The 57,671-nt window shown below is 59.2% G+C and carries 52 protein-coding genes and 1 tRNA gene (1 of these 53 only partly in view); 27 read left to right on the top strand and 26 right to left on the bottom strand.

The features are described from left to right. The first annotated feature begins 19 nt into the window (after positions 1–19). Positions 20–550: an FAD-dependent monooxygenase gene (locus tag AA105894_RS03255; protein ID WP_267310464.1), complete on the top strand. Its 531-nt coding sequence runs from the start codon at positions 20–22 to the stop codon at positions 548–550. Between the two features lie 484 nt (positions 551–1,034). Here the strand turns inward: AA105894_RS03255 and AA105894_RS03260 are convergent, their stop codons facing one another. The 4 genes from AA105894_RS03260 to AA105894_RS03275 are packed head-to-tail and all read right to left on the bottom strand — an operon-like array spanning position 1,035 to position 4,469. Further along, complete coding sequence (locus tag AA105894_RS03260; RefSeq protein ID WP_267310465.1) at positions 1,035–1,724, bottom strand: NTP transferase domain-containing protein; 690 nt, start codon at positions 1,722–1,724, stop codon at positions 1,035–1,037. Further along, the gene (locus AA105894_RS03265) at positions 1,700–2,314 is read right to left on the bottom strand and encodes an HAD family phosphatase (protein WP_267310466.1); all 615 of its coding nucleotides are present in this window, start codon (positions 2,312–2,314) and stop codon (positions 1,700–1,702) included. The genes AA105894_RS03260 and AA105894_RS03265 overlap by 25 nt, the downstream gene beginning before the upstream one ends. Further along, positions 2,311–3,054, bottom strand: a complete 744-nt coding sequence (locus AA105894_RS03270; protein ID WP_267310467.1) for a class I SAM-dependent DNA methyltransferase — start codon at positions 3,052–3,054, stop codon at positions 2,311–2,313. Before AA105894_RS03270 ends, AA105894_RS03265 begins: the two co-directional genes overlap by 4 nt. Next, positions 3,051–4,469 (bottom strand): hypothetical protein, encoded by a 1,419-nt coding sequence (locus AA105894_RS03275; RefSeq protein WP_267310468.1) that lies wholly within the window; start codon positions 4,467–4,469, stop codon positions 3,051–3,053. Before AA105894_RS03275 ends, AA105894_RS03270 begins: the two co-directional genes overlap by 4 nt. Before the next feature lie 908 nt (positions 4,470–5,377). Here AA105894_RS03275 and AA105894_RS03280 point away from each other — a divergent pair. Both AA105894_RS03280 and AA105894_RS03285 read left to right on the top strand, forming a co-directional pair. After that, positions 5,378–6,628, top strand: coding sequence for an allantoate amidohydrolase (locus AA105894_RS03280; protein ID WP_267310469.1), 1,251 nt, complete (start codon positions 5,378–5,380; stop codon positions 6,626–6,628). A 41-nt stretch (positions 6,629–6,669) separates the two neighbouring features. Beyond that, complete coding sequence (locus AA105894_RS03285) at positions 6,670–7,797, top strand: pyridoxal-phosphate-dependent aminotransferase family protein (protein ID WP_267310514.1); 1,128 nt, start codon at positions 6,670–6,672, stop codon at positions 7,795–7,797. Between the two features lie 13 nt (positions 7,798–7,810). Here AA105894_RS03285 and AA105894_RS03290 read toward each other — a convergent pair whose 3' ends face one another. The 7 genes from AA105894_RS03290 to AA105894_RS03320 form a co-directional block, all read right to left on the bottom strand. Then, complete coding sequence (locus AA105894_RS03290; protein ID WP_188427155.1) at positions 7,811–8,263, bottom strand: MarR family winged helix-turn-helix transcriptional regulator; 453 nt, start codon at positions 8,261–8,263, stop codon at positions 7,811–7,813. Beyond that, positions 8,260–9,822, bottom strand: a complete 1,563-nt coding sequence (locus AA105894_RS03295; protein WP_267310470.1) for a TolC family protein — start codon at positions 9,820–9,822, stop codon at positions 8,260–8,262. Before AA105894_RS03295 ends, AA105894_RS03290 begins: the two co-directional genes overlap by 4 nt. Next, positions 9,822–12,005, bottom strand: a complete 2,184-nt coding sequence (locus AA105894_RS03300; protein ID WP_267310471.1) for an FUSC family protein — start codon at positions 12,003–12,005, stop codon at positions 9,822–9,824. The genes AA105894_RS03295 and AA105894_RS03300 overlap by 1 nt, the downstream gene beginning before the upstream one ends. Next, on the bottom strand, positions 12,002–13,024 hold the full coding sequence (locus tag AA105894_RS03305; protein ID WP_267310472.1) for an efflux RND transporter periplasmic adaptor subunit: 1,023 nt from the start codon (positions 13,022–13,024) through the stop codon (positions 12,002–12,004). Before AA105894_RS03305 ends, AA105894_RS03300 begins: the two co-directional genes overlap by 4 nt. Positions 13,025–13,138: 114 nt before the next feature. Then, complete coding sequence (locus tag AA105894_RS03310) at positions 13,139–13,432, bottom strand: YtcA family lipoprotein (protein WP_267310473.1); 294 nt, start codon at positions 13,430–13,432, stop codon at positions 13,139–13,141. 362 nt (positions 13,433–13,794) lie between these two features. Continuing rightward, positions 13,795–13,870, bottom strand: a tRNA-Ala gene (locus AA105894_RS03315). An 82-nt stretch (positions 13,871–13,952) separates the two neighbouring features. After that, a complete protein-coding gene (locus AA105894_RS03320; protein ID WP_267310474.1) occupies positions 13,953–14,585 on the bottom strand; it encodes a Maf family protein in 633 nt (210 codons plus the stop codon). 318 nt (positions 14,586–14,903) lie between these two features. Between AA105894_RS03320 and hemE the strand changes: the two genes are divergently transcribed. From hemE to hemJ, 3 genes are read left to right on the top strand one after another with little or no spacing between them, the layout of a single operon-like run. Then, positions 14,904–15,959, top strand: a complete 1,056-nt coding sequence (hemE, locus tag AA105894_RS03325; RefSeq protein ID WP_267310475.1) for a uroporphyrinogen decarboxylase — start codon at positions 14,904–14,906, stop codon at positions 15,957–15,959. A 5-nt stretch (positions 15,960–15,964) separates the two neighbouring features. Continuing rightward, positions 15,965–16,660, top strand: a complete 696-nt coding sequence (locus AA105894_RS03330; RefSeq protein ID WP_267310476.1) for an HAD family hydrolase — start codon at positions 15,965–15,967, stop codon at positions 16,658–16,660. Continuing rightward, entirely contained in the window at positions 16,657–17,109 is a 453-nt protein-coding gene (gene hemJ / locus AA105894_RS03335; protein WP_267310477.1) for a protoporphyrinogen oxidase HemJ, read from the top strand. The genes AA105894_RS03330 and hemJ overlap by 4 nt, the downstream gene beginning before the upstream one ends. Before the next feature lie 128 nt (positions 17,110–17,237). Here the strand turns inward: hemJ and pqqE are convergent, their stop codons facing one another. The 5 genes from pqqE to pqqA all read right to left on the bottom strand — a co-directional run bounded on the left by pqqE (position 17,238) and on the right by pqqA (position 20,414). Continuing rightward, positions 17,238–18,320 carry a pyrroloquinoline quinone biosynthesis protein PqqE gene (gene pqqE / locus AA105894_RS03340; RefSeq protein ID WP_267310478.1) on the bottom strand — a complete coding sequence of 361 codons (1,083 nt, stop codon included), beginning with the start codon at positions 18,318–18,320 and terminating at the stop codon, positions 17,238–17,240. Beyond that, the gene (gene pqqD / locus AA105894_RS03345) at positions 18,317–18,592 is read right to left on the bottom strand and encodes a pyrroloquinoline quinone biosynthesis peptide chaperone PqqD (RefSeq protein ID WP_267310479.1); all 276 of its coding nucleotides are present in this window, start codon (positions 18,590–18,592) and stop codon (positions 18,317–18,319) included. The genes pqqE and pqqD overlap by 4 nt, the downstream gene beginning before the upstream one ends. Next, positions 18,589–19,335 (bottom strand): pyrroloquinoline-quinone synthase PqqC, encoded by a 747-nt coding sequence (gene pqqC / locus AA105894_RS03350; RefSeq protein WP_188427144.1) that lies wholly within the window; start codon positions 19,333–19,335, stop codon positions 18,589–18,591. The genes pqqD and pqqC overlap by 4 nt, the downstream gene beginning before the upstream one ends. After that, a complete protein-coding gene (gene pqqB / locus AA105894_RS03355; RefSeq protein WP_267310480.1) occupies positions 19,332–20,243 on the bottom strand; it encodes a pyrroloquinoline quinone biosynthesis protein PqqB in 912 nt (303 codons plus the stop codon). The genes pqqC and pqqB overlap by 4 nt, the downstream gene beginning before the upstream one ends. A gap of 90 nt (positions 20,244–20,333) precedes the next feature. Continuing rightward, positions 20,334–20,414, bottom strand: coding sequence for a pyrroloquinoline quinone precursor peptide PqqA (gene pqqA / locus AA105894_RS03360; RefSeq protein WP_023978294.1), 81 nt, complete (start codon positions 20,412–20,414; stop codon positions 20,334–20,336). A gap of 274 nt (positions 20,415–20,688) precedes the next feature. Here pqqA and AA105894_RS03365 point away from each other — a divergent pair, with 274 nt between their 5' ends. From AA105894_RS03365 to AA105894_RS03420, 12 genes are all read left to right on the top strand, one after another. Further along, on the top strand, positions 20,689–21,927 hold the full coding sequence (locus AA105894_RS03365; protein WP_373316712.1) for an AI-2E family transporter: 1,239 nt from the start codon (positions 20,689–20,691) through the stop codon (positions 21,925–21,927). A 320-nt stretch (positions 21,928–22,247) separates the two neighbouring features. Further along, complete coding sequence (locus tag AA105894_RS03370) at positions 22,248–23,057, top strand: SDR family oxidoreductase (RefSeq protein WP_267310481.1); 810 nt, start codon at positions 22,248–22,250, stop codon at positions 23,055–23,057. A 271-nt stretch (positions 23,058–23,328) separates the two neighbouring features. Continuing rightward, on the top strand, positions 23,329–24,474 hold the full coding sequence (locus AA105894_RS03375) for an efflux RND transporter periplasmic adaptor subunit (protein ID WP_267310482.1): 1,146 nt from the start codon (positions 23,329–23,331) through the stop codon (positions 24,472–24,474). 34 nt (positions 24,475–24,508) lie between these two features. After that, positions 24,509–27,601, top strand: a complete 3,093-nt coding sequence (locus AA105894_RS03380; RefSeq protein WP_267310483.1) for an efflux RND transporter permease subunit — start codon at positions 24,509–24,511, stop codon at positions 27,599–27,601. After that, a complete protein-coding gene (locus tag AA105894_RS03385) occupies positions 27,598–29,097 on the top strand; it encodes an efflux transporter outer membrane subunit (protein WP_267310484.1) in 1,500 nt (499 codons plus the stop codon). The genes AA105894_RS03380 and AA105894_RS03385 overlap by 4 nt, the downstream gene beginning before the upstream one ends. A 47-nt stretch (positions 29,098–29,144) precedes the next feature. Further along, positions 29,145–30,938 (top strand): DUF885 domain-containing protein, encoded by a 1,794-nt coding sequence (locus AA105894_RS03390; protein WP_267310485.1) that lies wholly within the window; start codon positions 29,145–29,147, stop codon positions 30,936–30,938. Positions 30,939–31,256: 318 nt separating this feature from the next. After that, positions 31,257–32,534 carry an MATE family efflux transporter gene (locus tag AA105894_RS03395; protein WP_267310516.1) on the top strand — a complete coding sequence of 426 codons (1,278 nt, stop codon included), beginning with the start codon at positions 31,257–31,259 and terminating at the stop codon, positions 32,532–32,534. A gap of 523 nt (positions 32,535–33,057) precedes the next feature. After that, positions 33,058–34,113: a dTDP-glucose 4,6-dehydratase gene (rfbB, locus tag AA105894_RS03400; RefSeq protein WP_267310486.1), complete on the top strand. Its 1,056-nt coding sequence runs from the start codon at positions 33,058–33,060 to the stop codon at positions 34,111–34,113. Beyond that, positions 34,110–35,018, top strand: coding sequence for a glucose-1-phosphate thymidylyltransferase RfbA (gene rfbA / locus AA105894_RS03405; protein ID WP_229719872.1), 909 nt, complete (start codon positions 34,110–34,112; stop codon positions 35,016–35,018). The genes rfbB and rfbA overlap by 4 nt, the downstream gene beginning before the upstream one ends. An 11-nt stretch (positions 35,019–35,029) precedes the next feature. Beyond that, positions 35,030–35,587: a dTDP-4-dehydrorhamnose 3,5-epimerase gene (rfbC, locus tag AA105894_RS03410; RefSeq protein ID WP_267310487.1), complete on the top strand. Its 558-nt coding sequence runs from the start codon at positions 35,030–35,032 to the stop codon at positions 35,585–35,587. Next, complete coding sequence (gene rfbD, locus AA105894_RS03415) at positions 35,587–36,489, top strand: dTDP-4-dehydrorhamnose reductase (protein ID WP_267310488.1); 903 nt, start codon at positions 35,587–35,589, stop codon at positions 36,487–36,489. The genes rfbC and rfbD overlap by 1 nt, the downstream gene beginning before the upstream one ends. A gap of 50 nt (positions 36,490–36,539) precedes the next feature. Continuing rightward, a complete protein-coding gene (locus AA105894_RS03420; RefSeq protein WP_267310489.1) occupies positions 36,540–37,508 on the top strand; it encodes a glycosyltransferase in 969 nt (322 codons plus the stop codon). Here the strand turns inward: AA105894_RS03420 and AA105894_RS03425 are convergent. From AA105894_RS03425 to AA105894_RS03445, 5 genes are all read right to left on the bottom strand, one after another. Then, positions 37,481–38,137, bottom strand: coding sequence for an RluA family pseudouridine synthase (locus tag AA105894_RS03425; protein WP_267310490.1), 657 nt, complete (start codon positions 38,135–38,137; stop codon positions 37,481–37,483). The genes AA105894_RS03420 and AA105894_RS03425 overlap by 28 nt on opposite strands. 14 nt (positions 38,138–38,151) lie before the next feature. Then, the gene (locus tag AA105894_RS03430) at positions 38,152–40,848 is read right to left on the bottom strand and encodes a DNA translocase FtsK (protein ID WP_267310491.1); all 2,697 of its coding nucleotides are present in this window, start codon (positions 40,846–40,848) and stop codon (positions 38,152–38,154) included. Between the two features lie 270 nt (positions 40,849–41,118). Continuing rightward, complete coding sequence (rsmD, locus tag AA105894_RS03435; RefSeq protein WP_267310492.1) at positions 41,119–41,673, bottom strand: 16S rRNA (guanine(966)-N(2))-methyltransferase RsmD; 555 nt, start codon at positions 41,671–41,673, stop codon at positions 41,119–41,121. Continuing rightward, a complete protein-coding gene (locus tag AA105894_RS03440; RefSeq protein ID WP_188427130.1) occupies positions 41,673–42,479 on the bottom strand; it encodes a pseudouridine synthase in 807 nt (268 codons plus the stop codon). The genes rsmD and AA105894_RS03440 overlap by 1 nt, the downstream gene beginning before the upstream one ends. A 5-nt stretch (positions 42,480–42,484) precedes the next feature. After that, positions 42,485–43,216 (bottom strand): gamma-glutamyl-gamma-aminobutyrate hydrolase family protein, encoded by a 732-nt coding sequence (locus tag AA105894_RS03445; protein ID WP_267310493.1) that lies wholly within the window; start codon positions 43,214–43,216, stop codon positions 42,485–42,487. A 180-nt stretch (positions 43,217–43,396) separates the two neighbouring features. Between AA105894_RS03445 and AA105894_RS03450 the strand changes: the two genes are divergently transcribed. From AA105894_RS03450 to AA105894_RS03475, 6 genes are all read left to right on the top strand, one after another. Continuing rightward, entirely contained in the window at positions 43,397–43,843 is a 447-nt protein-coding gene (locus tag AA105894_RS03450) for a nucleoside deaminase (RefSeq protein WP_267310517.1), read from the top strand. A 107-nt stretch (positions 43,844–43,950) separates the two neighbouring features. Then, positions 43,951–45,501 carry a Do family serine endopeptidase gene (locus tag AA105894_RS03455; protein WP_188427128.1) on the top strand — a complete coding sequence of 517 codons (1,551 nt, stop codon included), beginning with the start codon at positions 43,951–43,953 and terminating at the stop codon, positions 45,499–45,501. 142 nt (positions 45,502–45,643) lie between these two features. Continuing rightward, positions 45,644–46,123, top strand: a complete 480-nt coding sequence (locus tag AA105894_RS03460) for a YaiI/YqxD family protein (protein WP_267310494.1) — start codon at positions 45,644–45,646, stop codon at positions 46,121–46,123. A gap of 124 nt (positions 46,124–46,247) precedes the next feature. Continuing rightward, positions 46,248–47,057 (top strand): hypothetical protein, encoded by an 810-nt coding sequence (locus tag AA105894_RS03465; protein WP_267310495.1) that lies wholly within the window; start codon positions 46,248–46,250, stop codon positions 47,055–47,057. Positions 47,058–47,214: 157 nt separating this feature from the next. After that, positions 47,215–48,042 (top strand): 2-keto-4-pentenoate hydratase, encoded by an 828-nt coding sequence (locus tag AA105894_RS03470; RefSeq protein WP_267310496.1) that lies wholly within the window; start codon positions 47,215–47,217, stop codon positions 48,040–48,042. Between the two features lie 122 nt (positions 48,043–48,164). Then, positions 48,165–49,100, top strand: a complete 936-nt coding sequence (locus tag AA105894_RS03475) for a 2-hydroxyacid dehydrogenase (protein ID WP_267310497.1) — start codon at positions 48,165–48,167, stop codon at positions 49,098–49,100. A 42-nt stretch (positions 49,101–49,142) separates the two neighbouring features. On the opposite strand, the gene AA105894_RS03480 is transcribed toward AA105894_RS03475, so the two are convergent. Together AA105894_RS03480 and AA105894_RS03485 are read right to left on the bottom strand one after the other, a co-directional pair. Continuing rightward, the gene (locus AA105894_RS03480) at positions 49,143–50,126 is read right to left on the bottom strand and encodes a hypothetical protein (protein WP_267310498.1); all 984 of its coding nucleotides are present in this window, start codon (positions 50,124–50,126) and stop codon (positions 49,143–49,145) included. Continuing rightward, positions 50,123–50,386, bottom strand: a complete 264-nt coding sequence (locus AA105894_RS03485) for a DksA/TraR family C4-type zinc finger protein (protein WP_267310499.1) — start codon at positions 50,384–50,386, stop codon at positions 50,123–50,125. The genes AA105894_RS03480 and AA105894_RS03485 overlap by 4 nt, the downstream gene beginning before the upstream one ends. Positions 50,387–50,583: 197 nt before the next feature. Here AA105894_RS03485 and AA105894_RS03490 point away from each other — a divergent pair, with 197 nt between their 5' ends. Together AA105894_RS03490 and AA105894_RS03495 are read left to right on the top strand one after the other, a co-directional pair. Beyond that, positions 50,584–51,003: a hypothetical protein gene (locus AA105894_RS03490; protein WP_267310500.1), complete on the top strand. Its 420-nt coding sequence runs from the start codon at positions 50,584–50,586 to the stop codon at positions 51,001–51,003. Positions 51,004–51,056: 53 nt separating this feature from the next. After that, entirely contained in the window at positions 51,057–51,491 is a 435-nt protein-coding gene (locus AA105894_RS03495; protein WP_267310501.1) for a hypothetical protein, read from the top strand. A gap of 92 nt (positions 51,492–51,583) precedes the next feature. Here AA105894_RS03495 and tldD read toward each other — a convergent pair whose 3' ends face one another. After that, positions 51,584–53,047 (bottom strand): metalloprotease TldD, encoded by a 1,464-nt coding sequence (gene tldD / locus AA105894_RS03500; RefSeq protein WP_267310502.1) that lies wholly within the window; start codon positions 53,045–53,047, stop codon positions 51,584–51,586. 94 nt (positions 53,048–53,141) lie between these two features. After that, entirely contained in the window at positions 53,142–54,269 is a 1,128-nt protein-coding gene (locus tag AA105894_RS03505; RefSeq protein ID WP_267310503.1) for an MFS transporter, read from the bottom strand. A 242-nt stretch (positions 54,270–54,511) separates the two neighbouring features. On the opposite strand from AA105894_RS03505, the gene treF reads away from it, so the two are divergent. Further along, entirely contained in the window at positions 54,512–56,542 is a 2,031-nt protein-coding gene (gene treF, locus AA105894_RS03510) for an alpha,alpha-trehalase TreF (protein ID WP_408860472.1), read from the top strand. Here the strand turns inward: treF and AA105894_RS03515 are convergent. After that, positions 56,530–57,671, bottom strand: partial view of an aminotransferase gene (locus AA105894_RS03515; protein ID WP_267310505.1) — the 3' portion only. Its footprint extends 34 nt past the window's final position; 1,142 of the gene's 1,176 nt are visible here — the last part of the coding sequence; its start codon lies beyond the right edge, outside the window; the stop codon is at positions 56,530–56,532. The genes treF and AA105894_RS03515 overlap by 13 nt on opposite strands.

The following is a 57,671-nucleotide window of genomic DNA, read 5'->3' on the forward strand; positions in this document are numbered from 1 at the left end:
CGACGCCCCGGTCGCTGTCATGCGTGGTGATATCGAAGACGCGCTATGGCAGGCCGTCACGGGCAGGATGGAGATCCGCTTCGGCACAACCCTCAACGCAATCGAAAACATGCCTGATCGGGTCAAGGTCAGGCTATGCCAGAATGAATCCGAGGAGACGGAAGAGTATTTCGATCTGGTGATCGGCGCAGATGGTGTTCGCTCGACTGTGCGTCGTATGGTCTTTGGGCCAGACGATTCCTTCTGCCACGGGCTTGGCACTACACTCTGTGCCTTTCCCCTTTCCCGTCCGGTACCGTCTTGCGCGGCAGGCGACGGCATCATGATCGCTGATACGAGCCGCACCCTCACAATCTTTCCCCTGGAGGGCAAACCTTCCACGGCGCTGTTCTCCTACCGCCAGAAAAGCTTGGGGAAGATTGCGGGTGAGACCCCCTCCAATTACTGCGCGGGCGCTTTGCCGGTCTTGATGTCGATGGCATCGTCACCTCTGCCCTCGATGATCTGGCGACTTCAAACGACTTTCTGTTCGACAACGTCCAGATGGTGAAGATGCCACGCTGGTCTGAGGGGCGCGTCGTTCTTCTTGGTGATTCCGCCTGGTGTCTTACCCTTTATTCAGGCATGGGCGCTTCGGCAGGCATGATGGGGGGCCTGAACCTCGCAGAGGCACTCTCCACCTATCCAGGCGATCTGAACAAGGCTTTGACCACGTTCGATGCCATGATGAGGCCCTTCATTCGAAAACATCAACGCTTCGTGCGCCTGCGCTCGGAGCTTTTCGTACCATCCACGTGGCTCTCGCTGAGAGCGCGCCGTCTCCTTTGGCAGATCATGCGATGGTTGCGTCCGCGAACAGCGCCATCCTCTGACAAGAGATAGGGTTACTCAAAGCCGGCTCTGAACCGGTCAATATGTCAGACGGATAGCGCTTCATCTTGCAGTCGGTCCTAGCCATTCAACCCTCTGCTCTGATGTCCATATCCATAGCTTGATTTATACTTGGCCGACTTCCCAAACAGGTTCTAAAAATTTCAATCAGAGGCTCTACGAAACCCCTCTTTATTTCTTTTACCTAGCATAAATAAATGCCTCATTTTATTTGCTCTATCAAAATCATCGAGCGTATCGATTTCCCAACTGTCCAAGACAGCAGACGAGATTGGTAGGAAATTTATCAAATGCTCATAAACTGCGGTGTTTCCAATATCATTGAAAATAGAAACAGGAAGCCAGGATACATTTGACCACTCCCACTCTGTCGGGTCGTCACGTCGAAAACCGACGACCTTATTTCCTTCAAGATCAACAAAAACGGCATCGTTGGTTTTAGCCTTTGTCAGCGCAAGTCGAGCTACCGAGGGCTGACAGCCAGAAATAAAAGCATGAAAAGTTTCAGGTACAATAAGTAAGTCAGCATCCATAAACAAACAGTCGCCGTGTATTCCTTTCGATCCTATCGTATAACTATGAAGTGTCGTTGTTGTACGAAAAGACGAGTTACGAACAATAATTGCATCGGGACGCAAGCGTGCTACTTCTTGGATAACCTCCGCTTCCATAAATCCGACTACTACTCGTACATCTGGCACATCAGCAAGTAGCGATAGCAAATGCTCGATTATGGTAACATTATCGAATTTCTCAAGACACTTGGGCTTTCCGTGACCAAGACGGGACCCTAGACCAGCAGCTGCTATTACAGCGTGTTTAACAATCGGCAAAGGCCTCTCCCATTCAAAGCGACATAGTCAGAAATTGATATCAGTTCTCCAGGACTGGGGTGAACACCATTAAAGGCGATACCAATATCTGCCACATCGAACATTGGAATATCATTATAACCATCACCAACAGCCACCACTCGATCAAATCGTTCCTTTAATTTGAGCGTGGGGATATTTTTGCGCATTATTTCGATAAGGTCGAGTTTGCCATTCCTGTTAATCTGGCTCGTCGACGTATAGAAACCACAACCCAGCCGCTCGATAAGAGGGGCAATCCATATATCCAGATTTCCAGTGATGATGAAGCAGCGTTCGCGATTGGATTTAATAAAAGCCTCTATATCGGGATCAATACGGATCTCGGAAACGACTTGACGTATATGTGTCATGCTAGCCGATTGAAGAATAGCAAAACGGAGACGAAAACTTTCCTCAAAGGGGATTAACCCATCCATGGTAAGGCGAGTGAGTAACTGCATCTCCTGCTTAAGATTTAGTTCTCCCGCAATAATTGGTAGCAATTCGTCTCTGGTTACTGTTCCATCAAGGTCAAAGCAGAAGCATGTATTTTTAGAGGCATACGTCATGAATGCCTCTCGACGAAACAGAAATACTGGCATGTATCTAATCTGTTATTTAGATCCTCATCAGAAAACAAATTCTTTAGAGGGCTAATTAGAAACCTTTCTTCTGGGAAAGATTCTGTAAGCATTTCTCTGATTTCTGCACGAGAGCGATAGATTGCGCTATAATGTGCTGATAACTCTTCTGACCAGTGACTATTAAGTGTTAAGCGTTCTTCAACTCCCATTGGTTCGCGCAAATACACAAGGCCACCGACAGCAAGGTGCCTAGCGAGGACAGAAAGCACAGTTTTTACTTGTATATCATCCAGATACAAAAGAATGCCGGATATAATAACCCGATTAAACAGCCCATTGGCAGTGAGCCAATCATCTGTAATTGCTTCCACGCCTATGGGATGGAAGAAAATATTTGATTGAATGCATCTCTCACGGGCGATATTGACAAGCGACATACTCGCATCGATACCATGATAGATATCGATTTTATCTTTAATAGTTTGAGCCCATCTGCCAATACCGCACCCTATATCGAGCACGCGCTCGCTTCCAGTAAGGCGCAAAAGCGGTTCTATTTGCCTTTTTTCAAGCGCATCACGCCTGCTGGCTACTTCTGGATGCGCGTCCTGATAAAGAACCGCTGTGAGCGGCTGCTTTGGATCAAACGTTTGTGCACGCCGTTCAAAAAAGTCAGATACTTGCTGACGATCCAATTCAATTCGTTCTTTTTTTACTCGGCTCATATTATTTCCCGGTAGTTGGTGATGATTCCATTATGAATTTCATCAAGAATAATTTCGACCGCAGGCTGCTCACGTGGGAAAAGAATTTCGATGAGATTTTTTCTCTCACTCTCGAGCAACCACGTTCCACCTGTAGCATAATACTCGATGGCGTGACGTATCCCGGAAAAATCCTGCACATGATGGGCTGCTGCAAGTGAAGCTTCGCCAAGTGCATTCATGGATACATGTTTTCCGCTATCAATAAAAACAAGAGGCTTTTCGAATATAGGATATTCCGTGAGAAATGATAGACCATCCGTCACCATCATATCGGAAGCAGCAAAAAGATGAGCGTATGTTCCAAGCTCTATAGAACAGTTTTCCAGTGCCTTCCACGATTCAAGAAACGTATCCAGCGCTTCCCGATCCATTGCACCACCATTTACGGCAAAAGTAAAAAGTGCAGGATGCGGTTTGAGAACGAAATCTATGTCATTGCGTTCCTGGGCATAGGCGAGGAAATCATTATGAATCGAATCAAATGTACCGAACCCAAGCCAGCTTGTTCCTACAGAATAATGAGGCGCCCATATCACACGAAACCGTCGATTACCGTCGACATTGATTGGCCAAACTTCCGGTTCATTACGAGCTGCAAGCAAACGAGCGAGCTTGGGGTAACCGCTAACAATGAATTTAGAGGGGTCGGAATGACGAAAATGGACAAAATAGTCACGTGTCTTTTCCGTTTCGCAGAACACCCTCCATGCCATGCGATGCCAAAGCTGATCGAATGAGTATTCACTAACCCCGCCATCAAAAGCATCGCTCAATTCGAAATGACCGACGGTCGACATACCATAAGGAACAGAACATAAACGTGCAAAATTGATATTCTGTGTCCGGAACGCTTCCGGCACGTCGGGCTCCCATTGTGACTGACGGAAGATCACATCAGGAGCAAGTGCACGCAGAATGTTAAGGCCTATGAATGAGGGCTCCATACCAAGGCGTATATGTTCGATACCTCTGAGATCGAGAGCAGCACTTGTTTCATCTTCACCCCGATACTCGGTATCACCCGGGAACTTACGATTGATAGAAACAACTAATGGGTCAAAACGATTATCGTTCCTCATCGCATCCCATACGCCAAAAATGGCATCGAAACTTTCTATAGCGTGAACGAGAAACACACATTTTATTTGGCGTTCAGTATGGGGCGCACGGCGCGTAGCAAGATTCCCAATCGAACGCAGATCCGAAATTTCGGTAAAAAATCTGCTTTCCATTTCCCGGATATAAGGTAAAATTTTTAACTCTATTAGTCTGGAAAACTTCTCCTCAATTATAGAAGAATTATAAGAGTTCAATTCTTTTGTTAGATTTGCTATTTTATAAAATAAGTCTTCTTCCACCTTATAAACATCCATCTAATACTGCAGAGATAATCCGTATCAGTCTATTCTTTTTATGGCTGCCGGTAAAGAACATGGCAAGAGCGCTGTTGAGCAATTCGATTGTGCGAAAAACCCCTTGATGTCGAGGCGTTTAGATCCGACGTACAGTGATCGTAGCCCCTTGCATTGCAGTTCTTTCTGCCTGATTTCTCAAGCAATCGGCCGACATTGAAGGTTCTGACTGAAGATTTTTCTTGGCTGTATAAACGACTCAGAGGCGTCATTCCCAGGTTATCAGGCAACATCGTGAATCTGCTCCAAGGGTTGAAAGCTACATAGATTATAAATAATCTCGGCTGTTTCGATCAGCATGGTGACCTTCGCAGCGCCCGTGGTTCGTTCAAACCTTCTTGTCTGTAACTTCTGCTCCGCGAAGACATACGCGACACAGGACCGGATAACGGACTTTGGTGCCTTTGCTCTTTTGATATGCCGAAATTTCGGATTAATGAAAATGTGTAATTTGTAACCAAAGAATAGCTAGATGCGCGCCTGCTCCTATCGCTTCGCTTTCATGGACTTCAGTGTCCAGCGCGCATGATGCCCTTGTATGATAGCTCTGCCCGCTTGTCCCGCCTGTCTGGTAGGCTCCGTCTTCGGATCTTGGATATTGGAGCCGCTAGCAATACCGCATCTGGGATCTAACCCGATAGCAACAGGTAAGCAGCGTTGCGTATGGTGAACATCAAATCGATTGAACATATCATTAATCGCATTAGCTCAGGTCAGATGCTCTCCAAGCCGCCACATAGACCTGGCAGCAGGGACGAGGTTCGAAAGAGGGCTTTTCAGAACCTCTAAGATCGAACGCCGAATCGGGTTTTACCGATGACCTCACCTTTCGATTGTCTTTCGCCCCGCCTTGAGACATTCTTGTATACATGATCGTGACGTCAAAAATTCAAGCTGGTGGCGCGCGGGCCAAGGCCCGTTGCGACGAACTCGGAACAGTCCCCTACAGCGACCAGGCTGACGGGTTGTTCCGCCCCTATCTGGGTCCTGCTCACAGGGCGACGCTCGGGCGTCTGGCCCAGTGGATGGATGAAGCCGGCATGAGTGTCGAGACCGATGCGGTTGGCAATATCATCGGCCATTATGCAGGAACGACACCGGATGCGCCGGTTCTGCTCCTGGGCTCGCATGTCGACAGCGTGCGCGATGGCGGGCGTTATGACGGCATGCTGGGTGTCATGCTCGGCATCGAGGCTGTCGCGCATTTCAGTCGCTCCGGGCAGCGCTTCCCTTTCGCTCTTGAAGTAATCGGTTTTGGAGATGAGGAAGGCTCACGCTTCTCCACCTATATGATGGGGTCGCGTTCGGCTGCGGGTCTGGCCCAGACAATTGACGAGGGCGTCACCGATCGCGAGGGGATTACCCTGCGCCAGGCCCTCGCGGATTGGGGCCTTTCGTCCACACGTTTCAGGACAGCCAAGCGAGAGAACGTGCTGGCCTATATCGAGGCGCATATCGAGCAGGCACCGCATCTCGAACGGGCAAGTCTGCCCGTTAGTCTGGTGCGCGGTATCGCCTCCCAGTATCGCTACCGCGTTACAATAAAAGGGCAGGCTGCCCATGCGGGCACAGCCATGCATGAACGTCGCGATGCGCTCGCAGCGGCGGCCGAAGCCATAACGGCAATCGAGTCCATAGGCGCGGCTGGCCCTGACGATCTGGTCACGACGGTGGGCTTTCTGACTGTCGAAAACGGCGCCCCGAATGTCGTGCCGGGTCACGTGGTCATGACTGTCGACATCCGCGCGGTCACACCGGGCCTGCGCGAGGAAGCTGCAAGACAGGTTCTGGAAACGCTGGAGGCGATCAGCCGCAGGCGCGGTGTCACGCTCGAGTGCGAACAGGTGCAGGATCTGCAGGGCGCCCTGTGCAATGAGGCCCTGAACGCGACCCTGCGTGAGGCCATCATCGAGGCGACGGGCCATGTCCCGCCGGTCTTGCTGAGTCAGGCAGGCCATGATGCCATGATCATGGCCCATCTGGCACCAATGACCATGCTGTTCATCCGCTGCGAAGGCGGTATCAGCCATAATCCGGCGGAAGCCGTCGAAAGTGACGATGTCGAGGCCGCGCATCGCACGCTGGTCAGTTTCATCAAGCGAGTTGGAGAAGAACGGTGAGCAACTTCTACGGTGAGATCGATCCCCCCCAGCGCCTGCTGATGGGGCCGGGACCCATCAATGTGCACCCCCGCGTGTTGCGGGCGATGGGTGCTGACATGCTCGGCCAGTTCGACCCCGAGATGACGGAATACATGAACCAGACGATGGATCTCTATCGTCAGGTCTTCATGACCCAAAACCGCTGGACCTTCCTGATCGACGGCTCTGCCCGTGCCGGTATCGAGGCCGCCCTGACCTCGCTCATCGAGCCGGGTGCAAAAGTGCTGCTCATTCGCTCCGGCCGCTTCGGCATGCTGCTTGGCGAGATCGCCGAGCGTCTCGGTGCCGATATCGCCACGATCGATCTCGAATGGGGACAGGTCGCGACACTGGCCCAGATCGAGGCAGCTCTCGCCGAACATCGCCCCGCTGTCTTCGCCGCCATTCATGGCGACACCTCGACAACCACGGCCCAGCCGCTTGAAGGGGTCGGGGCGCTGTGCCGCAAATATGGCGCACTGTCCTATGTCGATGCCACGGCAACGCTGGGCGGTATGCCGGTGCGCACCGATGAATGGGAAATAGATGTCATTTCCGCCGGGCTTCAGAAATGCATGGGCGGCCCGCCGGGTAGCGCACCCATCACCATTTCGGACAGGGCCGCAGAGTTCATCTTCTCAAGACGAAAGGTCGAGAGCGGCATCCGTCGGGATGATATCAGTGACGGCACACGCCCGTTCATCCGCTCGAATTATTTCGATCTGGCGATGGTGATGGATTACTGGTCCGAAAAGCGCCTGAACCACCACACCGAAGCCACGTCGATGCTCTATGCAGCACGCGAATGCGCCCGTCTGGCTCTGGAAGAAGGGCTCGAAAACCGCTTCACCCGCCATGTCGCGGCTGGCAAGGCGATAGCCGAAGGGCTGCGTGGCCTCGGTCTCACGCTTTACGGGCAGGACGCCTATCGCATGAGCAATGTGACCGGCGTGTATATTCCTGAAGGCGTCAATGGCGAGCGCGTGCGCGCCCGTATGCGCGACGAATACCAGATCGAGATCGGCACGGCTTTCGGCCCGCTTGTCGGCAAGATCTGGCGTCTGGGCGCCATGGGCTACAACGCCGAACTGCATAAGGTACGTCTGACCCTGGCTGCTCTCAAGGCCGTGCTCGAAAGCGAAGCCTGAGTCCCGCAGAAGATCAGAGGGAGGTTTCGACCGACTGGATCTCGTCGTGGATCGCCCTTAATACGCGACGCGTGGCAGCAAGATCTTCTTCTGCCACGCCGGCAATCGCCCGCATTTCGATCGCGCGTGAAAGCCGCATTACTTCCCGAAGACGGACATCACCCGCCTCGGTCAGGTTGACGAAAAAAGCCCGTCGATCCGTTTCATCGGGCGTGCGTGTCACAAAACCCTTTTCCTCGAGTGTGCGCAGTATCCGCACCATCGAGGATTTATCGAGCAGAAGCGCGTCGGCAATTTCCTTGGGGTGAAGCGGCCTGCCGTGACGTTGCAACTCCAGCAGAGGCTGCCAGGTGGCGTCCGTCAGATCGTGGGGCCTGAGCCCTGCATCCAGAATCTGTCGCCAGCGCCGTGCGATCAGCGCCATCATGCGCCCAAGTGTAGGCGTTTCGTCAGCAAGCAGGCTCATGGTGCCGCCACCGACAGATCATCGGGCATGTTATTGGCCAGATCGAGCTGACCCGTGGCATGGGCCAGCGCCGCAGCCTTCGTGAAAGCCTGAGCAATGCTCACGGCAAGCGACGCCTGCGCCTCGAACAGGGCAGCCGCAGCCGTTGATGCGTCCGTCATCGTGCCGACACCATGGGCATAGGCCTGGCTCGCCCCTTCATTGGCGGTCTGCGCTGCATCACTGAGAACCTGCGCCGATTTGACCTGAGCCAGAGCGGTTTCGAGCGCATCCTGACTGTCAGCCACCTGACGCTCGACACTCAGCCTGTCCTTGAGCAGGGTGGCTTCGGCTGCCTCGCGACGGGATTCCGCCATGTGAATGGCATTGGCCCGCAATCCGCCCTGATAGATCGGCCAGCTGACCTGAAGAAATGCCCCGGCTTCGGGCTGGGCAATGGCGGACGCCGGAGCAGAACGCCCCGTGCCATAGGTCTTGAGCGCACCCAGATAGCCTGACATCGTGCCGACGAACGAAATCTGCGGACGCAGCGCGGCCTTCGACGCCAGCACCGCCTCGTCTGACGCGCGCAGTTTGGCGATATCGGCCAGAAGATCGGGACGCGAGGCCAGGGCCTGGTTGACGAGCTGCCTGATCTGCTCTGGCGAGCTATGCGGCAAGTCGCGCGCCGGCACGGGCTCGATGGCCAGGGCAAGCGTCGCAGGCAGACCCGTCACCTCAAGCAGGGCATGGCGCGCGCCGTGTTCGGCATCAACGGCCTTGTCGAGATCAAAACGTGCCTGGGCCAGATTACGCTGGGACGTGGCAACATCGATGATCGTCGCCTCGCCATGATCGTGACGCGACTGTGCCGCCCGCAACAGCAGCGCCATGTTATCGACCGCATGATGCGACGCCGCGACAATGGCCTGCGCGGCCTGTTGCTGGTGATAGGCGCTGATCACGTCAAGAATCAGCTCCTGATGCACAGCCGAAAAACCGAAATTGGCTGCCAGGGTCTGGAATTTGGCCTCTCTGATCTGGGCTCGTGTGCGCCCAAAATCGAGCAGCAGGTAATCGAGTTCCAGCTTCGGGAAAGCCGCTGCCCCGTTCGAGGTCAGATAACCACGGCTCGACAGGTAATTGGGCAGAGGCAAAGCCATGCGCTGAAACCCGCCCATGGCCGAAAAGGTCAGTTGCGGCAGCATGGCCGCACGCGACATGCCAACACCGATAGCGGCCTGTCTGGCTGACTCCCAGGCAATGCGTGTGCGCGGGTTGTTGCGCTCGGCAAGATCGATCAGCTGGGGCAGGCTGAGTGCCCGGTCCGATACGTCAGGCAGAGCCGTGGCAGCACGACCCGCAACGATCTGCCCCACGCCTGCCTCACCCGTTACGGCAGGGTGGCGTATATCGGGAGGCAGAACGAGGCCGGTGCTGGTGGTCGGGTGCCAGGCATGATCAGCGGTCTGAGGGGCAAGGTCTCGGGTGTCGTTACAGCCTGCCAGCAGCGCTGCCGCAACGATAAGAGAAAGGGCCGGTCGGGTCATCGGGAAAATCCGGGTAACAGGGCGGGACATCAGGCAGCGCCTTCCTGTCCGCAAGCATCGGGGTCGTAAGTCTGCAGGATCTGGCGGGCGCGTTCGTCGAGCAGGCCGAACCAGACCATCCGCTGGGCGTCATCCTCGATCACAGGAACGGCTGGCAGGCGGGTCTGCAGCGCAAGCCCGTCACGGCCGTCATGGAGCCATTGCGCCAGCTCGTTGAACCACGCGCGCATCGTCGAGACATAATCACGCGCCGCTTCATCCGGCTCGCGTCGCACATCGGAAATAACGGCAACAGGGATCGCCAGCATCTGGATATCGGTCACCAGAGGCAGGGTGATATCAGGCATGGCGCCCCCGCCCTTGAGGCGTTCTTCCTCAAAAGGCGCGTTGCGCAGGGCCATGCGGGTAGCCGCTACCGCACGACCGAATTTCTCACGTTCGATCTCCTGGCTGATATCCACCGCGGCATCAGGGTTCCTGCGACGCAGCACAATCAGATCACCAAGCTGTCTGACAGCACCGGCAAGATGCTTGCGGGCCACATTGGTTGCACTGACCGGCCAGAGCGCAGCCGCCATGAGATAGACGACGACATTGCCGATGATGATGCCCACCACGCGATTACGCGCTGTCTCCATATCGAGCGTCGGGCCGTATCCCTGCAAAATCGTCATGAAATAGGCCATGGCAATCTGCACCCCGGCATAGGAGATGCGCTCGCTGCCGCTTTTGATCCAGCCGGCAAAAGCCGCCACCGGAAGAACAACGAGGATGAGGTCGACGCAATCGGTCAGAGACGGCATGAAAAGGAGGATCGTGCCAATACCGCAAACCGCCCCGATCATGGCCCCGACCACGCGCAGCAGCATCTTGTGCACACTGTCACCGACCGTGCCGAGTGAGACCAGAAAGCAGGTGACCACGCAGGTCTGGATACCCGGCCATGACGTGAAGCGGGTGATGGCGTAACAGATGACGACACTGAGGGCGATCCGTACGGCAGAACGCGGATAGGCCGGGTTTCTGAAGGCATCCGGCTTGAAAAAACCCTGCGCGGCAGCCTTGATTTCAGGGGCAAAGCTCGGCGCGGTCGTTTCAGGACGCATCAGAAGCCCGTGGATGATCGTCAGGCTGCGAATGAACTCGATAGCAAGCGGATAGAGCCTGGGATCATCGCGAAATCCGGCTGCGAGTGCCTCGAGTTCGGCCTGATCGAAATCGATCGCAGGCACGCGCTCGCGCCCGTGTTTGTAGACATGGCCACATTGCGCGACGATCTGCCCGATACGCTGCAGGAAATCTTTGCCTTCCTCCCGGCCAAGCTGGCTCCAGGCCAGCACGATCATGACCAGACGCGCCGCGTTGCGGATCATCGCAAGGCCGACATGGTGGCGCGACATTTCGGGGTGAATCTTTGCGCTCAGATCATGAAACTGCCTGAGCTGCGCCACGCCCTGTTCCGCCAGCCCCTTGATCGCCCCGATGTCCTGTGTCTGAGGCATGGCACCTATTTCGCAGGCGCGCGACACCGCCTCGAAACGCCTGGCAAGACCATCGCGCAGCATGGTCAGCGGGTCGTGCCCGGCAAGGCGATTGACGATGGCGATGATCGCGAGCGCGATGATGAAGACTGCCCCGACCCAGAGCAGCGTGTGCAGCATGGCCTCTTCCGGCGGCATGAAAGCGGCATCGGGCACGGCGCTGTCTGTCGTGTTGCCAATGAAGCCGTCGAGTGAGTAGCCGACCGTCTCGAGCATATCCGCGCTCATGGACATATAGACGATCCAGAACAGCAGGATATTGGCCAGAGACCCCATGGTCATGGCCTCTGACAGAAAGCCCGCCGCCAGCGTCAGCAGCAGCATGAGAGGCAATCTGAGCCCCGGCTCGGAGAGGCTCGCCATCATCAGCAGGATGGTCAGTGCCGTTCCCGCCACAATGACCGCGCCACCCATGATTGCGGTGCTCGTATTCGAGGCGGCGTCATTTCCCGAGAGAAAGAAGCAGATGAAGACCAGAACCGGCAGATCGGGCACACGAAACGTCTCGCCGATCAGGATCGTCACGATCACCTGAACAACCAGCAGCACCGTATTACGGGTGCGCCCGGGGGTGGTCGCCATCTCCTTTTTCAGAAACGAGAAGGTCGATGGCGTATCATGCGCCTTGTGAGGGCGCACGGCCCCAGCCATATCCTGCCGGACAGAAGTCATCGCATGACAACCACAACAACCGTCGCACCGATGCGCATCAGATCGCTCGGCGGATTATCGAGCCTGATCCTCACGGGAAAACGCTGGGCAATGCGCACCCAGTTCAGGGTGCGCGGCACCTTGGGCAGGCCACCGGCACTGGTGCCTTCATCAGGAACCACACCAGCATTCAGGCTTTCCAATGTGCCGGTAATCGGCTTGCCGGGCTGAGCCATGGCATAGACCTTGACCTTCTGCCCCGGAACCAGCCCCACGAGCTGGGTTTCGCGAAAATTCGCGATTGCCCACCAGATCTCGCTATCGACAAGCGTGAAGACAGGCTTGCCCGTCGTTGCGTATTCACCTGCGCTGATATTGAGATCGGTTACGACACCATCGCAGGGCGCCCTGACGGTCGTCAGACGCAGATCGCGCTCTGCCTCACGCAGCCGGGCCTGTGCCGCAGCCAGATCGGCACGAAGAGGGGCGACACTGCGCACGGCCTGATGCGCGGCTACGGCAGACTGAAGCGCCTGTTGCAGCGAAGCTTCCGCACTGCGTGTCTCCGTTCTGGCCTGATCGAGCGCTTCACGCGTCACGAAGCCCTGGCCCGCCAGTGGGGTAAGGCGGTTCTGGGTGGCCTGGGCAAGAGCCAGACGGGCACGGGCACTCTGCACGGCGCTGGCTTCGGCCCCTGCATGGGAGATCTGCGAACTGACCTGGCTGGTCTGTACATCGATCTGCGCCTGAAGCCCGTCGACCTGAGCCTGGGCCTGTTGCAGACGGTAGGTATAGGGCTCCGGGTCGATCACATAGAGCAATTGCCCGCGCCGGACCTTCTCATTGTCATGTACTGCCAGGGTGACAATGCGCCCGCTGACCTCGGGGGCCAGATGCACGATATTGGCCGCTATATAGGCATCTTCGGTTCTCGGGCGATCATGCAGCCGACCCAGAACCATGAAACCGGTGATGACACAGGCGGCGAGAGAAAGAATCAGGAGCGCGATGCCCCCGATGCGGGAGGGGAGAGAACTCATGAAAATACCGCCTGAAACCGCTCCGCGACCGGCACAAGCCAGCCGATCGGAAAGAGACATTCGCGTGATGCGGGAATGACAGGGGCGTCCGCCCCTGAAAAACCGGACGTCATCTCAGTGACCGAAAAAGATCAGCCACACCACGAACGTGATGGCGACCATGAAGGCGAGATAGGTCAGCATCGGCGCAGGCACGGCTTGCTGCAGATTGAAGACGCCCAGAACCGCGCGCAAAAACGCGGCAGCGACTGCCCCCAGCGTGGCGCAGAGCATCCAGGAAGGGAAGAAAGAGCCAAGCACATCCTGCAACGGCGCCCGTGTACACCCGCTGAGTGCGATGGCGGGCAGGGGGATAAGGCGCCACAGCGCAAAAGGCCCCCGAAAAGAAGTGGAACGCAAAAGGGTCATGGCTCTGTCATCTGGTTTCGTTTCCTGAATGCAGGGACAGAACACGAATATGGTTTGCATATCAACCATTTTATCGTGAAAGCCTTCAGCCAGAGCAAGGGAGCAAACCGATGCCAGGGCTCAAGGCGATCTGACGTGTTTCGAAGAGCCTGTCTTTTCTCGACAAGCGGAGGCGAGCCGGGCTGCAAGATCTCCTGACGCCTCTGATTGAAAAGGCGGAATCAGGGCCCGCGATGACAGGGAAGGACAGGGATGATCAGTCGGCTCAGATCGGAAAACCGGCGTTTTCCAGAGGCCAGACGCACAGAAGCCGCGAGCTCAGGCTCGTCGCAGTGCAGTATGATCTGATTTTTTGAGGATGATGGTGGAGCCAATCGGAATCGAACCGACGACCTCCTGAATGCCATTCAGGCGCTCTCCCAACTGAGCTATGGCCCCGCCGTATCAAAACCGGCCCCTTGGGTTAGGCCAGTGGCGCGGGTATAGCGGGGGGCTTATCCTCTGACAAGCCCCTAATACACTATTTTTTCGCCACCCCGTATTCACGCAGTACAGCGAGCAGGGGCAGGCGAGGCAGACCCAATATCGCGTCATGGTCGCCATCGATCGTCTCGAAAAGCTGTACACCCATCCCTTCGAGTCTGTACGCCCCCACACAGGACAAAAGGGCATCTCCCTCGCTTGCTATATAGGTGTCGAGAAACGCTTCGCTGAAGTCACGGAAGGTCAGTTTCGGGCTTGCCAGATGCTCCCAGAGCTTCTGGCCGTTTCTGTAGAGCACCAGCGCCGTCTGAAGATGATGCGTACGCCCCCTGAGATGACGTAGCTGCTCCCGCGCCTGATCGAGTGATTCAGGCTTGTCAAAACCGATGCCATCGCACTCCAGAATCTGGTCTGCTGCGATGACAAAATCGGCGCTCATAAAATTGGTTTTCCTGAAAAACCCTAGAGCTTTGGCATCAGCGAGCGCCAGAGAGATAGCACCATGAGACCGTTTTTCAGCCCTCATCCTGTCTCTGATCACAGCCTCATCAATCCCTACGGGACAGGATATGACCTCAAGACCCGCATCCCGTAGCAAACCAAGCCGCGCCGTCGATCCGCTGGCGAGAAACAGGCGGGCTGTGCCCGGATTCGCATATGCCGACTCCATAAGGCGTCTCCTTCTGTAAGGGGGGTGAATGAGTACCGTCAGTACTGGGGTACATGGGGATTGTACGAGGCTTCGAGAGCCGATGTACCGAGTACCGTGGATTGTACTTTTTCTGGCGGTACCGGTGGGTTGTACACAGCCCTTCTGTGGGTATTTCGGGATAACTTACGCAAATGCTTCAAACCAAAGGCTTTATCGTTTGTACACAGTGTTGGTAAGTCGGGGTACGTTTTCGGAAAGATGGGTACCCCGTCATCCACAGGGATCAACCTATCCGACAGGATATCTTTCTTTTTTCTTTTATGATTATTGGTCGGTATGGATAGCGAAATCTCACCTCAGCCGAACCCTGCAAAACCGCTCCTGCGTGTCCTCCAGGGAGAGGCGGTCTGGCCCCCTCCGATCTGGCTGATGCGTCAGGCCGGTCGCTATCTGCCCGAGTTCCGGGCCGAACGGGCCAAGGCCGATTTCCTGACGCGCTGTACCACCCCCGACATCGCCGCAGAGCTGACCCTTCAGCCGATCCGCCGCTATGCCATGGATGGCGCCATTCTGTTCTCCGATATTCTGGTCCTGCCCTGGGCCATGGGTCAGGATCTGAAATTCATCGAAGGCCGCGGTCCGGTCATGGAGCCGATCCGCAATCGCGCTGCTCTGGAGGCACTGTCTCCGTCACGCGTAGCCGAAATCGTCGCGCCGATCCAGGAAACCTTGCGGATTCTGGCCCGTGAGCTTCCGCAGCCCACGACACTTCTCGGCTTTGCTGGCAGCCCCTTCACGGTTTCCTGCTACATGGTCGATGGCGGGAGTTCACGCGAGTTCGGCGTGACACGCGCCATGGCCCTGCAGGACCCTGCCCTGTATGGCGATCTCATCGACCTGCTGACACAGGCCACGACCGACATGCTGATCGGCCAGATCGAGGCGGGCGCCGAAGCCGTCATGCTGTTCGACAGCTGGGCCGGTCTGTTGCCTCCGTCGCAGTTCCGCCAGCACGTGATCGCCCCGACACGGCGTATCGTGCAGGGTATTCGCGCCGCTCGACCCGGCGTGAAGATCATCGGCTTCCCTCGTCTCGCCGGTCTGATGGCGATCGACTATGCCCGTGAAACAGGCGTGGATGCCCTGGCCTGCGACACCTCCGTCGATATGGCCCAGATGGCCGCGCTCTGCCCCGACACACTGGCACTGCAAGGCAATCTCGACCCGATCATTCTCAAGAATGGCGGCCAGGCTCTCATCGATGAGGCGCATACGATCAGAAACGCCCTCAAGGGCCGTCCGCATGTGTTCAATCTCGGCCATGGCGTGATGCCCGAGACCCCGCCGGAGCATGTCGGGGCCCTGGTTAATGCCGTGCGTGCTATCGGCTGAGAGCCATGGTCCATGCCCTGTCTCCCTCGGGTGCGTTGCGCCTTGTGATCTTTGATTGCGACGGCGTGCTGATCGACAGCGAAGGGCCCTCCTGCCGCCTTGTGGCGCGTGTGGCCCGCGAGCATGGTATTGACCTCAGCGATGAAGAATCGCTCGAGCGTTTTGCGGGCAAGGCGCTGGCTCAGGTCAAACGCGAGCTTGAAGCCGAAACAGGGCATGATCTCGGTGCTGATTATGTCGCGATCATGCAGGACAAGCTGGTCGAACTGATGCGCGACGAGGCGGTGCCTATAGATGGTGCTGCAGCCATGCTGAAAGGCGTTGCCGCATTGGGTCTTCCCTTCCGGGTCGGCTCGAACTCCTCCTGGCCAGAAATGGAAGTGAAATTCGACCGTGTCGGTTTCTCTTCTCTCTTTCCGCGTCATCGGGTCCATTCGGCTCGCGACATGATGCGCCCCAAGCCGGATCCTTATGTCTTCCTTCATGCCGCATCAGAGGAAAACATCGACCCGTCATGCTGCGTGGTGATCGAGGATTCCGATACTGGCGTTCAGGCTGCGCATGATGCGGGTATGGCTTGTATCCTGCTCAGGGCTGAAGGACCGCCTCCCGCCCATGACTGGCCCGGATTGAAGCGCATTGCCCATCTGGACGAGCTCGTGCCCGTTCTTGCCGGTGTATTGAAGGAGCAAGCGAGATGAGTGCCCTCATGCCCTGGTTTCCCTGGCTCAAAGTGCTGCACATCCTGGCTTTTACCTCTTGGATGGCGGGTAATTTCTATCTGCCGCGGCTTTTCGTCTATCATTCCCAAGTTGCCCCCGGCACCGATGAAAGCGCCCGCTTCCAGATCATGGAACGCCGCCTTCTGCGCGCCATCATGACGCCTGCCATGATCGTCACGCTCCTTTCGGGTGGACTCCTCGCCTCTCTTCCCGGATTGATCGACTGGTCTGCGCCCTGGTGGTGGATCAAGCTCGTTACCGTGTTGCTGCTTTGCGGCTTTCACGGTTTCTGCGCCCGCTGGCGTCGCGAGTTCGCTGCCGATCAGCGCCTGCATCAGGAGCGCTTCTATCGTATTGCCAATGAGGTGCCGACGCTTCTGATGGTCGTGATTGTCATCATGATCGTGGCACGACCATTTTCGGGGTGACCGGTTTTCAGGGCTCTGCCCTGGACCCGCGAAGGGGCGAGCCCCTTCGATCCCCGCTTTGAATCAAATCAGGTTTCCAAAGGACGACTGTCCTTTGGCGGGGAACGGGGCAGAGCCCCGTCTGCCCTTCAGATCGCTCCGAACCGTCGATAAAGAAACTCGCCATCGTGACCGGCAGTGGCGGCTTCCATGACCAGTGCATGCTGGTTCGAGCGGGCGCATACAGGATCGGTCGCTGAAGCGTCACCGGTCAGGGCGAGAGCCTGACAGCGACAGCCGCCCCAGTCCACTTCCTTGAGGCTGCAGCTGCGACAGGGTTCGGGCATCCAGTCCGTGCCGCGAAACAGGTTGAACAGCGGGGAGTCCTGCCAGATCGCACCGAGGGATTCCGTGGCAACGTTGGGGAAGACCACATTGGGAATGGTCTCGGCGGCATGACAGGGCAACACCTTGCCGGACGGGGTGATGTTGACGAAACGCTGACCCCATCCGCCCATGCAGGGCTTGGGCTGGTCGGCATGGTAGTCAGGGGTGACATAGTCGATGGCGAGGCTGTTGCCGAAGCGGGCGCGTGCCTTCACCACGGCTTCGGTCGAGGCTTCAAGCTGCGCGGCTGAGGGCATCAGCAGATCGCGGTTCTTCAGGCCCCAGCCATAATACTGGGTATGGGCAATCTCGACACGGCCCGCACCGAGCTCATGGGCCAGATCCAGCATCTCGGGCACACGCGCGACGTTTTCACGATGCACGACAAAATTGAGGGTGAGCGGAATGCCACGTGCCTTGATCAGGCGCGCCGCATTCAGTTTCTTTTCCTGAGCGCCGCGCAGCCCGCCGATGCGCTCGGCCCCTGCCTCATCGACATCCTGAAACGAGAGCTGGATATGATCGAGCCCTGCCGTATCAAGGGCTTCGAGCGTGGCGTCGTTGATGAGCACGCCCGAGGTGATGAGATTGGTATAGAGGTTGAGCTTGCTGGCATGGCGCACGAGCTCGGGCAGATCATGGCGCGCCATGGGCTCGCCGCCGGAAAAATGAACCTGCAGCACACCCAGAGAAGCCGCCTCATCAAGCACGCGCAGCCAGTCCGCCGTTTCCATCTCCGCAGCCCGGCGATCGAGGGCGAGGGGGTTGGAGCAATAGGGGCAGGCAAGCGGGCAGCGATGGGTCAGCTCGGCCAGCAGGCTCATGGGGGGCGGCGCGAAACTCATGCGCTCAGCACTTTCTGCTCGATGAGCGAAGCGAGCAGGGTCTGCACATCGCCTGCAATGGTCTCACGTGGCGCCTGATAGGTTTCGGCCAGCGTATCGATCAGGACGCTGAGCGGTCGGGTGCCATCGACAAGCTGCAGAATGGCAGCGGCGATCGGATCGGCGATGAAGGCTTTCTCGGGCGCCTGGATAAGCCAGACGTCGCGCACGCGGTCATGCTGAAGGCGATGACCGCGGGTAAATTTCAGAATGCTGTCTTCGGAGACGCTCACGCGCTGAAAGCCTCTGGGGTATGAGCCCCGGCAAAGGCACCGGGAGCGGGATGGCCTTCCATATACACATGCTCAAGGGCATCGAGCATCGTCCAGAGCACATTGCATTTGAAGATCAGCGCATCGATGACCTCTTTCTGCTGTTCGGCCGTGCGGGCGTGTTCCTTCACATAGGCCAGAGCAAAATCGGAATCGCGCGGTGCCTGCGTGAGACGCGGGGCAAAATAGGCCAGCGTCTCTTCCGAGATGAAGTCGTAATGGCGCAGCATGCCCGAAACGCGCTCGCTGATGATTGTCGGCGAGAAGAGTTCGGTCAGAGACGAGGCAATGGCTGCCAGCACGGAGCGGTCACGCACATAATGCACATAGGCCTCAACGGCGAAGCCCGTTGCAGGGAGCATGCCCTGCAGGCTCTCGACATAGCTGCGCGACAGGCCGAGACCATCAGTCAGTTTCAGCCAGCGTGCAATGCCGCCCGTGCCCGGCTCGTTGCCATCGTGATCCTCAAGGCGACGGCGCCATTCGCGGCGCAGTTCTGCCGTGGGCAGTCGGGCAAGAAGGGTCGCATCCTTCACGGGAATGGATGCCTGATAATAATAGCGGTTCAGCGCCCAGGCCTGAACCTGTGTGCGGCTGAGCTTGCCATCATGAAGGGCGCGATGAAACGCGTGGCGGTTGTGATAGCGCTCGGCGCCGATTTCACGCAGGCGGGCTTCAAGGGCGTCGGGGGTAAGAACCGTCATGATGATGCTCCCAATGTCAGGCGCAGACCATCTTCTCCGATGGTCCAGCCTGCTTCTTCTGCCGTCCGGCGTTCCGGAGAATCCGGAATGAGGACAGGGTTTGAGTTATTGATGTGAATGAAAACGCGGTGCGCCGGTGCGTCATGCAGCGTGGCGATGATGCCTTCGGGGCCGGACATGGAGATATGGCCCATGCGCAGCCCCGTCTTGGGGCTGAGCCCGGCGAGGATCATCTCGTCATCGCGCCAGAGCGTGCCTTCCATGAACAGGGCATCGGCGTGACGGATGCGGGCGCGTATCTCCGGGGTGAGATCTGCACAGGCTGGCAGGAAGATCAGGCGATGTTCGCCATCGGTTATCTCGAGCCCGATCGTTTCGCCCTTCTGGCTGGGCAGATGCTCGGCATAGAGCGGCGCCTTGCCGGGAACGTCGAAGGCGCTCACGGTCAGGCCAGACAATGTGCCATCCTTGTTGGGCAGGGCAATCGGTGCGGTGTCATCGAGAACGAGGCGCGGGACGATCTCGCGGTTGACCGCTTCGAAAATCGGGTTGGCATCGAGCTGGGCGTGTGTCGCCTGCGTGGCATAGAGCCGGAAAGGCTCACGCTCGCGCAGGGTCAGCAGTCCGGTGATGGAATCGATTTCGCCATTGGTCAGAATGACGCCCTGTATCGGGGTCGAGCGCAGCCCGGTCTGGGCCTGTAATTCAGGGGTTGCCAGAATCTGCGCGCGCAGATCGGGCGAGGCGTTGAGCACAAACCAGTTCCGGCCATCGCTGCTGACGGCAAGGGATGCCTGGCTGCGGGATGGAATTCGGCCTTCGCGAGCGGCGCGGCAGGCGGGGGCGTTCGAATTCCACTGGGGAAAGCCACCCCCCGCGCCGCTGCCGAGAACAATGATATCGAGCATGGTCGGGGTCAGTCAGTCTGTCATCGGCCAGAAACGACAACAGCCGCACGAGGGGTGCGGCTGTTGCGTGTAAGCGATCAGATGAAGAACTTACTTCTTCTGGCCGCAGACATAGGAGTTGATTTCGGCGCCGAGCGGAATTTCGGTAACCTTCGGGGTGTTCCAGGCCATGACGATATCCTTTTTTGAAAATCATAGTCGTGTGCTGAGACAGCATTACGATAGAACCCGAAAATGGGTTGCAAGCCAATGTGATTCAACCCAATAAAATGTAACGTGCATCACGTTGATGGCAACGTTTGTGATCCCGGGCGTTTGATTGGCGTTCACGACGGCGCCCAGTTCGCGCTGCAACCCGCCTCTCAGGAAAGAACCGCCCGCCATGTCAGACCCGTCTCTGACTTCGGACACGCCCATGCCTGATGCCGGGCAGAGCGAAAAACTCATGCGCGAAAAGGCGTCCCGTGTCGTACCCGAGCCAGCCGCGCCTGGCGCGGATGAGAACGAAGCCTATCAGGCGGGTCTGATCCGAAAGGCGATGCTGCGTCACAGCCTGACCCTGCGCGATGTCGGCATTCTCATCCTCTCTCTGCTGGCCGTGTTCTACACGCTGTATTTTGCCGCTGATATCGTTCTGCCTTTCGTGTTTGCGATCGTGGTCAATCTGCTCATGATCGGCCCGATGCGGTTTCTGCATGGCCGGCTGCGCATTCCCAAGCCCATCGCGGCCCTGATGCTGATCATTGCGATGTTCCTGCTCGTGGTCGGTATCGGCACGGCCATCTCGGTGCCTGCGGCGGCATGGCTCACCAAGGTGCCACAAAGCCTGCCGGCGCTTCAGCAGAAGCTGGCTTTCCTTCAGGGGCCGATCGATTCCCTGCAGCGGGGCTATCTGCGTGTCGTGGCTCTCATGTCGAGTGGCGGGCATCATCATGTCAGCGCCGCCAGCGCGGCCGCCTCATCAGCTTCCAATGGTGCCGAGACGCTGCGTGTCTGGGGCTCTTCCTTCCTGATCGGCACGCGTGCCTTCATGGGAGAGTTCTTCACCATGCTGCTGATGCTGTTCTTCCTGATGACCGAGGGCGACAGCCTGCTGCGTCGCATCGTCGAGATCATGCCGACCTATTCGGACAAGCGACGCATCGTGCAGATCACAACGCAGATCGAGCGCAATGTGTCGCTCTATCTTGCGACCATCACCATCATGAACATTCTCGTTGGCGCGCTCAATCTCCTGCAATGCTGGCTGACAGGCATGCCCAACCCGCTGCTCTGGGGGGTTCTGGCGTTTCTGCTCAACTACGTGCCGATCATCGGGCCGCTGACCGGGGTGGTGGTCTATTTCTGTGTGGCGCTCATCAGCTTCCCGTCTTTCCTGATGGCGCTTCTGCCTCCTTCCATCTATCTCTGCATCCATATCCTTGAGGGTGAGACCATCACCCCCATGCTGCTGGCCAAGCGCTTCACCCTGAACCCGGTGCTGGTGATGGCCTCACTGCTGTTCTGGGACTGGATGTGGGGTATTGGCGGGGCATTTCTCTCGGTGCCCATGCTCGCCGTATTCAAGATCTTCTGCGATCACATTGAGGCCCTCACCCCGATCGGTCATGTGCTTGGTGGCCCTGTCAGACCGCGCTCGTTGCGTACATTAGGCCCCGAAGTGAGCACTGAGGCAGCGCCCTAGCCTTCAGGTGCTCGCTTTCGGGATGGGCATCGCGTCCTTTCTGGTAGGTTTCAGACCGGGGCGGATCGAGGCGACATATCCGGCGCTCGTCTATGCACGTCAGGTTTCATGAATGACGGGCATAAGGATATGTTCCAGACGCGCCCTAATGAGGGGCGTCACAACCGCCTATGATCCGTCGCGAAAGGCTCCCTGAGGCGCGCGCGAAAACGGCAATGCCCTCCGCCATCGAGAAGAGACGGCATCAGGTCTCCGGTCTCGATGATGGCGTGCCCCAGGTGTGATGAGCCGGACACTCAAGCCAGCGGACTGGAAAAAACATGAAAGATGTCACCGTCGTTGTCGGTTCAGGATCGATCGGTCAGGCGATTGCGCGCCGCATCAGCAGCGGTCGCCATGTCGTGCTTGCCGATCTGCACCGCGAGAAGGCCGAGCAAGCCGCGGGTATTCTCGAATTGGCAGGTTTCGAGACAAGCGTTGTCACGGTCGATGTTTCAGACAGAGAGTCTGTCCGTTCTCTCATTGAGGCGGCGGAAAAGATCGGCCCGCTTCTTTCCCTCGTTCAGGCAGCTGGTGTGTCACCGTCACAGGCACCGGTGGAGACAATTCTCAAGGTGGATCTCTACGGGACGGCCATGTTGCTCGAAGAGTTCGGGCAACGTGTGGCCAGAGGCGGGTCGGGTATCGTGATCTCCTCGCAATCCGGCCATCGTATGCCTGCACTCAGTGCAGAGCAGGACAGGCAGCTTGCGACAAACCCCGCCGACACCCTTCTGGCCCTGCCTTTCGTTCATGAGATCGATGACACGCTGCTTGCCTATCAGATGTCGAAGCGCTGCAATTCGCTGCGTGTCAGGGGCGAGGCGATGCGCTGGGGAGCACGAGGAGCCCGGATCAATGCGATCAGCCCGGGGATTATCATCACGCCGCTGGCCTATGACGAGCTGAATGGAGAGCGGGCGGCATTCTATCGCGCAATGCTCTCAAGCGCGCCTGCGGGCCGCGCCGGAACACCTGACGAGGTGGCGGCTCTTGCTGCGCTGATCAGTGGTGCTGAGGGCGGCTACATTACCGGCAGCGATTTCCTGATCGATGGTGGGGCCACCGCCCGGTTTTTCTACGGTCAATAACGGAGAGTCTGTGTGTGGGGTGTCCGAGCAGGCCATCCCGGCAGGTCTGTCCGGCCACGGGGCCCGGCTCGAATTCAACGTAAAATGATTTCGGTTTCGCGCATGACATGAAATTATCATGCGCGTTTCGAGACCATAGCCTATTAGAACACGGGTCTGAGGCCGGACGCCGCTTGGCGAAGCAGGATTGAACGGCTATCAACTGCAACAAACTGTTTCAATGCCCCTGAGCCGAGGTTTCCATGCGCTCCCTTGACGGCCTTGCCTGACCATGCAGGCACCTCTTATCCGCCGCCTAGGTCTGGCAGCGCTCATAGCCATTATTCTTCTCGGGGTCGTTATCACGATCGTTCATGAGCATGGTGGTTCTCATCCAGGTCGTCCTCTGGCGCAGCTGACCCGTGAAAACGGTGTGGTGATCGTCGCTGATGACTCACCCCTCATGAAACGTCTGCATGTCGAGCCAGTCAAAGCGAGCGTGCTTGCGCACGGGCTGCGCGTGCCGGGCATGGTGTCGGCCGAGCCCCGGCGCAGCTTCAACATTCTGACACCCGTGACCGGCCATGTGATCAGGACCGATCTCCAGCCGGGCCAGATGGTGCATCAGGGCGATGTTCTGGCCGTGCTGGCCTCTGGCGATCTCGATCAGGCCTATGCCGATCTGATGAAGGCCCGCGCCCAGCAGACCTATGAAGAACGTGTGGTCAAGCGTGCGCAGGATGTGCTTGCCGTTGGCGGCAATGCCCGCAAGGATCTGGACTCCGCCCTCAACGATCTGGCTCAGGCAAAGGCCGAGAGCCAGCGCGCTGCCCGTCGTCTTGAAACCCTGAACAGCCGCACGGATCAGGATGGCGAGGGGCTTGTGCGCCTCGTGGCTCCGGTAGACGGGCTGATTGCCAGCACGACGCTCGCCCAAGGGGTGAATGTCACGGATGCGACGGCGGTGCAGGCGGTTCTGCTGGACCTTTCCCAGGTGCAGATCGACGCCGAAATCCCTGAGGATTCGGTTGGCATCGTTTCGCTGGGCCAGCAGATGAGCGCGCAGATCAGCGCCCTGCCGGGCAGGCATTGTGCGGCTCCCATCCAGTCGATCGAGCCGGCCTTGCACAGCGATACGAGACGCGTGATCGCTCATATCCTGTGCGACAATCCCGACAGGATGCTGCGCCCGAACATGTTTGCCGATATCGAGATTGCGGTGAAGCAGCCCGAGATGGTGATCATCCCCAAGACGGCGCTTCTGATGAACAATGACCGTCTGACCGTTTTCGTTCAGGACGGCGCTCCGATGCATTTCCGCCGTCGTGCCGTGACGGTGAGCTATGACGAGGGGGATTCGGTGCGTGTTCTCTCAGGGTTGCAGGCGGGAGAGACGATCGTCACACGTGGTGCCATCCTTCTCAATGATCATGACTGATTTGTCAGCGCCGCAGATGAGAGCCCTATAATCCGTGATCGCGACCCTGATTTCCTGGTGCTTTGCGCGCCGTCATATCGTTTTTATCTGCGCTGTCTTTCTGGCCCTTGCGGGCGGCTATGCCTGGCGTGTTCTGCCGGTAGAGGCCTATCCTGATCTCGGCGCTGTTAACGTTCAGGTCACCACCCAGGTTTCGGGTCTTGCTGCCGAAGAGATGGAGCAGCAGGTCACGGTGCCTCTCGAACGCGCCCTTGCTGCCGTACCGGGCGTGACCGAGAGCCGCTCAAGCAGCACGTTCGGCCTGTCGCTCATCACCCTGATCTTCCATGACGGGATCGATGTCTTTACGGCGCGCCAGCTTGTGCTCGAATTGCTGGGCACGGCCAGCATGCCCGATGGCGTGACACCCCAGCTTGGCCCGATCACCGGGCCGGCAGGCGAGATTTTCCGCTACACGCTGGAATCGGATTCGATGGATCTGATGCAGCTTTCCGACGTGCAGCGCTGGATCGTCATTCCCACGCTGCAGCGCGTGCCGGGCATTGTGAACGTCAATAATTTTGGCGGTCTCACACGCGAATATCAGCTTGTGCTCAAGCCCGAGGCGCTGCTGCGCTACGGGCTCAGCACCGATGACGTGGTCAATGCCATCAAGAACAACAATGCCAACGCGGCGGGCGGGCGTGTCACACGTGGCGAGCAATCCTATATCGTGCGCGGCGTAGGCATGATCCACACGCTGGACGACATGAAACGGATCGTGGTCGCCCAGCATAACGGCACGCCCGTCCTGCTGAGCGATCTGGGTCAGGTGCAGTTCGGCCATCAGATCCGCGAGGGTATTCTCGGCAAGGACAATAATCCCGATACCATCGAAGGCATCGTGACCATGCTGTCTGGCGCCAACCCGTCTCTGGTGCTGGACAACGTGCATGGCGTGGTCGACCAGTTGCAGGAGCGTCTCAAACCGCTCGATGTGCGTCTCGTCCCCTACATTGATCGCGATAATCTGGTGAAGGCTACCACCCACAAGGTCGGCGAGACCATGGTGGAGGGTATCGGCCTCGTTCTGGTCATTCTCACCCTGTTCCTAGGCAGTCCGCGCAGTGCCGTCGTGACGGCCGTCACCATTCCGCTCGCGCTCTCGACCGTCTTCGTGCTGATGCATTTCTTCGGCATGGCGGCCAATCTCTTCTCGCTCGGCGCCATCGATTTCGGCGTCATCGTGGATGGCGCCATCGTCATTACCGAGGCCATTCTGCGTCTGCGAGAGGAATCGCCGAAAGCGACATTGACCAGCACCGAAGTGCTGAGTGTAGCCCGTATCGCCGGGCGTTCGATCTTCTCTTCCACACTGATCATCATCGTGGCCTACAGCCCGCTCTTTGCGTTCGAGGGCAGCGAGGGCAAGCTGTTCCGGCCGATGGCCTATACGGTCAGCTTCGCCCTGATCGGCGCTCTGGCCTGCGCGCTCTGCCTCATTCCGACGCTCAGCTATCTGGCTTTGTACAAGCCACGCCGCATCTGGCATAACCGTCCGCTTGAGGCGCTGCATCATGCCTATGAGCGTGGCCTCAACCATATGCTGGCCCGCCCGCTGGTGACCTATATCGGTGGTGGTGCGGCCCTGCTGGCGGTTCTGGTTCTGGGGGCGACGGTCGGTCGCGAATTCCTTCCCGATCTCGATGAGGGCGCGCTCTGGCTTCAGGTGCAGCTCCCGACGGGTATCTCGCTTGATGAAGGCAGCCGTATTGCCAGCGAAGTGCGTTCGGCCATCAGGGAGTTCCCTGAGACGTCCTATGCGATCACCCAGCTTGGCCGAAATGATGATGGCACGGACCCGTGGACATTCTCGCATATCGAAATGCCTGTCGGGCTCAAACCGTATGATCAATGGGCATCTGGCGAGACCAAGGCGCAGTTCATTGCGCGTCTGCGCGAGCGGCTTTCGCAGATTCCCGGAATCAGCTTCGGTATCAGCCAGCCTATTCAGGATGGCATGAACGATCTGGTGGGTGGTGCCCACTCACCGCTCGTCCTGCGCGTCTATGGCAATGATTTCCATGAACTGCGTCGTATCGGACGCGAGATCGTGGGCATTCTGCATGACGTGCCCGGCACAGCCGATGCCTCGATCTTTCAGGAGCCGCAGATACCGCAGCTCATGATCACGCCACGCCGTGACCAGGCGGCGCGCTATGGCATCAACGTATCGGATATCAGCACGGTCGTTCAGAATGCCATCGGCGATGGCGCCATCACCCAGGTCTATGTGGAAGATCGCGTCTATAACGCGACACTTCATGTGGGCAGCAGGGATCTGAACGATCTTGCCTCGATCCGCTCCCTGCCTCTGCGTTCGACCGAAGGCGCGCCCATCCCGCTGGCGGAAGTGGCCGATGTGGGTCTGCATATGGGTGAGAGCAACATTGCCCATGAGATGGGCGAGCGTCAGATCACCATTCGCGTCGATAATGGTCAGCGCCCGCTATCGCAGTATCTCGAGGACGCACAAAAGCGCATTGCGGCGCAGGTCCATTTCGACCCGCGCAAATACCGCCTGCAATGGGCAGGAAGTTTCGAGCAGGAACAGCGTGCCCAGGCCCGTCTGGGCGTGGCGCTTCTGGTCATGTTCTCGATCATGCTGCTGCTGCTGTTCATGGAATTCGGCACGTTCCGTCATGCTGTTCTGGTGCTCAGCGTTGTGCCGCTTGCCACGCTGGGCGGTCTGATCGCCCTGCATCTGCGTGGCGAGACGCTCAACATTGCAACTGCTGTGGGCTTTATCGCCCTCTTTGGTGTGGCCGTGCAGAACGGCATCATCATGATTGCGGCCATCAACCGGCACCATCGTGCTGGTCTTAGCATTCATGATTCGGTTCTGGCGGGTGCTGCCGAGCGTTTCCGCCCCGTCCTTATGACGGCGACGGTTGCCAGCGCAGGCATGTTGCCAGCCGCTCTGGCAACTGGCGTCGGTACGGATGTGCAGCGCGGTCTGGCCACCGTGGTGGTGGGCGGTCTGGGCATTGCAACCCTGTTGACCCTCTTCGTTCTGCCCGTCTTCTTTTTCGAGATGGAGCACTTCATAGAGCGCCGCAAGGCGCGCCGTTCGGGAGGCGTGTCATGAGGCAATCCCTCTTGCTGGGCTGCGCAGCCGCCCTTGCCCTGTCTGGTTGTGCCATAGGGCCTGATTTCCACAGGCCTGCGGTGCCAGGGAATGCCGGTTATCAGAGCACGGCTCTGCCGGGCTCCGTTCATGGCACATCTAACAGCGGTGCGGCGGGCGCTGCCCAGACCCTGACCGTAGGCGCCGATCTGAGCGGAGAATGGTGGAAGGCGCTTGGGGCGCCCCAGCTTGACGCCCTTGTTGCCCGTGCCCTGCAGAACAACCCGTCGCTCAAATCGGCGCAGGCCTCGCTCAAGGCCGCGTATGAGCAGACAAAAGTGGCCGGGGCGCCTCTGCTTCCCAGCATTTCGGCCTCGTTCAATCCGACACGCAACAAGACGTCAAAGGCCTTGTCGCCTGTGCCGGGCAATAACGAGATGCTCTATAATCTGCACACGTTGCAGCTGAACATTTCCTACCAGCCCGATCTCTGGGGCGGATTGCGCCGTCAGGTGGAAAACCAGGCCGCTCAGGCAGAGATGCAGCGTTTCCAGCTGATTGCGACGACGAACACGCTGGTGAACACGCTGATTGTGACGCTCATCACCCAATCGAGCGTCAACGCCCAGATCGAGGCCACAAAAGACATCATTGCGACCCAGCAGAAGCTGCTCGATGTGATGGAAAAGCAGTATCGCCTTGGCGATATAGCCGAGGCACAGGTTCTGGCGCAGAAGGCTGCCCTCGCCCAGGCACAGGCGACACTGCCCCCTCTGCATCTGCAGGCCGAACAGGCGCATGACCAGATTGCCGCCCTTGTCGGCGTTACCCCGAACGAGATGCTGCCCGAGATCCCGCTCGAGACCTACCGTCTGCCTGCCACTCTGCCGGTCAGCCTGCCAAGCGCGCTTTTGTCGCAGCGTCCCGATATACGCGCGGCTGAGTCACAGATGCACAGCGCCAGCGCGCAGGTCGGTGTGGCGATTGCCAACCGTCTGCCCAACGTGCAGCTTTCCGCAACGCCGGGTCAGGCCATCAATGCGATGAGCCAGTTTTTCACACCCGGCTATGGCAACTGGTCGATTGGCGCCATGGTGGCGCAACCCATCTTCCAGGGCTTCGAGCTGATGCATCTCGAGCGTCAGGCGCGGGATAATCTGCTGGCGGCCACCGAACAATATAAAAACACCGTGCTGACCTCGATGCAGAACGTGGCCGACACGCTCCATGCGTTGCAGGATGATTCGGATGCGCTGACCATCAGCGCGGCGAATGAAGACGCTGCCGTGCGCAGCCTGCGCATTTCCCAAAGCCAGATGTCCTATGGAGATATCAGCCCCATTCTGCTTCAGGCGGCGGTGCAGATCGAGCTTGAGGCTCGCCTCAACCTGATTCAGGCCAAGGCGACACGGTTTACCGATAGTGTTGCCCTGTTTCAGGCGCTGGGTGGCGGGTGGTGGCATCGTAACGATACCGCTATGAAGGTTCCCTCGACAGACTGGCATGCGGCGTTCTGACCTTCCTGGCGCGCCGTGTGCCAGCGCGCTTAGGAGAACCATCGCTGATGAAGTCCCCCCGTCTCTCCCGCCTTGCCCTGCTCGGGTTCGGTTGCCTTCTCGGTGCGACAACCGCGCTGGCTTCTCCGGCTCAGGTCGCCACGTCTGACACCAGCGCCGCGACGGCCTTTGACAGGCTGCTCGACGAGGAATGGCAGTATCAGCTCAAAAATGCGCCCGAACTCGCGACCTCGATCGGTGACTATCGTTACAATGACCGCTGGAGCGATCTCTCCCTTGCCCATATCAAGGGGTCGGTCCCGGTCCTGACGGGTTTTCTGAAGCGTTTCGAGGCTATCACGCCTTCATCGCTCGATGACCAGCGCCAGATCAGCCGTGCCATGATCATCCAGCAGCTTCAGGATACGCTCGAGGGTATCCGTCTCAAGACCTATGAGATGCCCATCGACCAGATGAATGGCGCCCAGCTGCAATATCCGGGCTTCGTCTCCAGCATTCCGTTCGATACCACGAAGCATTACGAGGACTACCTCACCCGTCTGCGTGCCATTCCGAAGGCGATCGATCAGGTCATTGCCCTGGCTCGTCTGGGTGAGAAAGACGGCCTCATGCCAACGCGTTTCCTGCTTGAAAAAGCCGAGCAGCAGGTTGAACAGATTGCAGCACCCGAAGGGGAAAAAAGCCCGTTCGGCGAGCCTGTCACGAAATTCCCTGCCAGCGTTTCCGCTGCGGATCAGGCGCGTCTGCGCAAGGCGATCATTGCCGCTATCGATCATGACGTGCGCCCGGCCTATCAGCGTCTGGCCGCTTTCATGAAGCAGGGCTACGCTGCCCATGGTCGCGCTCAGGAGGGTGTCTGGGCACTTCCGGGAGGGGATGAGCTTTATCGCTATGATATCCGCACCCTGACCACCACAACCATGACGCCGAAGGAAATCCACCAGCTAGGGCTCGATCAGGTTGCAAAGATCGAGGGCGAGATGGGCGAGATTGCCCACAAGCTCGGCTTTGCCGATCTGGCAGCCCTGCGCGCCTCCGTGGACAAGGACCCCAAGCTTTACGCCACGTCGCGTGAGCAGATCATCGATCTCTACCGCAAGTATATCGCGCAGATGGAGCCCGCCCTCACACGCGATTTCGACAAGATCCCGACCACCAAACTGGAAGTGCGGCCCGTCGAGCGCTATCGCGAGGCCGAGGCGGCTGGCGCCGAATATCATCAGGGCACGCCCGATGGCTCACGCCCTGGCATCGTGTTCGTCAACACTGGCGATTATGCCAAGCGCGATATCTATACGATCGAAGATACAGCCTATCACGAGGGGGTGCCTGGTCATCACTTCCAGATCTCCACGGCGCAGTCCCTGCCGTTGCCGCCTTTCCGTCAGCAGGGGTTCTATAATGCCTATATCGAAGGCTGGGCGCTTTATGCCGAGGGCCTGGGCAAGGAGCTGGGCTTCTACAAGGACCTCTACAGCGATTATGGTCGCCTGAACGGCGAGCTTCTGCGTGCAGATCGTCTGGTTCTGGATACGGGTGTGCATGATCTGCACTGGACCCGTGCCCAGATGCTGGAATTCTTCCATGCGCATCCGCCCACCAGCGAGCCTGACATGCAGGCCGAGACGGATCGCTACATTGCCTGGCCCGGTCAGGCTCTGGGCTACATGCTTGGCCAGCAGACCATTCTGCGTCTGCGCGAAAAGGCGAAGACTGAGCTTGGCTCGAAATTCGACATCCGCAAATTTCACGACGTCGTGCTTTCAGGTGGTGCCCTGCCGCTGAACCTGCTCGCCGATCGCGTGGATGCCTGGATCAAGGAAGTGAAGGCCCAGAAGTAAGAGGGCAGGCGGGGCGCTGACACGCCCCCCCGCCAAAGGACGGTTGTCCCTTGGCAACCTGATTGAGTCGAAGCGGGGATCGAATGGGCTTGCCCCTTCGTGGGGGCGGGGCAGAGCTCTGGAATATCGGTAAAAAAATCTCCATTCCGAATTTCTGTCGTTCCCACTGGCCTGCGAACAGGGCAGGATCAGGGGGATATGTCCCTGACTTCGCCTCCCCCCGACAAGATTTCTCCCGATGATCTGGCGCAGCAGGAGCCACCGCCTGAGGTTGATCTCAAGGCGACCCGCCCGGCGCGCTTCGTTCATGGCAGTATCATGCGTCATGTCGTGGTCATGGCAGGGACAGGCGCAATCGGGTTGATGGCCGTCTTCGCGGTCGATCTGCTCAACTTCTGGTACATTTCGCATCTGCATGACCCGGCGCTGACGGCAGCCATCGGCTTTGCTGCGGCGCTTGGCTATGTGCAGGTAGCCGTCTCGATCGGCATGACGATTGGTCTCGGTGCCATTATCGGGCGGCTGATCGGCGCGCGGCGTGTCATACGGGCGCGACGTTTCGCATCGGCTTTCATGGTGGTGATGGTCGCCGTCACAGCCGTGCTTGGCAGTCTGACGGCGGTTCTGGCGTCTTTTCTGCTCACGCTGCTCGGGGCGCGGGGAGAGGCGCTGGTTCAGGCGGTCGGGTTCCTGCATCTCGTCTCGCCATTCCTGCCTCTGGTCTGTTACGGCATGGCGCAGTCGGCCTTGCTGCGCTGCGTGGGCGATGCGCGTCGCTCGATGCAGGTCACGCTGGTTGGCGCTTTTGTTTCAGCCCTGCTCGATCCGATCCTGATCTTCGGGTTCCATATGGGTCTGACAGGCGCTGCCATCAGCACGATCATCTCGCGAGGGACGGTGGTGGCTTTCGGCTTTTACAGCCTGCGCAATCACCGCATGCTGGAACGGCCGCGTCTCTGGGCGATCGCGCCCGCAACGCGCCAGATCGGGGGGGTAGCCCTGCCCGCCATTGCGACCAATCTGGCCACGCCGATCGGTGGGCTTTTCACGACGCATTTCATGTCGCGATTTGGGCTGGAAGCGATTTCGGGTCAGGCAACGATTGATCGCATCGTGCCGGTTGCCTTTGCCTTTGTGTTTGCCCTGACAGGCTCTGTCGGGCCGATCATGTCGCAGAATCTGGGTGCCGGAAAGAAAGACCGTGTGCGCGAGACGCTTTATGCCTCGCTCAAGCTGACGGCTTTATGCGTGGTGTTGACCTGGGCCATTCTGGCGGCGTTCCATACCCCCATCCTGCATCTCTTCGCGTCGAAAGGGGTGGCGATACGTATCGTCACGCTGTTCTGCTGCTGGCTGGTGGCGAGCTACTTTTTTGTGGGTCTGCTGTTCGTCTCGAACACGGCTTTCAACAATCTTGGCCATCCACTCTATTCGACCGGGTTCAACTGGGGGCGTGCCACGCTGGGGACGATCCCGTTTGTGTGGATCGGCTCCTTCTATGGGCCAATCGGTATTCTGGTCGGTCAGTCTCTGGGGGTTGTGATTTTCGGAAGTCTGGCGGCCCTGACGGCGTTCAGGGTGATCAAACGGATCTGAGTGCGCGAGAGTACTCACGGGCTGTTTATCGACGTGTGCCTCAAAGAACCGGATGAGTTGAAAAATTGTGTCATCTTCGTGCAAGATCATTATATTGGAACGAAAATAATGGTGATGAGAGAAATATAAAGATCAATACGAATAATCTTATGAGCGTCAAAATATAACCATAATATAAATAAAACAGTATATTTCTATTTTTTACAACGAGATACAAATGAATTCTCTATAAGTATCTTTCTCCATGTGAAAATCGTGCATTCTCGTGGAGAAATGCACAGGACAGCCTTCTCGTTTCAACAATGTTCAGGGTTATATGTATTTTTATTGAAATAATCTGAGCTGCCTCTCTATCTGACCCAGACATCTTTTTTTTCGTCTTCGCAACGAGAAGATACGTCTATGTATTTTGTCGCACATCGTATCTTTCCTATCCACCCTTGCAGATTATACTGGGAGAATGACAAGGCGGTGCGGATGCCCGGATTTGCCGCCCCTGAAAATGCTGTGACTGAGAGTAACGATGCGAATATTGTTGACAGGTGGCTGCGGGTTCATTGGATCTGCTGTGGTCAGGTATCTGATACGTCAGACATCTCATGAAGTGCTCAATGTGGACTGCATGACCTATGCAGCCTCAGAGGAGACGGTTGGCGAGGTAGCTGCCGATCCGCGCTACCGTCATGCTGCCGTCAATATCGTTAACGGCGTCGAGCTTCAGAAGCTTTTTGACGAATATCGTCCCGATGCCGTGATGCATCTTGCTGCAGAGAGCCATGTCGATCGCTCGATCGATGGGCCTGGCGTGTTCGTCGAGACGAATGTGACCGGGACATACGCGCTGCTCGAGGCTGCGCGCCGTTACTGGCAGACGCTTGGTGCCGAGGCGCAGAAGGTATTTCGTTTCCATCATATCTCGACTGACGAAGTGTTCGGCCATCTCGAACTCGACGATCCGCCATTCACAGAGACGACGCCTTACGACCCCCGCAGCCCGTATTCGGCGTCCAAGGCGGCTTCGGATCATCTGGTGCGCGCCTGGTATCACACCTATGGTCTGCCCACCTTCGTGACCAACACGACCAATAATTACGGTATCTGGCACTTTCCCGAGAAGCTCATCCCGCTGGTGACGATCAACGCACTCGAGGGCAAGGAACTGCCGGTCTATGGCAAGGGCGAGAACATTCGCGACTGGCTGTTTGTCGAAGATCATGCCGAGGCGCTGGTGAAGGCTGTCGAACGCGGTCAGCCTGGCGAAACCTATGCCATTGGCGCGCGCCAGCCGTGCACCAATCTCGATGTCGTCAAGACGATCTGCGCAGTGCTCGACGAATTGTCGCCTGACCCGGCCGGGCCGCGCGAGCGTCTGATCCGGTTTGTCACCGATCGTCCCGGTCACGATTTCCGTTATGAGATCGACCCCAGCCACGCTGAAAAGGCGCTCGACTGGAAGGCGAAGCACGATTTCGAAACGGGCATTCGTCGCACCGTTCAGTGGTATCTTGACAACCGTCACTGGTGGGAAGGCATCCGCGCCCGCCGCTACACCGGACAGAGACTGGGAACAAAAGCATGAGCACCGAAAACGCCAAGCCAATGAAGGGCATTCTTCTGGCCGGGGGCTCGGGTACGCGCCTGCATCCCATGACTCTGGCAACCTCGAAGCAGTTGCTTCCGGTCTATGACAAGCCGATGATCTATTATCCTCTGACCACGCTCATGCTGGCGGGGATCAAGGATATCATGATCATCAGCACGCCGCATGATCTGCCGCAGTTCAAGCGTCTGCTTGGAGACGGATCGCAGTTTGGCGTGCATTTCGAGTATCGTGAGCAGCCTTCGCCCGATGGTCTGGCGCAGGCCTTCCTGATTGCGGAAGACTGGATTGACGGGTCGCCTTGCGCGCTTGCCCTCGGCGATAATCTGATATTTGCCGATCATCTGAGCGTATTGCTGCGTGCTGCTGCGGCACGTCCCAAGGGCGCGACGGTCTTTGCCTATCAGGTGCGTGACCCCGAGCGTTACGGCGTGGTCAGTTTCGACGAGAGCGGCCGTGCGCAGCGTATCATTGAAAAGCCCAGTGAACCGGAATCGAGCTGGGCTGTGACAGGCCTCTATTTCTACGACAGCCGTGTCGTGGAATTTGCGAAGAAGGTGCAGCCGAGTCCGCGTGGCGAACTCGAGATTACCGATCTCAACCAGATGTATCTGGCAGAAGGGTCGCTTCAGGTTGATCGTCTGGGCCGTGGCTGCGCCTGGCTCGATGCCGGTATGCCGGACAGTCTCATGCAGGCTGGGCTTTTTGTTCAGACCATTCAGTCCCGTCAGGGCATGCTGGTAGGCTCACCGACCGAAGTCGCCTATCGCATGGGCTTCATTGATCGTGAGCAGCTCATTGTTCAGGGTAACGCCAAAAAGAAGACCGAACTGGGTCGTATGCTGCTGGAACTCGCGCAGCAGACCCAGTCAGGCAGAAACTAGGAGCCGGTCCCATGAAAGTCGAACGTCTTGCCATTCCTGACGTCATTCTGGTCACCCCGCAGCGTTTCAGCGATTCCCGTGGGTTCTTTTCCGAAACCTATAATCATCAGAAGATGGTCGAGGCAGGGATCGATCTGACCTTCGTGCAGGACAATCAGAGCCTGTCGGTTCAGAAAGGTGTTCTGCGCGGCCTGCATTCGCAGGTAGCGCCGTTCGTTCAGGGCAAGCTCGTACGCTGCACCAAGGGCGCGATCTGGGATGTGGCCGTTGACGCACGCACCGGTTCGCCGACCTATGGGAAGTGGGTTGCAGCTGAGCTTTCCGAAAAGAATTGGTCGCAGCTCTGGGTTCCCCCCGGCTTTCTGCATGGCTTTGTCACCTTGCAGGAAAACACCGAAGTGCAGTACAAATGCACTTCCCTTTATGACAAGGCTTCCGAACGCGCCGTCATCTGGAACTGTCCGCATCTGGCGATCGACTGGCCGGTCAGCGAGAGCGAAGTGGTGCTGTCTGACAAGGACAAGATTGCACCGCACTTTACCGAAGCCAAGGGATGGTTCCAGTACTGATGAGCACGGCAACGGAAAAGCACATACTTGTCACGGGTGGTCAGGGTCAGCTTGCGACCTCCCTGAAGATGCTTGGTGGTGATCGGGTCGTGGTGGTAGGCCGCCCCGATTTCGATCTCGCCTCGTCCGAGACGATGGCGACCACGCTCGATCGGGTCAAACCGTCTGTGGTCGTGAATGCTGCCGCCTGGACGGCGGTCGATCTGGCCGAGAGCGAGATCGAAGGGGCGACCATCGCCAATGAAACCGGGCCGGCAGAACTGGCGCGTCTTTGTGCCGCGCGCAATATTCCGCTGATCCATGTGTCCACCGATTATGTCTATGCGGGCGACAAGGGCACACCCTATGTCGAGACCGATCCGGTCACTCCACAGACAGTCTATGGCCGCACCAAGGCTGCGGGCGAACAGGCTGTGCTGAAAGCCCAGCCGCACAGCATCGTCTTGCGCACTTCCTGGGTTTATTCGGGTCACTGCAAGAACTTTGTTCGCACCATGGTCAATGCAGGCGCGAAGAATACCCATCTCAAGGTGGTGGGCGATCAATACGGTAATCCGACCAGTTCAGATGATCTGGCGACGGCTATTCTGTCCATTGCAGATCAGGTCGAAGCCGGATGGCAGGACAGATTTGCTGGTCTCTACCATGCCAGCGGCACGGGTGAGACCAGCTGGCACGGTCTTGCAGTAGCTGCCCTTGAGGAAGCCGTCCGACATGGGCAGGCCATGCCTGTCGAGGTCGCTGCCATTCGTACGGAGGACTGGCCGACCCCGGCAAAGCGTCCCCAGGATTCCCGTCTCGATTGCAGCAGGCTCAAACAGGTTTTCGGCATCAGCCTGCCGGAATGGCGCGATGGCGTCGCCCGTGCGGTCGATGAGCATTTTGCAACCAAGCCGACCTGAACGTGTCGGGAGAGGGCAGGACGATTTTTGAAGCACCGCGTCTATACGCGGTGGGAGGAAGGGACGCCCAGAGGGCGGCACCGCCGCCCGTAGCAATCCTGCTCTCTGTCTATAATGGCGAGGCCTTTCTCAACCAGCAGCTTGACAGCTTTCTGGCACAATCGGACGCCAACTGGTGTCTTTACTGGCGCGATGACGGGTCTCGGGATGCGTCACGCGCCATCATGCTGTCTTTTCAGGAGCATCGTGGCCAGGGACGATGCGTCGAGATCGAGGCAGAACCAGGCAATCTCGGCGTAGCCTGTTCCTATGCCCTGTTGCTTGCTGCGGCCCCCCAGGACGCCCTGATTGCCTTCGCTGATCAGGACGATGTCTGGGTACCGCAAAAACTCGTCTGGGCACGTGAGAAACTTGCAGGTCTGACAGGACCTGCCCTGTACTGCGCGCGTCAGTTTCTGACCGATGAAAAGTTGCAGGTATTCGGGCCATCACTGCCTCTCAGGCGTATTCCCGATTTCTACTCGGCCCTGATCCAGAATATCGCGACCGGTCATACGGTGATGCTCAACGCCGAGGCAGCGGCACTCATCCGGTCGGTTCACGCGCCGAAAGGCGTGCTCCATGACTGGTGGAGCTATGTGCTGGTGCTGGGAGCCGGGGGGCAGATTGTTTTCGATGACCGATGTGTGAGTTTTTACCGGCAGCATCGGCGTAATGCTGTGGGTGTCGAGCGGTCACTGTTCGCCAGAGGAATGCGGGCCTTGCGTCGTGGTCCCAGGGCCTTCATGGCACTACTTGTGGCGCTTGTTGTCCGTTTGCAGGACCCTGATTGCGCCGAAGTCCTCAAGCCGGAGGCTGGTGTATTTCTGTCGCGCCTTCAGACTGTGCTTGGCGACGGATTTGGAACGCGTCTGCGTTTTCTGCTGGTAGAGCGCAGCTTTATCCGTCAGCGTCCGGCCGAGACCTGGCTGTTCCGGTTCTGGTTTCTGTTTTACGGCAGCGTCAGACTGAAATCGTGACAGGTACGACGGAACGTATCTGATGGTTCCGCGCGCGCAGAAACCTGCTCTGTCGTGAGTGTCGCGTCCAGCGAACGGCTCATCAGATGCAAGGTACCGGTGCCGCCCCCATAACGGTCATCGCCGATAATAGGGCAGCCAAGGACTGCACAATGCACGCGTGCCTGGTGGGTACGCCCTGTGAGCAGCGTCAGATCCATCAGAGCCCTGCCCTGACTACGTGAAAGCACACGCCAGACGGTCGTGGCTTTCTGCCCATCGGCGTGGGGCGCCATGTGCCAGCCCTCTTTCGTCGTGACCTTGCGCAGCGGGGTGTCGATGACGCCTTCGTCTTCCGCCGGGGCTTTTCCAACGACGGCCCAGTAGGTCTTGCGGACCTGTCCGGAGGCGAAGAGCGCCTGCGCCTCTACGAGAGCCTGCTTGCGCAATGCAATCATGAGACAGCCCGAGGTATCGGCATCAAGGCGATGGACCAGCCATGGACCATCCTTGCGTCGCGACAGAAGTGGAAACAGCGCCTCGACCGAATGCGTCGTTTTCGGGCCCGGATGAACGGGAAGCCCAGCGGGCTTGTCGATCACGACGAGACGCGGGCTCTGATACAGGATGGGATAGGGAAAATCCGACATGGGGGAGGGGAGGATCAGTCTTCGTCGCGCTGACGGCGGGCCAGAACCTCGCGCTTGCCGACATGATTGGCCGAACTCACGATGCCTTCCTTTTCCATCTGCTCGATGATCTTGGCGGCACGATTATAGCCGATCGACAGATGGCGCTGAATGAAGGAGGTCGAGGCCTTGCCTTCGCGCGTCACCAGATCGACAGCCTGATCGAACAGGCTGGCTTCAGCGTCATATCCGCCGCCATTCATGCCATTGCCGCTCGAAGAAGCGCTCCCGCCCTCGTCCTCGAGGCTGGAGATCACCTCATCATTGTAGATCGGCTCGCCCTTGCTGCGCAGGTCAGCCACGACATCCTCGACTTCGCTGTCTGTCACGAAGGGGCCATGCACGCGGGTAATGCGCGCGGCACCCTGCATGTAGAGCATATCGCCCTGGCCAAGCAGCTGCTCGGCGCCCTGCTCGCCCAGAATGGTGCGGCTGTCGAACTTGCTGATGACCTGGAAAGAGATACGTGTCGGGAAATTGGCCTTGATGGTGCCGGTGATCACATCGACCGAAGGACGCTGGGTCGCCATGATGACGTGAATACCTGCGGCTCGCGCCTTCTGCGCCAGACGCTGTACGGCGGCTTCGATTTCCTTGCCTGCGACCATCATCAGATCGGCCATCTCGTCGATCACCACCACGATATGCGGCATGGTTTCGAGCGCGAGCTGCTGCTCATCGAAAACAGGCTGGCCCGTTTCGGGGTCGAACCCCGTCTGCACACGACGCGTCACCAGCTCGCCCGTCGAGCGCACCTGACGTACGCGCTGGTTATAACCCGTGATGTTGCGCACCTGCAGATGGGCCATGGAGCGATAGCGCTTGTCCATCTCGCGCACGGTCCATTTGAGCGCTGCAACCGCCTTGTTAGGCTCGGTCACGACCGGCGTCAGCAGATGCGGGATACCGTCATAGATCGAAAGCTCGAGAATTTTCGGGTCAATCATGATCAGGCGGCATTCTTCCGGCGTCAGCCGGTAGAGCAGCGACAGGATCATGGCATTCACGCCAACCGATTTGCCCGAACCCGTGGTGCCAGCGATCAGCAGATGCGGCATCTTGGCGAGATCGGCATAGACCGGGTTGCCTGCAATATCCTTGCCGAGCGCCAGACGAAGCTGTGCACCGGGTTCGAGGAATTCGGGCGTGTCGAGCAGTTCGGAGAAATAAACGGTTTCGCGTGAGGCGTTCGGCACCTCGATGCCGATGACATTACGTCCCGGCACGGTTGCGATACGCACGCTCAGCACCGAAAGCGATCGTGCAATGTCGTCGGCCAGACCGATCACACGGGCCGAACGGATGCCCGGCGCCGGTTCCAGCTCATAAAGCGTAACCACGGGCCCCGCATGAATGTCGCCAATCTGTCCCTGTACGCCGTAATCAGACAGAACCTGTTCCAGCAGGCGCGCATTGGCCTGCAGTACCTCATTGGAGGGGCCGCTGCCGCCATGGGCCGGTGCCTTGCGAAGCAGGCCGAGCGAGGGCGGCTGCCAGCCCGCGCTGTCCCAGCCCTGACGTGCGGCAGCAGCGGGTTGTTCATGGCTGGGGCGCTCTGTGCGGGCACGTCCGAACCCGAAAAAACCGCGCTTGGGCTCCTCTTGCGGCTGAGGTCTTGGGGCCGGTTCCTCCGCATAAGGCGTGGCGTCTTCGATCTCGGCATAACGCGTCACGGCCGCCGGGCGGGCGTTGCTTTCCTGATCGCGGGCGATCTGTGCCAGCTGCATGGCATAGGGATTGGCAGGTGCAGAGGGCTCGGCCACGGGGGACGTCTGGGTGCGCGCCTGTGGGCTCTGAGTTTGGGTATTCTGCGTCTGGGTGTTCGCAAGGGCCGGCAGCGCTTCGTCGATCTTCTCAGGCGGCTGCAGCCATCCTGTGTTGGCCGGGATGAAGGGCTGGCGCGCCGTTTCGCTGGCCTGCCTAGGCGAGGGGTATGGATGCTCATGGCGATAGGCATTCGCCTCGATCGGCTCGTAGCTGCTCCAGTCAGGGGGCGTCGTCTGACGGGCGCGATTGCCCATGCGGCGCGCCAGATGTTCCGATCCCTTGCCCACGGAGCGGGCGCCCCTGAACAGGGCGCGCCATTCACTGCGACGCAGACCAACCGCAAGCGGAATAAGAAGGACTGTCAGAAGCAGGCCGAGCAGGGAAAAAATTACGCCGCCCGCCCGGCCGAGCGTCGCCCGACCGGTTGCGACCAGATGATCGGCCAGAACGAGCCCCAGCTGTCCGCCAAGTCCAGCCCGCGAGGGCCAGCTCGTGGTCAGAACCGGCATCAGAACCTGTAGGGTGGCGATAAGCGCCGCCGCGACCGGCAGCAGGCATAGAAAGGCAATAAAACGCAGGATGGGCGCGCTGAGCGCATGATGGCGCACGATCTGCCAAGCCCAGCACAGCATGACGATAATCGGCAGTGCGCTGGCCAGGCCAAGCCATTGCACCAGCCCATCGGCAAGGGTTGCTCCGGGTTGCCCCAGAAGGTTGGTGGGCACGGCCGTGGTCGCGGTATCGAAAGACGGGTCCTGCGGATTATAGCTCCACAGGGCGACACCGAGCGCAAGCGCAAGAGCGAGCAGGACAAACCCGCCAAGCTCCGTCAGCCGGTCATGAAACTGGCTGCGTAGTCTGGGCGAGGCGTTGGCGGGTGAGAGCCAGCGGCTGAACAAAGCCAAATTCACATCTTCCTGTGCTTGCGCAATTCGTTGCACCCCGCACATGGGGCGTCGAGCATCGTCTGAAACTATACCTGTCGTATGGCAGAACTATAGCGGAACAACGCGGCGAGACGAGAGCAAAAAAGGACAGATTTCCGCCAATCTCGTGTCATGCGGGGCTCTGCCCCGCTCCCCGCCAAGGTACGGTCGTCCTTTGGCAAACCTGATTGATTGGAGCGGGGATCAAGGGGGCTTGTCCCTTCGCAGGTCAAGGGCGGAGCCCCGGGATCACGAAGCCCGCCAGATCCTGACCTGAGCGACACCGAAGCGGCGCTCGGTCAGAAGGGGAAGATCGACAGCGAGCTCATCTTTGACGGCGGTTTCGGCCACGATAACGGCACCGGGCGCGATCCAGCCCGAGCGGGTCAGGGCCTTGAGGGCGGCAGGCACGAGGTCTTTGCCATAAGGCGGGTCAAGAAAGACGAGTGTGCAGGGGCGAGAGGCGCGCGGTGCGCGTGTTACGTCGCATGTCAGCACCGAGAGGTCACGATCATCAAAGCGGCAGGCGCGGATATTGGCCGAGATCACAGCGCGGGCGCTACGGTCCTGTTCCATGAAAATGGCTGAAGCGGCGCCGCGGGAGAGAGCTTCGAGACCAAGAGCACCTGTGCCAGCGAAAGCATCAAGCACGTGGGCTTCACGCAGAAAATCCGCTCCCGCCCAGGGGGCGTGGGCCAGCATGTCGAAAACGGCCTGACGGGCGCGGTCGGAGGTGGGGCGGGTGGTTTCGCCCCGAGGGGATTGAAGGGCGACGCCTTTGCGCTCACCGCCGACGATACGCATTATTCTTCTTCGGCTTCCGGGCTGGCGATGTCGGGGGTCTTGTCTTTCACGACACGGCGGACGCGACGCGGGGCAGCGGCGAGTCCGGGAACCTGTTCACGCAGGATCTTGCCCTGAACCTCTTCAATCTCGCGCTTCTGCAGCGTGCCGAGCTGGAATGGACCGTAGGAAACGCGGATCAGACGGCTGACATGCAGGTTGAGCCCCATCATGACGCGGCGGATTTCGCGGTTCTTGCCTTCCTGAAGGCTGACTGTCAGCCAGGCATTATCGCCTTTCTGCGAGTCCAGACCGGCTTCGATTGGGCCGTAGCGCACACCTTCAAATTCCGAGCCGTTGGCCAGAGCGGCCAGCTTGCGCTCGTCCACCACGCCGAACACGCGCACGCGATAGCGGCGGATCCAGGAATTCGAGGGCAGCTCGAGGCGCCGGGCCAGTTCACCGTCATTGGTGAGCAGGAGCAGCCCTTCGGAATTGATATCGAGACGCCCGACACTCACCACACGGGGCATGCCCTCGGGCAGGGAGTCGAACACGGTGGGACGGCCCTGGGGGTCGCGATGGGTGGTCATCAGCCCGTCGGGCTTGTGATAACGCCAGACGCGCGTGTGTTCCTTATTGCCGATCACCTTGCCGTCGAGCTGGATGATATCGCCATCCTGCACAAAGGTGGCGGGATGCTCGACCGAAGAGCCGTTCATGCGAATGCGCCCGGCTTCGATCATGCGCTCGATGTCGCGTCGGCTGCCTACGCCAGCGCGGGCCATCCATTTGGCGATGCGCTCGCCCTTTTGTTCTTCGGTCATGCTCGTCAGTCCTGTGGTGTCGCGTGTCGGGCGGCGTTGATGAATTCAGCCAATAGACGCGCGTCTCCCGGATCGATAGCGAATTCCGGGTGCCACTGCACCCCCAGACGAAAAATTCCGTCATCCGTCTCGATGGCCTCGATCAGACCATCGGGCGCGTAAGCGCTTGTCACAAGACTTCCTGCATCGCGTACACCCTGGTGATGCGATGAATTGACGCGCATCCCTGTTGCCCCCGTGCAGCGCGAGAGCAGCGTGCCGGGTAGAATGGTCACCTCATGCCCGGCCTCGTCGCGCGGGTTGGGCTGTTCGTGGGCAATCGGGCCGGGGGCCTGTTCGGGCAGGTGCTGAAACAGCGAGCCCCCCCAGGCAATGGCCATGAGCTGCATGCCGCCACAGATTCCGAGCACAGGCAGATCCCTGCTGCGGGCGGCGGTCAGATAGGCAAGCTCGGCATCGGTGCGGCCGGGTTTGAGCGTGGTGCGGGGATGTGGTGCCTCACCGTAAAGTGCCGGATCGGGGTCGAAAGCCCCCCCTGTCACGACCAGACCGTCGAGACGGGCCATCAGTGCTGCGGCAAGTGCGGGGTCATGGGGCAATCCGACGGGCAGCCCCCCGGCGGTCGCGATTGCGCTGAAATAATTCTGGCGCAGCGCATGATAGGGCCAGCGCGAAAATTCCTGGGGGCCGCCCGGTTCGATATCGAGCGTGAGACCGATGAGAGGTGCACGTGTCATGGCAACGATGTAAACAGGGTTTTGCGCAAACAGAAAGCGCCTGTGTGTCGATCACCCTGGCATCTGTCGCTCGTACGTCGTTGAGTGGGAGAAATTGTGCCCGAAGAATTCTCGCAAAACGTGCCTGATTGTCAGGTAGGCAACGAACAGGCTGATAGAGACAGGTCTGGCCAGATCGGCATGGAACTTGCCCTCGCGGCCGCGCATGAAGCCGCATCCCGTGGCGAGGTGCCGGTGGGTGCCGTCGTGCTGGCGCCGGATGGTCGCGTGATTGCCCGGGCATCAAATGAGGTCGAAGCGCGTCAGGACCCCAGTGCTCATGCGGAAATTCTGGCCATGCGGGCGGCGACTGCTGCACTTGGCACACGCTCTCTGGCCGGATGCACGCTGGTGGTCACGCTTGAACCCTGCCCCATGTGTGCGTCGGCCATGGTGCATTTCCGGCTCGGGAGGGTGATTTTTGGCGCTTACGATCCCAAGGGCGGAGGGGTCGATCACGGGCCACGTATTTTTGAGCAGCCCGCCTGTCTGCACCGGCCTGAAGTGATAGGGGGAGTCTGCGAGCAGGAAAATGCCCGAATACTGAAGGATTTTTTCATAACATTGCGGGAAACGCGCGATTTCTGAAACGGATTACCACGTTTTTACGCGCGCCTATTCTGGACGAACCGGAAGCGACTTCATAAGTTTCTCTTACCACCCCGCACCTGATGGGTGCCAAAGCTGGAAAGATCATGACTGACGCCATGCCTGTTCGTTTGACGCCTTCACGAAAGCTCCGCCCGCTGGCTCTGGTTGCAGCTACCGCACTCTCCCTCGGGGTTGGCATCACGTCACCCGCCTGGGCTGAGGGGCCGATTACGCCGCAGACCCAGCTCCAGACGCTGCCGAATTTCGTCAATCTGGTGAAGCAGGTAAAGCCTGCCGTTGTCTCCATCACCTCCCATATCCGTGCCGATGTGGCCGAGCAGGAAGAAGGTGGCGGGGGTGGCGGCCAGCAGATGCCTTTCCCGTTCCCCTTCCCGTTCCAGATGGCCCCGCAGCAGCAGCCGACGCATCGCACGGTCGAGGCGCGTGGTTCCGGCTTCATCATCTCGAATGACGGTTATATTGTCACCAACAACCACGTGGTGAATGGCGCAACCAAGGTGTCGGTCACGCTCGACGATGGCACGACCCTGCCCGCCAAGATTGTCGGTCGTGACCCCAAGACCGATGTTGCCCTGCTCAAGATCAAGCCCAACGGCAAGTTGCCGTTCATCGAGCTTGGCGATTCCGACAATGTTCAGCCCGGCGAATGGGTTGTGGCCGTCGGCAATCCGTTCGGGCTTGGTGGCACGGTAACGGCCGGTATCGTCTCGGCACGCGGGCGTGACCTCAATGCCGGTCCCTATGATGATTTCATCCAGATCGATGCGCCGATCAATCACGGTAATTCCGGTGGTCCGCTCTTCAGCCAGAACGGCAAGGTGATAGGCATGAATGCCGCCATCATCTCGCCTTCGGGCGGTTCGATCGGTATCGGCTTCGCCATTCCGTCGAACACGGTCAAAAGCGTGGTGGATCAGCTTCGCACGTCGGGTCACGTGACACGCGGCTATCTGGGTGTGCTGATGCAGCGCATCTCGCCGACCCTTGCCCAGGCGCTCAATCTTAAGCCCAGCGAGCCGGGGGCACCGCCAGAAGGCGCGCTGGTAGCGCAGGTGACGCCGGGCGGTCCTGCCGACAAGGCCGGGCTTAAGAGCGGCGATGTGGTCACCGCGCTCAATGGCGCCAAGATCAAGAGCGTGCATGATCTGGTTGTTCATACCGTTTCGATGAAGCCCGGCACCGATGCCACGCTGAACATTCTGCGCGATGGCAAGCCGCAGACCATCACGGCCAAGATCGGCAATATGCCGAAAGACGGTGAAGGTCAGGATGCGTCTTCTGGCGATGACAGCAGTCAGTCGGGCAGCGGCAAGATCGGCATTTCGCTCGCGCCGCTTTCCCGTGACATGCGCCAGCAGCTTGGTGTCGACGATACCGTCAAGGGCGCAGTGATCAGCCAGATCGCGCCGGGTTCGCCTGCTGAACAGGCTGGTGTGCGCCCCGGTGACATCATCCAGGCAGTGGGCAATACGGCGGTTGATAACCCCCGCGCTGTGCTGACCGCCGTGCGCGGCGTCATGAAGAACAAGCAGCCGATCCTGCTGCGTGTCCTGCGTGACGGCCAGCTGATTTTCGTCGCCATCGCGCCTGCTGGCAGCGATACCGATGATGATGGCAGCGACGACGCCAACTGATTTCGACCGACCTTCCGCTTTGCCGGGAGAATGATAGCGGAAAGGGGCAGGGGTCACGGACCCTGTCCCTTTTTTGCGTGCAGAGACCCCAACCTGCCGGGCAAGGTTTGCGGCGTCCGCCGCGCTGCGGCACAGTGGCGCCATGACCCGTATCTTCATTGATTCCGATGCCTGCCCGGTCAAAGACGAAATCTATCGTGTAGCCGGGCGCTATGGGCTGCATGTGTTCGTTGTGGCCAATCGCATGATCGCCATGCCGGACTCACCTTTGATCGAACGTGTTGTGGTCGATGCTGGGCCGGATGTGGCCGATGACTGGATTGCCGAACAGGCAATCGAAAACGATATCGTGATCACCGCCGATATTCCGCTGGCAGCCCGCTGTGTCGAAAAGGGTGTGCATGTGCTCGAGCCAAAGGGCCGCGTTCTTGATGGCGATGCCATCGGTATGGCGCTTGCCATGCGCAATCTCATGACCGATCTGCGCTCCGCAGGGATGATGACGCCGGGTGGCGCCTCATTCGGCAAAGCCGACCGCTCCCGCTTTCTCTCTGCACTCGACACGCTGGTGAACAAGGCCCGTAAACCCCGTCTGCGTCCGATGATCCTGCCACCCACATAGGGATCGCGCAGGCGAAGAATGTCTCAGGAGCTCTGCACAGAGTGATTTCTTTCCCGGCTTTCCCATAGATATCGTGCGCGCTTGACACGCGCTCACGGATGGCGGGGCAGCAGGAGGGTGAGGAATGAGGAAACTGTCGTTCTGGCAAGCTGGTCAGTTGATGCAGCAGAGCTTCGAATTACGGTTTCTGAAGCGCGCCGATGTCGTGATCCTCATCGGTGTTCTGATGGCAGTAGACTGTCTGATTGAGGGAGTCAGGCAGACAGAGTCATCCGCCGGGGGGCTGATAGATGGTGTCCTGCGTCATCCAGCCCTGCACGTCCTGAACAGTCTCGACATGATTGCGATGTGGTTTCTGACGTTGACCGTTACCCGTGCATGGCTCACGCCATGGCGAGGTATTGCCTTGTGGCGGCTGGACAGGGGCGGGTTGCAGTCCCTGGGTGTCAATGCAGTTATTCAGGCTTTCCCTGCTGGATTGACCCTTCTGGCAGCGTCCGGAGCTAGCGATTATCTGAGTGGAAGCACAGCGTTTACGACGAAAGCGGTAGGAATAGCCTTCCTATGCGCGCTGGGCCTGTTCTGGATATGGCTGGCCACGCGTTGCTTCGCCATGACCTGCCTTGCCTGGGAAAGCGGAAAAGCAGGCTTTCAAATTCGTCGAAGTTACGAGGCGATGAAAGGGCATGTCTGGAGCTACATCTTCTGGAGCGGCGTTCTGGCTGTTCCCTTCGCTCTGGTGACAGTTCTTGTGCAGAAGACTGCCGCTTTTAATGCGCCCGGCTCATATCTGATCTGGGCAAGCCTTTTCGTGACGAACCTGATTGCGTCTGCAAACCATATCGTGTTTCGCTGCTTCGATCTGCGGTTTTTCCGGGCATTGCAACTCGAACAGCCCGCAAAATCAGAAACAGGCAATCTTTTCGGGTCGTAACTGACAGGCAAAAGGAAAGATGGCCAAATTCTTACCGGCGTGTCATGTTTCCTGCGACTGATCGAGGCGATTCTGCTCTTGCCTGCTGCTACTGAGCGCGATGCGCCTCGATCGAGATTTTTTGCTGACGCTCATTCATCCGGAAATGACCGACACCATGAACGCTTCTCTCTCCCAGACCTCCCTCCAGACGGCAACCGAGACAGCCCCCGATGCCCTTCTGGCTTCAATGCTGCTTGAAGCCCGACGTACCAACAAGCCGCTGCAGACTGTTCCCGAGACCATTGTGCCCATCAATCCAAAAGCTGCTTATGCCGTGCAGGATGTCGTGGCCCTCGCACTGAGCGAATCCGGCAAGGGTGAAATCGTCGGGTGGAAAGTGGGTGCAGCTACGCCCACCGCCCTGCCTTCCTGCGCGCCGCTGCATCGGGCTACAGTCTTCGAAAGCGGGCAGGATCTTTCGCCATCCTTCTGTCGCTTCCACGGCGTCGAGGCTGAAATCGCCTATTCGTTCAGGAGCGATCTGCCAGCGCGGGCAGAACCCTGGACGAAGGAAGAGGTGGCCGACGCGATCGGGGCCATCCATGGCGCGATCGAGTTGCTCGACACGCGCTTCGTAACCCCGAATTCGCAGCACAACCTGTCGCATCTGGCCGATCAGGGCAGCCATGGCGTGCTGGTTGTCGGGCGTGGCGTGACCTCATGGCGTGATCTCTCCCCGACCACCCTGCCCATGACCATGCTGGTCAATGGCGAAAAGCGGTACGACCAGCAGGGGGGCAACAAGGCTGGTGATCCGTTGCGTCTGCTTACCTGGCTGGCCAATCATGCCATTGAGCGCGGTCGCCCGCTGCGTGCAGGCGATGTCGTGACTACAGGCTCGACCATGGGCACGCTGTTCCTCGATGACCCTGCCGAAATCTGCGTTTCTTTCGAGGGGCTGTTTCCTGTCGAGGCACGGCTGGGGGCGCCGTTTCGACTCTGAACCTGCTACGATCTGAAGGATAGGGGGCGCTTCGTCACAAGGGTATAACGGCAAGGTGATGAGCGTCCCGGCGACGTTCTTCCTAGGGTCGAAAGCTCTGTAATCCGCAAGATGGACGAGTCATGGCCAGCAAGACCGATATCCTCATGATCGACCCCATGCCTGAGAGCTTCAACGAGCAGCTCGGCACGCCTTTTCGCCTGCATCAGTTTACCTCGATCGAGGCGCTGGGGCCTCTGGCAGAGCGGATCGAGGGGGTAACGACAGGCGGTGGCAGCGGTCTGCCTCGTTCTATTATGGATCGCCTGCCCAATCTCAAGGTCATCTCCGTCAATGGGGTCGGTATCGACAAGATCGATCTCGATGAGTGCGGGCGCCGGGGTATTCGTCTTGCGACAGCTCAGGGCGTGCTGACAGATGACGTGGCCGACATGGCTATCGGGCTGATGCTTGATGTGGTGCGCGGCATTTCCTGCAATGACCGTTTTGTGCGTGCCGGGAAATGGGGGCATGAACCCGTCGTCAACTCATGGACGATCAAAGGCAAGAAGCTCGGCATTGCGGGGTTTGGCCATATCGGCAAGGCTGTGGCCAAGCGTGCCGCGTCTTTCGATATGGCGATTGCCTATTTCAGCTCACGCCAGCAGACCGATACGCCCCAATATCCGTTCTATCCGGAATTGCGTGTGCTGGCCGATTGGGCAGATGTGCTGGTGCTCTGCGTGTCAGGGGGCGCACGGTCCTTTCATATGGTCGATCGCAGCATTCTCGAGGCGCTGGGCCCGAAGGGCTTTCTGATCAATGTGGCGCGTGGCTCGGTCGTTGACGAAGAGGCGCTGATCGAGGCCTTGCGCGACAACACGATACGAGGCGCCGGGCTCGATGTATTTGCCAATGAGCCTCACGTGCCCGAGGCATTCTATGGTCTCGACAACGTGGTTCTGCAGTCTCATCGCGCGACCTCGACTGTCGAGACGCGTCAGGCCATGGGGCGGCTCGTTTTCGATAATCTCGCAGCCTTCTTTCAGGGCAAGCCCCTGTTGACCCCCGTGCTCTGACTGGGGGTTTTCGATGGGATCGCGCTGCCAGACAGCGCGATCTCAGCGCTTTTCCTTCACGCTGGTCTGCCCTTCGCGGAAGCGATCGAAATGCAGGTTCAGTCCAGGACGGGTCACCTGCGAATGGGCAGGCAGCAGAAAGACGCGGTGGTTCGGATAATCGAACAACACGATGTGCGACTGGAAGAAATCAACCCCCAGCAGCCCAACGCCCAGATCGCGCTGAGCAAAGACAGGCATATTATCGAGGGATTCCTGACCAATACGGAATGTCTTGAGCGTCGTTCCACGAAGTCTGGAGTGGAGATCACCAAAGAGCGCAACGGTCGGGTGCTGCGCGTCATCGGCAGAATTCCCGGGGGCAGGTCTGTTTAGCCAGCGTTCTGGCAGGGTGGTGACTGGAACATCTGAATCGAGCGACAGCTCACGTTCCTTGCCTTCGATCAGACCCATTATGGTGTCATTGCCCGTAAGAGGCAGGGCCTGCGCGCCAGTGCCGATAAAACCTGCCTGTGCATTGCTGCAGGCAGCATCCTGACGGAAGCGGATGAGGCCGAAAACGCCGTGAGGCATGTCGAGCAGCAAGGCGAGGCGGTTAAAGAAAGTGCTGCCGATCGTACCGATCAGAGGGCGCGTGCCGATATGCTGCATCGGGTAGTCAATGAGCTGGATCATGTCCGGGGTTTGCAGATCGAGCCCGCCAAGCGTGAGCGTTCCGGCCTTGATGACAGGGCGGCTCTGGCTATGTTCCCGGTTGGTCATGATGACGTGCGTCCGACGGGTATCGTCTGTGTCGAACCCTTCCATGTCCCCCACATAGAGAACATCGAAACCGCTTGAGAAATAGAGGGCGATTTCCTTCCCATCCAGCGTAGCGGGCAGGATGGGTGAGTCTCCCTTTCCGCCCAGAAGCGGTATGGAAACCGCGCCATCGATACAGTCGGGGGGCGACTGCGCCAGAGCGTCGTGCATCCAGAATGCGCTCAGGGTCGCGACAAGAGCGCTGACCCGGCATGCGGCTTTCATCGAAGCTGGCTGTCCTTGCTGCCGCGACGATTGATACCGGTAAAGACGGGGCGGCTGTCACGCGCGCCCTGGCAGGCAACGCATAGTTTCACGCCCGGCACAGCCCGTCGTCGCGCCAGGGGGATGGGCTCGTCACATTCAATGCATTCCTCAGCGCTCTCGCCTTTTGGCATGGCATGGCGCGCGCGATTGACGGCATCGGCAATCGTATCGTCGATCTGGTCCTGAACGGCTCCATCGGGAGCCCAGCCGGTCGCCATGAGCATATCCTCCCTTATCGTGACAGCCTTTGAATGTGGCGATGGCGGGGCCATGATTAAAGGGGGAAGAAGGACTGGTATCTTCCGTTTCCCCATATGGGAGCAGGGTTTTCACGTATCATCGAGTCATGCACTGAACCCTTGAGCCGTGGCGTCGTTCACGGGAAAGCGAGGCCGGACGAAACGAGGCGGGGCAGATGGGTCAATCAGGCGAAGGGCAGAGCGGCAGCAGCACGGTCACCCTGCTTCCGGTGCAGGCCCTGCTCGACCCGGCACAGGCAGCCGCCCATCTCGGGCTGGCGCCAGGGCTTTTCCGCGCACTGGGTTTTTTCCGCTGTGGTCCGTCAAAGCTGAAACTGCGTGGCAAGGTTTTCTATCGCCGTGTTGAACTCGACATATTGCGACAGGACTGGTGCGCTGCGGTTCGGGTCCGTGCGGAAGACCGTCTTGCGGCACGATCCGACACACAGAGGCATGACAACACCAGCAGCGAGGAGGCGGCGCTCGACCCGTTGATGCGCCTGCTCGCGCTGCGCGCCATACGCCATCGCATCGTCATCTCCATCTTCTGGACGATGGGCATCATCGGTGGCGCAATCTGCCTCATTCTCTACTGAAACAGCTCACAGGGCTTGCTGACACCCCATCTGACACTTCAAGGATTTTCCCAATGCGCACGCGCCTTTTTGCCTCGACCCTGATCGGCTCTCTCACCTGCAATGCAGCCCTCCTGGCACTGGCATGCAAGCGCGGGCTCAGTGCGGCTCAGGGGGTCAATTGCACCGCCCATTGGCTTGTCGGGCCCAAGGCCGCTGATATCCGGGATTTTGATCTGAAACATAGCGGGACCGGTATCGCGACGAATATCGCTGCCCTGCTGTTCTGGTCCGTGTTCTACGATCTGGCACTGGGCAGAAAGCCCGGTCGTATCAGGGCGGTGCTTGTGACCCTTGCCCTGGGGCCAGTGGCGGCTCTTGCCGATTACAAGGCAACGCCCAAGCGGTTCACCCCTGGCTGGGAGCTGGTATTTTCGAAAAAGGAAATGGGGCTGGTCTATGCCGCTATGGTGGCAGGCATGGCGCTTGGGGCCAGACGCGCCCGCTGAGCCTGTCTCGGCATGGGGAGAAACTTCTTTCCCCTATCCTGCAGTGCCCCGGTCAGCGCGCTGACCGGGGGCGAAAGGTGCCTGATGAACGATCAGGCTGTGCCGCCGATCGTGAGGCCCGCCAGCTTTAGAGTCGGCTGGCCCACACCGACAGGCACGCCCTGACCGGCCTTGCCGCAGGTGCCGATACCGGGATCGAGCGCCACGTCCTGACCGATCATCGAGATCTTGTTCATGGCATCGAAGCCATTGCCGATGAGCGTGGCCCCCTTGACTGGGCGCGTCACCTTGCCGTCTTCGATCAGATAGGCTTCCGACATGGCAAAAACGAATTTGCCGGAGGTGATGTCGACCTGCCCGCCACCGAAATCGACCGCATAAAGGCCGCGCTTCGTCGAGCGGATCATTTCCTCCGTCGTGGCCTCTCCGCCGAGCATCAGCGTGTTGGTCATGCGCGGCAGGGGAACATGGGCGTAGGACTGGCGGCGACCATTGCCGGTGGGTGCCACGCCCATAAGACGGGCGTTGAGCCGGTCCTGGATGAAGCCGCGCAGGATACCATCCTCGATCATGACGGTTCGGCCTGAGGGCGTGCCTTCATCATCGATGGTCAGTGAACCGCGCCCCTCTGCCAGTGTGCCGTCATCGACTACAGTGACGCCGGGGGCGGCGACACGCTTGCCGACCATGTCGCTGAAACTGGACGTCCCCTTGCGGTTGAAATCGCCCTCAAGCCCGTGACCGACGGCCTCATGCAGCAGGATCCCCGGCCAGCCCGGGCCAAGCACCACATCCATTTCTCCAGCGGGCGCCGGGCTGGCTTCCAGACTGACCCTGGCACGGCGCACCGCCTCATCGACGGCTTCCTGCCAGGTTTCACGGCCCAGAAGACGCGACAGCATATAGCGCCCGCCCATGCCCCGGCTGCCGCTCTCGCGACGCCCGTCACGCTCGAGCACGACCGAGACGTTGAGACGCACAAGCGGGCGCAGATCGGCGGTGCGGAAACCTGAATCGCGCATGATCTGCACGGCCTGCCACTCGGTGGCGATACTGGCCGAGACCTGAACCACCTCAGGGCCGATCCCGCGGGCATAGGCATCGATCTCGCCCAGCACGGCGGCGCGTGCGGCAAAGTCGGTATCGCTCAGCGGGCTTTCCGGTGCGTAAAGGCGGCGGTTGGTCGCGTGCGGAGGCGCCGACAGCGTGCCACTGCGCCCCTGTCGTACGACGGAGACGGCACCGGCTGCACGCTCGAGGGCGCTTTTGCTGATCTCGTCGGAATGGGCAAAGCCGGTCTCGGGGCCGATGACAGAACGCAGGCCAAAACCGGAGGACGTATCGAAGCTTGCCGACCGGATGACGCCATCATCCAGCGCGATGGATTCGCTCTCCCGATATTCGAGAAAAAGCTCGCCATCCTCGATGCCGTCGAGTGATTTCGTGACGATCTTTTCCGCCTCGTCGCGCGTCAGTGTGCTGTCGGCACGTTCGAAAAACAGGCGATCCGTGACGGCGAGGGCGGAGAGGGGCGCATCTTCGGCGTATATCGGCATGGGTACGAAAAGCTCCTTCTTGAACCCAGACACATGGCGTGTCCTGCCGATGAATGCGAGGGGAAAGCCGCACTGAGGCGGAAAAATACGGGATTCAGCGGGCAAGACGCGCATTCAGCGCGATAAAGACCAGCAGAGCGGCAAGCAGCAGGAAGGCGACAGAGAGGCTGCTGACATGAGCCACGGCGCCCACGAGGGCAGGCCCGGCCAGAATGCCCGCATAGCCCATTGTGGTGATGGCAGCGACGGCAGCATTGACCTTCATGACCGACTGTCTGCCGGTGGCGGCATAAAGAACAGGGACGATATTGGCGCAGCCCAGCCCGATCAGAACAAACCCGCCAAGCAGAAGGGGCGCATTGGGGCCATACACTACGAGGGCGAAGCCAAGAGCGGCACAGAGGCTGCCCCCTGCCATGATAAGGGCTGGTCCGGCTTTCGCCACCACATGGTCGCCTGTCAGGCGACCGAAGGTCATGGCCGTAGCAAAAACGGCGTATCCCCATCCCGGGGCGATACCAAAGCCGACGCGTTCACCCGAGAGATAGACCCCGCCCCAATCGAGCACGGCGCCTTCAGCCAGAAAGGCGATGCATGTCAGCAGGCCTAGCAGCCAGACGATGCCCCGAGGCAGGCCGAACCCCGGCCCCCCGTCGGGTTCCGCATGGTTCAGCAAGCCGCGCCAGGCGGCACCGAACAGACCGATTATTCCCAGCTCGCCAATCAGCACACTCACCCAGGGCTGCGCCTGCACCAGAGCCAGAACCTGCGGCCCCGCCGCGCCAATTGCACCGCCAATGCTGAAAAAGGCGTGAAATCCCGAGAGCATCGGCCTGCCGCTCTGTTTTTCAACATCGATGGCCTGAATGTTCATGGCGGTCTCGACAGCCCCCAGCCCCATGCCAAGGCCAAAGACAGACGCAGCCAGAAGCGGCACGTCATGCAGCAGGGCGAGAGGCATGAGCAGCGTACCAGCGAGGGCCAGTCCGCCTGTCGCGACAATACGACAGCCCCAGCGGCCGACCCATTGCCCTGCCAGAGGCATGCCGATGATCGACCCGATACCAAGGCAGAGCAGCAGCAGGCCAAGCGCGCCGTCATTCAGGGCGGCATGCTGCTTTACGATAGGCACGAGGCAGGACCAGAGCGCCGACACGACTCCGACCAGAAAAAAGACGGCACGAGTACTGTTTTGCAACCTCTGCACAGTTGTCCTGTTCATCAGGGAGTCCCTTTTTCTGGCGTTTCTGGCGTCGAGGGGGAGGAGAGCGCCACAAAACCTCACGGGGCTCGAGTCACATCTATGACAGGATGCTGCCTCAAACCCGTGCTCAGAGAAAGAAAGCCCGCGTGTATCGGGCCGGATTTCAAGGAGACCGCATGACGAGACACCGTCTTTCCTTCTCTCATGTCCTGCTTTTGGGCGTTTCGCTGGTGATAACCGGCGCTGCAGCCGGGCATGGCATGGCGCTGGCATCCGAACAGGGGGCGGAATCCGGGCAGAACACGCCCTCAGCCCCTCCGGCGGCTTCCGCTCCGTCCGAAACTTCTCCCGCTGCCGAGCCATCTTCGACAGGATCGACCGGCGCACCGGCGGCTTCGCGGGAGACCGTGGCGAGCGAGGCGGCGCAGTCTCTTCATGTTCCTTCGGTGCCGCAGGATTTGCGCTCGCCATCCATCGCGATGGGCGGTCTCTTTGCGGCCATTGGCGGGGCGCATCTGGCGCCCGATTTCAAGACGATTGCCGATTCACGCCCCGATGAGGCACCGTCCAAGCTGCTTCAGGACTGGGAGGCTCAGCGACAGCATCCGGGGTTCAGCATCAAGGCTTTCTACGCCCAGCATTTCTCACCGCCTCTGCGCCGCGATGTGTCCTATCGGCGCAAGGCAGACGAAAATATCTATGACTATATCCAGGGGATGTGGGGCGTCCTGACCCGTCAGCCCGACAAGCCGATGTCGTACTCGTCCCTGCTGCCTCTGCCCTATGCCTATGTCGTGCCGGGAGGGCGCTTCTCGGAACTCTATTACTGGGACACCTATTTCACCATGATCGGTCTTTACGAGACCGGGCAATGGGATTTGCTGCGTGGCATGGTGAAGGATATGGCGTCGCTGATCGACCGCTATGGCCATATCCCCAACGGGACGCGCACCTATTATCTCAGCCGTTCCGAACCGCCTTTCTTCTCGCTCATGGTCGATCTTCTTGCCCAGCATGACGGTCAGGGTGCCTATCGAACCTTCCTGCCCGAACTACAGAAGGAATATGATTACTGGATGGATGGCGCCGACGCGCTCAAGCCGGGGCAGGCCTATCGTCATCTGGTGCGTCTGTCTGACGGCACGCTGCTTCTGCGTCACTGGGATGATCTCGATACCCCGAGGGATGAGAGCTATCCCGAGGATGTCGCGACCGCCGCGCGCGCGGGAACGCGTGCCCCTTCGGATGTCTATCGCGATCTGCGTGCGGGGTCTGAAACCGGGTGGGATTTCTCATCGCGCTGGCTGGCAGACGGGCACACACTGGCAACCATTCACACCACGGATCTGGCGCCGATCGAGGTGAATTGCCTGATGGCCCATCTCGAGCAGACACTCGAACATGGCTATGCCCTGACGGGGCAGCGCAAGCTGGCAAGACTCTATGGGCAGCGTGCAGACGAGCGAACGGCGGTCGTGAGACGCATTTTCTGGAATGACGAGAAAAACGCGTTCTACGATTATGACTGGCGCAAGGGGCAAACCACCGACGTGCTCTCTGCTGCGACGGCCATGCCTCTGTTCCTGAGGCTGGCGACGCAGGCACAGGCGATGGCGGTGGCTGATACCATTCAGGCAAAGCTGCTCAAGCCCGGTGGCATCATGGCAACCGACCATGAAAGCGGCCAGCAATGGGATGCCCCCAATGGCTGGGCGCCGGAGCAGTGGATGGCCATCAAGGGCCTGAACAATTACGGGGCAAGCGATCTAGGCGAAACGATTGCCAGACGCTGGATGGCTCGCGTGATCGGCACCTACGAGAAATCGGGCGTGTTGCTGGAAAAATATGATGTCGAATCACCGGGCATCAGCGCCACGGGTGGCAAGGGCGGTGGCGAATACCCCATGCAGATCGGCTTCGGCTGGACCAATGGTACGCTGCTGGGGCTGATGCGGCGTTATCCTGCCGATACAGCCCAGATCCTCAGGCACAATCCGTTGGCCAATCAGACGCCTATCGATGTTCTTCCCCCGAGCGACCCTTACAGCGCCGTCGGGCCGCAGATATCTCCCGATGCACCAGCCAAGCCAGCCGGTGATGTCGAAACAGGGGGCGAACCGGGCAAATCTGCCTCTGCCGATGGCGCATCCGACAGGATACCGACTGACGGGAGCGGGTCAGCCAAGCAGGCAGCTGAAAAGACGGCATCAGGAGGGCCGCAGTCACCACAGGCGGCCCCCCTCGATCAGCGCGTGCCGACCGCGAAGATGACGGCGTTTCAGCCCTCCTGAGGGCTGAAATGGCGACCGAGACGGTCGAGCGCTTCGGTCAGAACGGCTTCGGTCTTGCAAAATGCAAAGCGGATGAGATGGCGCGGGGGTTCGGCGCCCTGAGGGTCGTAGAATGCCGAGACCGGAATAGCGGCAACACCGGACTCGATGACCAGATCGCGGCAGAAAGCGACATCATCTCGTCCATTGGCATGGGCGCTGATATCGGCGACCACAAAATAGCTGCCATCGGCGGGCAGTGTCGGAAAGCCGAGCGCGTGCAGACCCTCGGCAAACAGATCGCGCCGTGCGCGCAAGCTGTCTGAAAGCGTGGTGAAGAACGGCTCTCCGAGATCCAGCCCCTTTGCCACAGCACGCTGCAGATTGGGTGCGCTCGAGAAGGCGATGATCTGATGCGCCTTGGCGATGACGGCGGTCAGGGCCGGGCAGGCGGTGATGTAGCCGATCTTCCAGCCGGTGACCGAAAAGCTCTTCCCTGCGCTGCCAATGCGTATCGCCCGCTCTCTCATGCCCGGCCGAGTCATGAGGGGGATGTGCTTCACCCCGAAAGTGAGGTGTTCGTAAACCTCGTCGCAGAGCGCATAGCAATCATGCTCCAGCACGAGCGAGGCGATCAGATCGAGCTCCTGCTGGCTGAACACCTTGCCGCTCGGGTTCATTGGCGAATTCAGCAGGATCAGTTTGGTCTTTGCCGAAAAAGCGGCGCGCAGGGCGTCTTCCGGCAGGTGCCAGTCCGGGGCTTCCACCCGCACGCAGCGCGGTACGGCACCGAGCAGGCGCAATACGGGAAGATAGGTGTCATAAAGCGGCTCGATGAGCACGACCTCATCGCCCGGCTCTATGAGGGCCATCAGACTGACCGCCAGAGCTTCGGTCGCGCCCGAGGTAACGATCACCTCTGTCGCAGGGTCGATATCGAGACCGTAATCGCGCCTGTTGGCGCGGGCGACTGCCTCGCGCAGCTCGGGCAGGCCGGTAAGGGGCGCATACTGGTTGCGCCCGTCCTTCAGCGCCTCTGCGGCAGCATCGATCAGTTCTGCCGGGCCTTCGGTATCGGGAAAGCCCTGCCCCAGATTGATGGCACCATGAGCCATGGCAAGCTGGGACATCGTCGTGAAAATGGTGGTCG

The organism is Asaia spathodeae NBRC 105894 (genome assembly GCF_025994195.1).
Taxonomy (GTDB): domain Bacteria; phylum Pseudomonadota; class Alphaproteobacteria; order Acetobacterales; family Acetobacteraceae; genus Asaia; species Asaia siamensis.

Excerpts from the sequence above, each read along its gene's own strand:
- AA105894_RS03255 (WP_267310464.1), top strand. The coding sequence starts at position 20 with ATGCGTGGTGATATCGAAGACGCGCTATGGCAGGCCGTCACGGGCAGG.
- AA105894_RS03265 (WP_267310466.1), bottom strand. The coding sequence starts at position 2,314 with ATGACGTATGCCTCTAAAAATACATGCTTCTGCTTTGACCTTGATGGA.
- AA105894_RS03270 (WP_267310467.1), bottom strand. The coding sequence starts at position 3,054 with ATGAGCCGAGTAAAAAAAGAACGAATTGAATTGGATCGTCAGCAAGTA.
- AA105894_RS03275 (WP_267310468.1), bottom strand. The coding sequence starts at position 4,469 with ATGGATGTTTATAAGGTGGAAGAAGACTTATTTTATAAAATAGCAAAT.
- AA105894_RS03280 (WP_267310469.1), top strand. The coding sequence starts at position 5,378 with ATGATCGTGACGTCAAAAATTCAAGCTGGTGGCGCGCGGGCCAAGGCC.
- AA105894_RS03285 (WP_267310514.1), top strand. The coding sequence starts at position 6,670 with ATGGGGCCGGGACCCATCAATGTGCACCCCCGCGTGTTGCGGGCGATG.
- AA105894_RS03290 (WP_188427155.1), bottom strand. The coding sequence starts at position 8,263 with ATGAGCCTGCTTGCTGACGAAACGCCTACACTTGGGCGCATGATGGCG.
- AA105894_RS03295 (WP_267310470.1), bottom strand. The coding sequence starts at position 9,822 with ATGTCCCGCCCTGTTACCCGGATTTTCCCGATGACCCGACCGGCCCTT.
- AA105894_RS03300 (WP_267310471.1), bottom strand. The coding sequence starts at position 12,005 with ATGACTTCTGTCCGGCAGGATATGGCTGGGGCCGTGCGCCCTCACAAG.
- AA105894_RS03305 (WP_267310472.1), bottom strand. The coding sequence starts at position 13,024 with ATGAGTTCTCTCCCCTCCCGCATCGGGGGCATCGCGCTCCTGATTCTT.
- AA105894_RS03310 (WP_267310473.1), bottom strand. The coding sequence starts at position 13,432 with ATGACCCTTTTGCGTTCCACTTCTTTTCGGGGGCCTTTTGCGCTGTGG.
- AA105894_RS03320 (WP_267310474.1), bottom strand. The coding sequence starts at position 14,585 with ATGGAGTCGGCATATGCGAATCCGGGCACAGCCCGCCTGTTTCTCGCC.
- hemE (WP_267310475.1), top strand. The coding sequence starts at position 14,904 with ATGGATAGCGAAATCTCACCTCAGCCGAACCCTGCAAAACCGCTCCTG.
- AA105894_RS03330 (WP_267310476.1), top strand. The coding sequence starts at position 15,965 with ATGGTCCATGCCCTGTCTCCCTCGGGTGCGTTGCGCCTTGTGATCTTT.
- hemJ (WP_267310477.1), top strand. The coding sequence starts at position 16,657 with ATGAGTGCCCTCATGCCCTGGTTTCCCTGGCTCAAAGTGCTGCACATC.
- pqqE (WP_267310478.1), bottom strand. The coding sequence starts at position 18,320 with ATGAGTTTCGCGCCGCCCCCCATGAGCCTGCTGGCCGAGCTGACCCAT.
- pqqC (WP_188427144.1), bottom strand. The coding sequence starts at position 19,335 with ATGACGGTTCTTACCCCCGACGCCCTTGAAGCCCGCCTGCGTGAAATC.
- pqqB (WP_267310480.1), bottom strand. The coding sequence starts at position 20,243 with ATGCTCGATATCATTGTTCTCGGCAGCGGCGCGGGGGGTGGCTTTCCC.
- pqqA (WP_023978294.1), bottom strand. The coding sequence starts at position 20,414 with ATGGCCTGGAACACCCCGAAGGTTACCGAAATTCCGCTCGGCGCCGAA.
- AA105894_RS03365 (WP_373316712.1), top strand. The coding sequence starts at position 20,689 with ATGCGCGAAAAGGCGTCCCGTGTCGTACCCGAGCCAGCCGCGCCTGGC.
- AA105894_RS03370 (WP_267310481.1), top strand. The coding sequence starts at position 22,248 with ATGAAAGATGTCACCGTCGTTGTCGGTTCAGGATCGATCGGTCAGGCG.
- AA105894_RS03375 (WP_267310482.1), top strand. The coding sequence starts at position 23,329 with ATGCAGGCACCTCTTATCCGCCGCCTAGGTCTGGCAGCGCTCATAGCC.
- AA105894_RS03385 (WP_267310484.1), top strand. The coding sequence starts at position 27,598 with ATGAGGCAATCCCTCTTGCTGGGCTGCGCAGCCGCCCTTGCCCTGTCT.
- AA105894_RS03390 (WP_267310485.1), top strand. The coding sequence starts at position 29,145 with ATGAAGTCCCCCCGTCTCTCCCGCCTTGCCCTGCTCGGGTTCGGTTGC.
- AA105894_RS03395 (WP_267310516.1), top strand. The coding sequence starts at position 31,257 with ATGCGTCATGTCGTGGTCATGGCAGGGACAGGCGCAATCGGGTTGATG.
- rfbB (WP_267310486.1), top strand. The coding sequence starts at position 33,058 with ATGCGAATATTGTTGACAGGTGGCTGCGGGTTCATTGGATCTGCTGTG.
- rfbA (WP_229719872.1), top strand. The coding sequence starts at position 34,110 with ATGAGCACCGAAAACGCCAAGCCAATGAAGGGCATTCTTCTGGCCGGG.
- rfbC (WP_267310487.1), top strand. The coding sequence starts at position 35,030 with ATGAAAGTCGAACGTCTTGCCATTCCTGACGTCATTCTGGTCACCCCG.
- rfbD (WP_267310488.1), top strand. The coding sequence starts at position 35,587 with ATGAGCACGGCAACGGAAAAGCACATACTTGTCACGGGTGGTCAGGGT.
- AA105894_RS03425 (WP_267310490.1), bottom strand. The coding sequence starts at position 38,137 with ATGTCGGATTTTCCCTATCCCATCCTGTATCAGAGCCCGCGTCTCGTC.
- rsmD (WP_267310492.1), bottom strand. The coding sequence starts at position 41,673 with ATGCGTATCGTCGGCGGTGAGCGCAAAGGCGTCGCCCTTCAATCCCCT.
- AA105894_RS03440 (WP_188427130.1), bottom strand. The coding sequence starts at position 42,479 with ATGACCGAAGAACAAAAGGGCGAGCGCATCGCCAAATGGATGGCCCGC.
- AA105894_RS03445 (WP_267310493.1), bottom strand. The coding sequence starts at position 43,216 with ATGACACGTGCACCTCTCATCGGTCTCACGCTCGATATCGAACCGGGC.
- AA105894_RS03450 (WP_267310517.1), top strand. The coding sequence starts at position 43,397 with ATGGAACTTGCCCTCGCGGCCGCGCATGAAGCCGCATCCCGTGGCGAG.
- AA105894_RS03455 (WP_188427128.1), top strand. The coding sequence starts at position 43,951 with ATGACTGACGCCATGCCTGTTCGTTTGACGCCTTCACGAAAGCTCCGC.
- AA105894_RS03460 (WP_267310494.1), top strand. The coding sequence starts at position 45,644 with ATGACCCGTATCTTCATTGATTCCGATGCCTGCCCGGTCAAAGACGAA.
- AA105894_RS03465 (WP_267310495.1), top strand. The coding sequence starts at position 46,248 with ATGAGGAAACTGTCGTTCTGGCAAGCTGGTCAGTTGATGCAGCAGAGC.
- AA105894_RS03470 (WP_267310496.1), top strand. The coding sequence starts at position 47,215 with ATGAACGCTTCTCTCTCCCAGACCTCCCTCCAGACGGCAACCGAGACA.
- AA105894_RS03475 (WP_267310497.1), top strand. The coding sequence starts at position 48,165 with ATGGCCAGCAAGACCGATATCCTCATGATCGACCCCATGCCTGAGAGC.
- AA105894_RS03480 (WP_267310498.1), bottom strand. The coding sequence starts at position 50,126 with ATGAAAGCCGCATGCCGGGTCAGCGCTCTTGTCGCGACCCTGAGCGCA.
- AA105894_RS03485 (WP_267310499.1), bottom strand. The coding sequence starts at position 50,386 with ATGGCGACCGGCTGGGCTCCCGATGGAGCCGTTCAGGACCAGATCGAC.
- AA105894_RS03490 (WP_267310500.1), top strand. The coding sequence starts at position 50,584 with ATGGGTCAATCAGGCGAAGGGCAGAGCGGCAGCAGCACGGTCACCCTG.
- AA105894_RS03495 (WP_267310501.1), top strand. The coding sequence starts at position 51,057 with ATGCGCACGCGCCTTTTTGCCTCGACCCTGATCGGCTCTCTCACCTGC.
- tldD (WP_267310502.1), bottom strand. The coding sequence starts at position 53,047 with ATGCCGATATACGCCGAAGATGCGCCCCTCTCCGCCCTCGCCGTCACG.
- AA105894_RS03505 (WP_267310503.1), bottom strand. The coding sequence starts at position 54,269 with ATGAACAGGACAACTGTGCAGAGGTTGCAAAACAGTACTCGTGCCGTC.
- treF (WP_408860472.1), top strand. The coding sequence starts at position 54,512 with ATGGCGCTGGCATCCGAACAGGGGGCGGAATCCGGGCAGAACACGCCC.